At 52.9% G+C, this 57,671-nt stretch carries 50 protein-coding genes (2 of these 50 running past the window's edge); 26 read left to right on the top strand and 24 right to left on the bottom strand.

Features of this window, described 5'->3' with window-relative positions; all coding sequences use genetic code 11:
- Window positions 1-199 carry the 5' end (the start) of a tyrosine--tRNA ligase gene (gene tyrS, locus Kalk_RS06535; protein ID WP_233716832.1) on the bottom strand. 1,007 nt of this gene lie to the left of the window's left edge, so only the first 199 of its 1,206 coding nucleotides appear in the window; the start codon lies at window positions 197-199; the stop codon falls past the left edge of the window.
- A gap of 235 nt (window positions 200-434) precedes the next feature.
- On the opposite strand from tyrS, the gene Kalk_RS06540 reads away from it, so the two are divergent.
- Complete coding sequence (locus Kalk_RS06540; protein ID WP_101893423.1) at window positions 435-1,820, top strand: OapA family protein; 1,386 nt, start codon at window positions 435-437, stop codon at window positions 1,818-1,820.
- Window positions 1,820-2,941: an anhydro-N-acetylmuramic acid kinase gene (locus Kalk_RS06545; protein WP_101893424.1), complete on the top strand. Its 1,122-nt coding sequence runs from the start codon at window positions 1,820-1,822 to the stop codon at window positions 2,939-2,941. The genes Kalk_RS06540 and Kalk_RS06545 overlap by 1 nt, the downstream gene beginning before the upstream one ends.
- A gap of 41 nt (window positions 2,942-2,982) precedes the next feature.
- Here Kalk_RS06545 and erpA read toward each other — a convergent pair whose 3' ends face one another.
- From erpA to argC, 4 genes are all read right to left on the bottom strand, one after another.
- Complete coding sequence (gene erpA, locus Kalk_RS06550; protein ID WP_101893425.1) at window positions 2,983-3,303, bottom strand: iron-sulfur cluster insertion protein ErpA; 321 nt, start codon at window positions 3,301-3,303, stop codon at window positions 2,983-2,985.
- A gap of 112 nt (window positions 3,304-3,415) precedes the next feature.
- A complete protein-coding gene (locus Kalk_RS06555) occupies window positions 3,416-3,898 on the bottom strand; it encodes a bactofilin family protein (protein ID WP_101893426.1) in 483 nt (160 codons plus the stop codon).
- The gene (locus Kalk_RS06560; protein WP_101893427.1) at window positions 3,882-4,643 is read right to left on the bottom strand and encodes a DUF6776 family protein; all 762 of its coding nucleotides are present in this window, start codon (window positions 4,641-4,643) and stop codon (window positions 3,882-3,884) included. Before Kalk_RS06560 ends, Kalk_RS06555 begins: the two co-directional genes overlap by 17 nt.
- A gap of 9 nt (window positions 4,644-4,652) precedes the next feature.
- Window positions 4,653-5,699, bottom strand: coding sequence for an N-acetyl-gamma-glutamyl-phosphate reductase (gene argC / locus Kalk_RS06565; RefSeq protein WP_101893428.1), 1,047 nt, complete (start codon window positions 5,697-5,699; stop codon window positions 4,653-4,655).
- Between the two features lie 208 nt (window positions 5,700-5,907).
- Between argC and Kalk_RS06570 the strand changes: the two genes are divergently transcribed.
- The 3 genes from Kalk_RS06570 to Kalk_RS06580 all read left to right on the top strand — a co-directional run bounded on the left by Kalk_RS06570 (window position 5,908) and on the right by Kalk_RS06580 (window position 9,577).
- Window positions 5,908-7,638 carry a chloride channel protein gene (locus tag Kalk_RS06570; protein ID WP_101893429.1) on the top strand — a complete coding sequence of 577 codons (1,731 nt, stop codon included), beginning with the start codon at window positions 5,908-5,910 and terminating at the stop codon, window positions 7,636-7,638.
- An 8-nt stretch (window positions 7,639-7,646) separates the two neighbouring features.
- Window positions 7,647-8,084 carry a protoporphyrinogen oxidase HemJ gene (gene hemJ, locus Kalk_RS06575; protein WP_101893430.1) on the top strand — a complete coding sequence of 146 codons (438 nt, stop codon included), beginning with the start codon at window positions 7,647-7,649 and terminating at the stop codon, window positions 8,082-8,084.
- A gap of 194 nt (window positions 8,085-8,278) precedes the next feature.
- Window positions 8,279-9,577 (top strand): NAD(P)/FAD-dependent oxidoreductase, encoded by a 1,299-nt coding sequence (locus Kalk_RS06580; RefSeq protein WP_101893431.1) that lies wholly within the window; start codon window positions 8,279-8,281, stop codon window positions 9,575-9,577.
- Between the two features lie 320 nt (window positions 9,578-9,897).
- On the opposite strand, the gene Kalk_RS06585 is transcribed toward Kalk_RS06580, so the two are convergent.
- Both Kalk_RS06585 and Kalk_RS06590 read right to left on the bottom strand, forming a co-directional pair.
- Window positions 9,898-10,941, bottom strand: coding sequence for an AraC family transcriptional regulator (locus Kalk_RS06585; protein WP_158643342.1), 1,044 nt, complete (start codon window positions 10,939-10,941; stop codon window positions 9,898-9,900).
- Between the two features lie 128 nt (window positions 10,942-11,069).
- Window positions 11,070-11,990 (bottom strand): LysR family transcriptional regulator, encoded by a 921-nt coding sequence (locus tag Kalk_RS06590; protein WP_233716836.1) that lies wholly within the window; start codon window positions 11,988-11,990, stop codon window positions 11,070-11,072.
- Window positions 11,991-12,116: 126 nt separating this feature from the next.
- On the opposite strand from Kalk_RS06590, the gene Kalk_RS06595 reads away from it, so the two are divergent.
- Together Kalk_RS06595 and Kalk_RS06600 are read left to right on the top strand one after the other, a co-directional pair.
- Window positions 12,117-12,719, top strand: coding sequence for an FMN-dependent NADH-azoreductase (locus tag Kalk_RS06595; RefSeq protein ID WP_101893433.1), 603 nt, complete (start codon window positions 12,117-12,119; stop codon window positions 12,717-12,719).
- Window positions 12,720-12,738: 19 nt separating this feature from the next.
- The gene (locus Kalk_RS06600; RefSeq protein WP_101893434.1) at window positions 12,739-13,593 is read left to right on the top strand and encodes a pirin family protein; all 855 of its coding nucleotides are present in this window, start codon (window positions 12,739-12,741) and stop codon (window positions 13,591-13,593) included.
- A gap of 27 nt (window positions 13,594-13,620) precedes the next feature.
- On the opposite strand, the gene Kalk_RS06605 is transcribed toward Kalk_RS06600, so the two are convergent.
- The 4 genes from Kalk_RS06605 to Kalk_RS06620 form a co-directional block, all read right to left on the bottom strand.
- Window positions 13,621-14,547: a DUF2167 domain-containing protein gene (locus Kalk_RS06605; RefSeq protein ID WP_101893435.1), complete on the bottom strand. Its 927-nt coding sequence runs from the start codon at window positions 14,545-14,547 to the stop codon at window positions 13,621-13,623.
- A 164-nt stretch (window positions 14,548-14,711) separates the two neighbouring features.
- Window positions 14,712-15,512, bottom strand: a complete 801-nt coding sequence (locus Kalk_RS06610) for a dienelactone hydrolase family protein (protein WP_101893436.1) — start codon at window positions 15,510-15,512, stop codon at window positions 14,712-14,714.
- Window positions 15,513-15,521: 9 nt separating this feature from the next.
- Window positions 15,522-16,001 carry a copper chaperone PCu(A)C gene (locus Kalk_RS06615; RefSeq protein ID WP_158643343.1) on the bottom strand — a complete coding sequence of 160 codons (480 nt, stop codon included), beginning with the start codon at window positions 15,999-16,001 and terminating at the stop codon, window positions 15,522-15,524.
- 1 nt (window position 16,002) lies between these two features.
- Window positions 16,003-16,584, bottom strand: a complete 582-nt coding sequence (locus Kalk_RS06620; RefSeq protein ID WP_158643344.1) for an SCO family protein — start codon at window positions 16,582-16,584, stop codon at window positions 16,003-16,005.
- A 180-nt stretch (window positions 16,585-16,764) separates the two neighbouring features.
- Between Kalk_RS06620 and miaB the strand changes: the two genes are divergently transcribed.
- The 5 genes from miaB (at window position 16,765) to lnt (ending at window position 22,630) form a co-directional block, all read left to right on the top strand.
- On the top strand, window positions 16,765-18,102 hold the full coding sequence (gene miaB / locus Kalk_RS06625; protein ID WP_101893439.1) for a tRNA (N6-isopentenyl adenosine(37)-C2)-methylthiotransferase MiaB: 1,338 nt from the start codon (window positions 16,765-16,767) through the stop codon (window positions 18,100-18,102).
- 523 nt (window positions 18,103-18,625) lie between these two features.
- The gene (locus Kalk_RS06630; RefSeq protein ID WP_101893440.1) at window positions 18,626-19,645 is read left to right on the top strand and encodes a PhoH family protein; all 1,020 of its coding nucleotides are present in this window, start codon (window positions 18,626-18,628) and stop codon (window positions 19,643-19,645) included.
- Window positions 19,635-20,144 (top strand): rRNA maturation RNase YbeY, encoded by a 510-nt coding sequence (ybeY, locus tag Kalk_RS06635; RefSeq protein WP_101893441.1) that lies wholly within the window; start codon window positions 19,635-19,637, stop codon window positions 20,142-20,144. Before Kalk_RS06630 ends, ybeY begins: the two co-directional genes overlap by 11 nt.
- A 22-nt stretch (window positions 20,145-20,166) precedes the next feature.
- A complete protein-coding gene (locus Kalk_RS06640; protein ID WP_101893442.1) occupies window positions 20,167-21,012 on the top strand; it encodes an HlyC/CorC family transporter in 846 nt (281 codons plus the stop codon).
- A gap of 55 nt (window positions 21,013-21,067) precedes the next feature.
- Complete coding sequence (gene lnt / locus Kalk_RS06645) at window positions 21,068-22,630, top strand: apolipoprotein N-acyltransferase (protein WP_101893443.1); 1,563 nt, start codon at window positions 21,068-21,070, stop codon at window positions 22,628-22,630.
- A gap of 14 nt (window positions 22,631-22,644) precedes the next feature.
- Here the strand turns inward: lnt and Kalk_RS06650 are convergent, their stop codons facing one another.
- From Kalk_RS06650 to Kalk_RS06665, 4 genes are all read right to left on the bottom strand, one after another.
- Window positions 22,645-23,409, bottom strand: a complete 765-nt coding sequence (locus tag Kalk_RS06650; RefSeq protein ID WP_101893444.1) for a YdcF family protein — start codon at window positions 23,407-23,409, stop codon at window positions 22,645-22,647.
- Window positions 23,410-23,439: 30 nt separating this feature from the next.
- A complete protein-coding gene (locus tag Kalk_RS06655; RefSeq protein ID WP_101893445.1) occupies window positions 23,440-24,069 on the bottom strand; it encodes a class GN sortase in 630 nt (209 codons plus the stop codon).
- The gene (locus Kalk_RS06660) at window positions 24,053-26,134 is read right to left on the bottom strand and encodes a marine proteobacterial sortase target protein (RefSeq protein ID WP_101893446.1); all 2,082 of its coding nucleotides are present in this window, start codon (window positions 26,132-26,134) and stop codon (window positions 24,053-24,055) included. Before Kalk_RS06660 ends, Kalk_RS06655 begins: the two co-directional genes overlap by 17 nt.
- Before the next feature lie 126 nt (window positions 26,135-26,260).
- Window positions 26,261-27,838, bottom strand: coding sequence for a sensor histidine kinase (locus tag Kalk_RS06665; protein ID WP_101893447.1), 1,578 nt, complete (start codon window positions 27,836-27,838; stop codon window positions 26,261-26,263).
- 227 nt (window positions 27,839-28,065) lie between these two features.
- On the opposite strand from Kalk_RS06665, the gene Kalk_RS06670 reads away from it, so the two are divergent.
- Window positions 28,066-30,204: a molybdopterin-containing oxidoreductase family protein gene (locus tag Kalk_RS06670; RefSeq protein ID WP_101893448.1), complete on the top strand. Its 2,139-nt coding sequence runs from the start codon at window positions 28,066-28,068 to the stop codon at window positions 30,202-30,204.
- 71 nt (window positions 30,205-30,275) lie between these two features.
- Entirely contained in the window at window positions 30,276-32,117 is a 1,842-nt protein-coding gene (locus Kalk_RS06675; RefSeq protein ID WP_101893449.1) for an SLC13 family permease, read from the top strand.
- Here Kalk_RS06675 and Kalk_RS06680 read toward each other — a convergent pair.
- Window positions 32,100-32,702, bottom strand: coding sequence for a TetR/AcrR family transcriptional regulator (locus Kalk_RS06680; RefSeq protein ID WP_101893450.1), 603 nt, complete (start codon window positions 32,700-32,702; stop codon window positions 32,100-32,102). The genes Kalk_RS06675 and Kalk_RS06680 overlap by 18 nt on opposite strands.
- 105 nt (window positions 32,703-32,807) lie before the next feature.
- Between Kalk_RS06680 and Kalk_RS06685 the strand changes: the two genes are divergently transcribed.
- The 3 genes from Kalk_RS06685 to Kalk_RS06695 are packed head-to-tail and all read left to right on the top strand — an operon-like array spanning window position 32,808 to window position 36,334.
- Entirely contained in the window at window positions 32,808-34,040 is a 1,233-nt protein-coding gene (locus tag Kalk_RS06685) for an oxygenase MpaB family protein (protein ID WP_101893451.1), read from the top strand.
- Window positions 34,041-34,057: 17 nt separating this feature from the next.
- Entirely contained in the window at window positions 34,058-35,419 is a 1,362-nt protein-coding gene (locus Kalk_RS06690) for a cytochrome P450 (RefSeq protein WP_233716838.1), read from the top strand.
- Between the two features lie 42 nt (window positions 35,420-35,461).
- On the top strand, window positions 35,462-36,334 hold the full coding sequence (locus Kalk_RS06695; protein ID WP_101893452.1) for an SDR family oxidoreductase: 873 nt from the start codon (window positions 35,462-35,464) through the stop codon (window positions 36,332-36,334).
- A gap of 54 nt (window positions 36,335-36,388) precedes the next feature.
- Here the strand turns inward: Kalk_RS06695 and Kalk_RS06700 are convergent, their stop codons facing one another.
- The 7 genes from Kalk_RS06700 to Kalk_RS06730 form a co-directional block, all read right to left on the bottom strand.
- Window positions 36,389-36,715, bottom strand: a complete 327-nt coding sequence (locus tag Kalk_RS06700; RefSeq protein WP_101893453.1) for a TRL domain-containing protein — start codon at window positions 36,713-36,715, stop codon at window positions 36,389-36,391.
- 185 nt (window positions 36,716-36,900) lie between these two features.
- Window positions 36,901-37,419 (bottom strand): hypothetical protein, encoded by a 519-nt coding sequence (locus tag Kalk_RS06705; RefSeq protein WP_101893454.1) that lies wholly within the window; start codon window positions 37,417-37,419, stop codon window positions 36,901-36,903.
- Window positions 37,420-37,743: 324 nt separating this feature from the next.
- Window positions 37,744-38,403 carry a DUF3313 domain-containing protein gene (locus Kalk_RS06710; protein ID WP_101893455.1) on the bottom strand — a complete coding sequence of 220 codons (660 nt, stop codon included), beginning with the start codon at window positions 38,401-38,403 and terminating at the stop codon, window positions 37,744-37,746.
- 123 nt (window positions 38,404-38,526) lie between these two features.
- A complete protein-coding gene (locus Kalk_RS06715; RefSeq protein WP_101893456.1) occupies window positions 38,527-39,159 on the bottom strand; it encodes a hypothetical protein in 633 nt (210 codons plus the stop codon).
- 47 nt (window positions 39,160-39,206) lie between these two features.
- Window positions 39,207-39,947 carry a porin family protein gene (locus tag Kalk_RS06720; RefSeq protein ID WP_158643346.1) on the bottom strand — a complete coding sequence of 247 codons (741 nt, stop codon included), beginning with the start codon at window positions 39,945-39,947 and terminating at the stop codon, window positions 39,207-39,209.
- 56 nt (window positions 39,948-40,003) lie between these two features.
- Window positions 40,004-41,626 (bottom strand): hypothetical protein, encoded by a 1,623-nt coding sequence (locus Kalk_RS06725; protein ID WP_101893458.1) that lies wholly within the window; start codon window positions 41,624-41,626, stop codon window positions 40,004-40,006.
- Window positions 41,627-41,679: 53 nt separating this feature from the next.
- Complete coding sequence (locus Kalk_RS06730; protein ID WP_101893459.1) at window positions 41,680-44,514, bottom strand: DUF1254 domain-containing protein; 2,835 nt, start codon at window positions 44,512-44,514, stop codon at window positions 41,680-41,682.
- A gap of 783 nt (window positions 44,515-45,297) precedes the next feature.
- Here Kalk_RS06730 and leuS point away from each other — a divergent pair.
- The 4 genes from leuS to Kalk_RS06755 are packed head-to-tail and all read left to right on the top strand — an operon-like array spanning window position 45,298 to window position 50,201.
- On the top strand, window positions 45,298-47,865 hold the full coding sequence (gene leuS / locus Kalk_RS06740; RefSeq protein WP_101893461.1) for a leucine--tRNA ligase: 2,568 nt from the start codon (window positions 45,298-45,300) through the stop codon (window positions 47,863-47,865).
- Complete coding sequence (locus tag Kalk_RS06745) at window positions 47,862-48,374, top strand: LPS-assembly lipoprotein LptE (protein ID WP_101893462.1); 513 nt, start codon at window positions 47,862-47,864, stop codon at window positions 48,372-48,374. The genes leuS and Kalk_RS06745 overlap by 4 nt, the downstream gene beginning before the upstream one ends.
- Window positions 48,371-49,405 carry a DNA polymerase III subunit delta gene (gene holA, locus Kalk_RS06750; protein ID WP_101893463.1) on the top strand — a complete coding sequence of 345 codons (1,035 nt, stop codon included), beginning with the start codon at window positions 48,371-48,373 and terminating at the stop codon, window positions 49,403-49,405. The genes Kalk_RS06745 and holA overlap by 4 nt, the downstream gene beginning before the upstream one ends.
- Window positions 49,406-49,412: 7 nt before the next feature.
- Entirely contained in the window at window positions 49,413-50,201 is a 789-nt protein-coding gene (locus Kalk_RS06755) for a hypothetical protein (RefSeq protein WP_101893464.1), read from the top strand.
- Between the two features lie 15 nt (window positions 50,202-50,216).
- Here Kalk_RS06755 and Kalk_RS06760 read toward each other — a convergent pair whose 3' ends face one another.
- Window positions 50,217-50,984: a helix-turn-helix domain-containing protein gene (locus tag Kalk_RS06760; RefSeq protein WP_158643347.1), complete on the bottom strand. Its 768-nt coding sequence runs from the start codon at window positions 50,982-50,984 to the stop codon at window positions 50,217-50,219.
- Window positions 50,985-51,490: 506 nt separating this feature from the next.
- Between Kalk_RS06760 and Kalk_RS06765 the strand changes: the two genes are divergently transcribed.
- The 5 genes from Kalk_RS06765 to Kalk_RS06785 all read left to right on the top strand — a co-directional run.
- Window positions 51,491-52,342: a hypothetical protein gene (locus Kalk_RS06765; RefSeq protein ID WP_101893466.1), complete on the top strand. Its 852-nt coding sequence runs from the start codon at window positions 51,491-51,493 to the stop codon at window positions 52,340-52,342.
- An 83-nt stretch (window positions 52,343-52,425) separates the two neighbouring features.
- Window positions 52,426-53,484, top strand: coding sequence for an alpha/beta fold hydrolase (locus Kalk_RS06770; RefSeq protein WP_101893467.1), 1,059 nt, complete (start codon window positions 52,426-52,428; stop codon window positions 53,482-53,484).
- A 63-nt stretch (window positions 53,485-53,547) separates the two neighbouring features.
- The gene (locus tag Kalk_RS06775; RefSeq protein ID WP_101893468.1) at window positions 53,548-54,711 is read left to right on the top strand and encodes a sensor histidine kinase; all 1,164 of its coding nucleotides are present in this window, start codon (window positions 53,548-53,550) and stop codon (window positions 54,709-54,711) included.
- On the top strand, window positions 54,708-55,334 hold the full coding sequence (locus Kalk_RS06780; RefSeq protein ID WP_101893469.1) for a response regulator transcription factor: 627 nt from the start codon (window positions 54,708-54,710) through the stop codon (window positions 55,332-55,334). The genes Kalk_RS06775 and Kalk_RS06780 overlap by 4 nt, the downstream gene beginning before the upstream one ends.
- Window positions 55,335-55,437: 103 nt before the next feature.
- A protein-coding gene (locus Kalk_RS06785; RefSeq protein WP_101893470.1) for a fatty acid cis/trans isomerase crosses the window boundary here: on the top strand, window positions 55,438-57,671 show its 5' portion. It continues 109 nt past the right edge of the window; only the first 2,234 of its 2,343 coding nucleotides appear in the window; it begins with the start codon at window positions 55,438-55,440; the stop codon falls past the right edge of the window.

Consider the following 57,671-nt stretch of genomic DNA (forward strand, 5'->3'; position numbering starts at 1 on the left):
GCCCCAGATCCTGAAACTGTCGCAGCTTGTTAATCAGGACGGTGTGCCCGAGGTGCAGATCAGGCGCGGTTGGATCGAACCCTGCTTTGATTCTGAGCGGCCTACCCTCTTTTAGCTTTTCGATAAGATCTTCTTCCAGAAGGATTTCTTCTGCGCCTCGCTTGATTAGGGCCAATGCCTGTTCCACGGAATTCGACACGTTTTCCACCTTATTAACGTTGGTCTGAGCTGAAAAAAGGGCGATATTGTAGCACGCTGGGTATAAAGCCCCAGTCTTTGAGGCGGAGAATTTTGTCATCAGGACTGCGGCCCACCGCCATCTGATCTGTGATCGGCAGCGCAATCTGCAAGTTAAAGTTTCTGTAACATTCGGTTTCAACTATCCTTATAATGAACCACTTATCGCAGGAAGGCAGAATCTACTCGAATTAGGTATGACTAGACATCACAACCCAGGGTCTAAGCCCAAAACATCATATCCCCGCATTCATTTGATGGCGGCGGCAGCTTGTTCAGCCATCATGGTGCTGACACTGACTTTGCTGCCCTCCCCTGATGCGACCGCCACCAAGACCGTGCGCCTCAAGCCCGCTTTTGATAAGGCTACCAGTAGCCCAGCGCAACTGGCTGATCAGGTTATCGCCGATGCGCAGAATGCGGACGAGCCGTTGCTGGATGACGCTGGCGTGGCTGAGCTGGCACCCCAGCGTCACTGGCTGGATGAAAAAGTACGCAGCGGCGACACGCTCAGCCATATTTTCAAGCGAGTAGGCTTGGGATCCCGCGATGTGCACGAGGTGATGTCGGGCAAAGGCGACGTGGATCAGCTGAAAAAAATTCACCCTGGCCAGGTTATGCGTTTTGCCATTGAAGATCAGAAGCTGGTGGCGCTGGAATACGTTATTTCACGCACCGATAGCCTGTTGATTGAGCAAGGCGAAGAAGGCTATCAGGCCCGCATGGAAATCAAGGAGCTGGTGCCTTACACCTCTTACGCTGAAGGGACTATTAATTCTTCTTTGTTCCTTGCAGCGCAAAAAGCAGGCTTATCAGAATCAATGACCATGGAGCTGGCCAGCATTTTTGGCTGGGATGTGGACTTCGCCCTGGATATTCGCCAGGGAGATTCCTTTCGGGTGATTTATCAGGAACTGCATTTGGACGGTGAGAAGGTGAAGGACGGCGATATTCTCGGCGCTCAGTTCACTAATCAAGGACAGACGTTCACAGCTATCCGCTATGAAACTTCTGATCGCGGGGCCAGCTATTTCACTCCTGAAGGGGATAGTATGCGCAAGGCTTTTCTGCGTAGCCCCATCGATTTTGCACGCATTAGCTCTCATTTCAACCTGAGCAGAAAACACCCCGTTTTACACACTATCCGCGCGCACAAAGGTACTGACTATGCTGCGTCCCGCGGTACGCCGATCAAGGCAACCGGTGATGGCAAAGTGGTGTTTGCCGGCAGAAAAGGCGGCTATGGAAAGGTGGTGATTATTCAGCATGGGCAAGCTTACAAGACCCTATATGCACACATGCACAATTATGCTCGCGGCATCCGCTCGGGTACACGGGTGCGACAGGGTCAGGTTATCGGTTATGTGGGCAGCACTGGCTTGGCCACCGGCCCCCACCTGCATTACGAGTTTTACCTGAACGGAGCGGTGCGCAATCCTGTGACGGTCAAACTGCCTCACGCGGAACCCATAGCCAAGCAGGATAAGGAAGCATTCCTGGCTTTGGCGAAGCAGATGGAAGGTCAACTTTCGACCTATGCCGCTGCCATGGAAAGCGAAAAAGTCGCCAACTTGGATCAATAATGGGGTCAAACGACCTGTATATTGGTTTGATCTCTGGAACCAGCGCCGACGGCATAGACGCAGCGCTGGTTTCTTTTGATAAAGGCCGGCCCGAGTTGCTGGCACAGCACTTACACCCCTTTCCAGATACAACGAAAGCCCGTTTGATGTCGCTTTTTACGCCCGGCGAGGCGCAAATTGATCTGATGGGGGCGATGGATCAGGAGTTAGGGCTGCTGTTTGCTGACGCCTGCTTGGCATTATTAGACTCTGCAAACATGCCTGCCACAGCAGTAAATGCCATTGGCAGTCATGGCCAGACCGTTCGCCACCGCCCTGATCAACCCAACCCCTTTACACTGCAAATTGGTGATCCAAACTGCATCGCTCATGTTACTGGTATCGACGTGGTGGCTGATTTCCGACGGCGGGACATGGCATGCGGGGGCCAGGGTGCGCCGCTGGCACCCTTGTTCCATCAAACCTTTTTCAGTGACGAGAATGAAAACAGGGTGATCCTCAACCTGGGCGGGATCGCCAACATTACCATGCTACCCGCCACGAAGCAGGCAACACATGCTCCCATCGCTATGGATACCGGGCCTGCCAGCGGATTGATGGACGCCTGGTGTCAGCAACATCTGGGTAAGGCTTTTGATGCCAACGGTGAGTGGGCAAAACAGGGCTCAGTGATCACTGAGCTGCTGAACATGTGGCTGGATGATCCTTATTTTGCCAAGCCCGCCCCAAAAAGCACCGGCAAGGAGTACTTTAATTTATCCTGGCTGGAGGCTAGGGCAAGTCGCGTATTGGCTCAATATCAACCTGAAGATATCCAGGCAACGCTCTTGGAGTTAACTGTGCGCTCGGTGTGCGATGCCATTGCTGCGCTGCCCATGGAGACGAGCCGGGTGCTGGTGTGTGGTGGTGGTGTGCATAACCGTCAGCTAGTGGAGCGCTTGCAGGCTCTAAGTTCGTGCCCCGTTGACAGCACTATGATGCTGGGTATAGACCCGGACTGGGTGGAAGCCATGTGCTTTGCCTGGTTGGCAATGTGCTTTAACGAGGGTATCAAAATGAACACCGGCCCGTTCACCGGTGCGTCTGAACCCGTTTTGCTGGGCGGCCTGTACAAAAAATAGACGACCGCAAAGCTGAAGGGGGCATAAGCCCAGGGGAGAAACTAGATTGAGAATGAAGAGCCACAGCCACAGGTACTAGTGGCATTGGGGTTTGTAACCACAAACTGAGAACCTTGCAGCCCCTCGGTATAGTCCACCTCAGAACCCGCCAGATACTGAATACTCATAGGGTCAACCACTAGCATAACCCCTTGATTTTCAACCTTGGTATCATCATCTTTGACTTCATCTTCAAACTTGAAGCCGTAGGAAAAACCTGAACAGCCGCCACCGGTGATGTACACCCTCAATTTGAGGTTGTCGTTTCCTTCTTCCTCAATCAGGGATTTGACTTTGCGGGCTGCGCTGTCGGTGAATCGCATTGCTGCTTCGTCTGTCACGGTACCAGGTACTCCTCTTAAACTACTGACGGTGCCTAATGGCACCGTCTTCGGATTATGATAATTCCGACTAAAGTAGTCAAGAATAGCTGCTTTAGGCTGGACTCTGCTTGGTTTCCATTTTCGCATCTACGGGAGGAAGCTTACCATCACGTTTGACTTTCTTATCCAGGCTGATGGATGCCTCAACCGGAGCGGGCTTTTGCTGGCTATGCACCAGGGAGCCATTAACCTCGGCCCCCATCACCATCTCGATCAGGTTGTAATGGACGTTGCCGTTGACGATGGCTTTCGCTGCCAACTCGACATGGGTGGACGAGTGTACATCCCCGTTCACTTTGCCATTGACGACCACGTTAGGCACATGGATTTCACCTTCGATTTCGCCTGCCTCGCTGAGGCGTAGCAGGGCTTCGCTGCCCTCTTCGGCGCGCACATTGCCTTTTATGGTGCCTTCAACCAGCAAGCCGCCTTCGAATTTCACATCGCCATTAATCTCTGTGCCTTTCGCGATCATGGTGGTTTTTCCAGCATGACGGTCGAAGTCTACCTTTTTAGTTTTATCCTTTCCCCACATCGCCTTTTACCTCTAGCACGTTCCAATCAAATCGCTTTTCAAGTCTAGTCGCTTTACGACCTTTTGACTGCGCGATCACCTCAATTTGTTCCGGAACAAATTCGTCCGGAACCACAATTTCTCCATCCACGTTCTGGAAATAGCGGAATTTAAACGGTATTCCACTGGATGACTGCTCCTGCGACAGCTGCTCGAAGGGGATGCTTTCTTTTACGCCCTGTCGCACCCCGACCAAATTCAGGGACACGCTGCCACTGATATAGGAGCTATTATCCGCCACCTGGGTCATGACCACTTTGTATTTAAAGCGCCTTTTATTGACCGTGGAGGACAGCTCCAACCGCTCTATACGCAGACCTTTATCATTTTTACGCGGAGCCATGATGCCTTTGTAAAAGCTCACGGCCTCTTCCAGTTCGGACACCCGGTTCTGCAGGCTTATGTTTTCTTTTCTAACCCGCTCAGAGGCTTGCCGTTCCAGCTCGCTACCGTGTTTGTGAATGGCCGCCTGTTCTTGCAGTTGCGACACATCCTGCTTGAGCTGCTCGGTCTCCAGGCGCAGCTCGGCGCGCTCATCCAGCACATGAATTTTCTCACGAATGCCCTGGTAATAACCGGCTATAAAAAAACCACCTGCCACCAGAAACAAAACCAGCGACGACATCAGCAGACGCTTCCAAAGGGGCGTCTGCCGCTGTGACACCAACATCATCTGCGGATCAGGGCTACCGGTTGGCTTGGCCACAGGTCAGCCTCAGGGCATCAGGGCCACCTGATTCAGACCAGCTGATTCAGGTAGACCGCACATGATGTTCATATTTTGCACTGCCTGTCCGGCAGCACCTTTTACCAGGTTGTCAATCACCGACAGCACCACAACGGTATCACCGCCCTGCGGTACATGTACGGCTATCCGGCAGTTATTCGACCCTTTTACACTGCGGGTTTCGGGCAATGATCCTGCCGGCATCACATCCACAAAGGGCTCAGCGGCGAAACGGGCTTCGTACAGCGCCTGCAAATCGCCGCTGTCTGCATTCAAACGCCCATACAGGGTGGCATGAATACCACGGATCATAGGCGTCAGATGAGGCACAAAGGTCAACCCCACCGGCGAGCCGGTTGCCTGGCTCAAGCCTTGCCTGATTTCGGGTAAATGACGGTGCCCCGCTACGCCGTAGGCTTTAAAGCTCTCACTGGCTTCGCATAACAGCGACCCCAGTTTTGCCTCTCGGCCCGCGCCACTGACGCCAGATTTGGAGTCGGCGATCAGGTGCTGGGGATCAATCAACCCCTTTTCCAGTAACGGCAGATAGCCCAATTGCACCGCTGTCGGGTAGCAGCCGGGGTTGGCCACTATGCTGGCTTGAGCAATTTGTGTACGATTCATTTCGGGCAAGCCGTATACTGCTTGCTCCAATACATCCACACAGGCATGGGGCATTCCGTACCACTGCTCCCAGACTAGCGGATCTTTAAGGCGGAAGTCTGCGGCCAGATCGACAATTTTGACATTTGCCTTAAGCAGCTCGGGCACCAACTTCATGGCAACGCCATTCGGAGTCGCAAAGAACACCAGATCACACTGGCTCAGGTTGTCGACATCCGGCGCCGTGAACTGGAGATCCAGATGACCCCGCAGGTTTGGGTACAGACCATGCACATCTTGCCCTGCCTCAGATCGTGAGGTTACTGCGGTCAACTCTACATTGGGGTGTTGAACCAGCAATCGCAGCAATTCGACACCGGTATAACCTGTTCCGCCTACGATGCCGATTTTAATTTTTGCGTTATGATTCATGGGTTTCTCGATTCGTTACAGACGATAGAATGTGCAATCATAATGCAGCTGGAACCTTATTAAAAATCCTAAGCTTTTGTTTAGGCAAAATTTTTGCTTGAAATGAGCTTTCAGACAAGCCGCCTTTGTGACTGATAGGGTGAGCAAACGGCGCTTGTGAAATTTCTGCTTACGCTAAGCGTAGCGTATTTGGCTGACCTGTCCCGTTATGAACTTTGATCTTGATCGCATACGAGAACGATTATCCTCACTGGACGCGGTGCCGCTGCTGGCATTGCTGGGCATACTGGCAGGCTTGATCTCAGGCCTGATTATTATCGTGTTTCGTGTGTTTATTGAGCTGATACTAAATTTGTTGCTGCCGGAGCACTCGGAGAATTTCGAAGGGCTAAGCCCCGTGATTCGGGGGGCGCTGCCGCTTACTGGTGCCGCGCTATTGGGGGTCGGTTTTCATTACTTGGCGAAGGATGACCGTCGCATGGGGGCGGGTTATGTGATCGAGCGCTTCAACCTGTTTCAGGGCGCGATCAGCTTGCGCAGCCTTCTGGTGCAATTTTTTGGTGCAGCAGCCACGCTGATCAGCGGCCTGTCCATGGGGCGGGAAGGCCCTGCGGTGCACCTGGGGGCGGCGGGCAGCAGCCTGTTGGGGCAATGGGCTCGACTCCCCAATAACAGTTTGCGAGTGCTCACTGGTTGCGGTTGTGCGGCGGCTATTTCGGCATCCTTCAATACGCCTATCGCCGGGGTCATTTTCGCTATGGAAGTGATCATGATGGAATACAGCATGTCTACATTTATACCCATCATCCTGGCATCCGTGGTGGGCGCATCACTGACTCGCGCTGTGTACGGCCATGAGCCTGCATTCGCTATTCCGGAGGTGCAGCTGGGCAGCTTGATGGAGCTGCCGTTTGTGGTGGCCTGCGGTGTGCTTATTGGCTGTCTGGCGGCCGCGCTGATCTACCTTTCACGTGCCTGTTACGACCGAACCAACACGCTGGGTGTGGGCTGGCGCTTTTTTCTGGCGGGCATGGTGACCGCGGTGTGTGGATATGGCGCGCCTGAAATTCTTGGTGTTGGCTATGACACTGTAGACGCAGCTATGATCGGCAGCCTTACCGTCAGCACGCTGCTGTTGGTGATGGCACTGAAAATCATCGCTACCAGTGCCTGCGTGGGGGCAGGCTTGCCAGCCGGTGTGATTGGCCCGGCTCTGGTCATCGGAGCCATGGCGGGTGGTTTGTTTGGTGAGCTGGGCAAGGCGCTGCTACCGCAGGATTCCAACAACACAATGTATGTGCTTTTGGGTATGGCGGGCATGATGGCAGCAACGCTGCAAGCGCCCCTGGCGGCACTGATGACCCTGCTGGAGCTGACCTTCGAGGCCAACATCATCTTTCCGGGTATGTTGGTGGTGGTTATTTCCAGCTTGATCACCTCGCAGGTATTCCGCCAGAAGGGCATATTCCAGACATTACTGGAGGCACAGGGCATTTCTGTTCATGTGAGCCCCCTCGCCAGTCATCTGCACCGGGTTGGGGTGGCGGCCGTGATGGACCGAAATATTTGCCGGGTAAACCAGCTGATCACGCTGGAAGAGGCTGACGATATCCTCAAAAAGCAGCCGAACTGGTTGATGCTGGAGAAAGATGGCCTGCCCTCACACCATCTGCCTGCTGCGGATCTGGCATTATATGTGTCCAGTCTGGAACGGGGCGACGCGCCCGCAACGGAAGTCTCCATCAATCTGTTGGAAATTCCGGGAAAACGGGATAATGTGGTGCCGGTTTTGCTGAGCGCCACCCTGCAGGAAGCGCTGGAGGCTATGAATAAGGCGAATGTCAGTGCGGTTTATGTCCGACGTATGTCCGCCCCCAGCATCTATCGGGTGTTTGGCCTGGTACGCAGGCAGGACATTGAGCATCATTATCAGATTTAGGATCGTTTATGTTGTGGGTTAAAGCTTTCCATATCATTGCCATTGTGTGCTGGTTTGCTGCACTGTTTTATCTACCCCGCCTGTTCGTGTATCACTGTCAGGCCAATGCAGAGGGCGATAAACGTGGCTCTGAACGCTTTAAGATCATGGAGCGGAAGCTGTATCGCGGCATCATGACACCATCCATGGTGGTGGCCTTGGTATTGGGCCTGTGGATGCTGGTAGACCGCTGGGACCCTTATTTCAAATCCGCCATGTGGATGCATATCAAGCTGACGTTAATCGTTCTGCTGATTGGCTATCACCACATGTGTGGCGCCTTGATGAAAAAATTTGCGGCAGACCAGAATACCCGCAGCGAGAAGTTTTACCGTGTATTCAACGAAGCTCCGGTGTTTATATTGGTAGCGGTGATCATCCTGGTAACACTGAAACAACCCATCTGACCCTGGCACCGGGTGCCACGCCTGCTGTCATAAATGCTATTGCCCTGGGGACGCCGCCGGGCTGAAAAACTGTCATTGCCTGCACCATTTTGGTCACTAGAATGGCCGCCCTCTGCCGCACGGCCCGACACTCAGTGACCACGCAGTCCCAGCACGGTCTATACAGAATTCTAACTTCATAAAAGGTAATTAACATGAACACTCATCGCATCGTTATTGTAGGAGGGGGCGCTGGCGGGCTGGAGCTGGCCACACTTCTTGGCAACAAAGCGGGAAAACGGGGCAGCGCCGACATTACTTTGGTGGATGCCAATATGACGCATCTGTGGAAGCCAAGGCTGCATGAAGTGGCTGCCGGGGTGCTGAATGCCGATGTGGACGAACTGAATTATGTAGCCCATGCCCAGCGTCATCATTTCAAGTTCATTATGGGGCGCATGAGCGGCCTGGACCGTGAGCAGAAACATTTGATCCTGGAGCCTCACGTGGAAGGCGATGAGCAAATTCTGCCCCAACGTGCACTGCCCTATGACACCCTGGTCATTGCCATCGGTAGCAACACCAACGACTTCGGCACCACAGGCGCTGCCGAGCACTGCATCTTTCTGGATAAGCGTGCTGCCGCGGAGGCCTTTCATCGCAAGTTTCTAAACGAATATTTGAAAGCAAGCCAAGATCCCAGTGCGGAGCCGAAGCACTGCAACATCGCCATCGTGGGAGCCGGTGCCACCGGCGTGGAACTGGCGGCAGAGCTGAATCATTCTGCCCATGAATTGGTGGAGTACGGCTTCGATCAGATCAAGCCCGAAAACCTCACCATTACCATTATCGAAGCGGCCAATCGGGTGTTACCGGTGCTGTCTGAAAAAGCGTCTGCAGCGATATTGCGTCAGCTCAAAGAGCTGAACATTGAGGTGCTCACCAATGAAATGGTGACCGAGATCACCGCCGATGGCTTGCATACCAAAAGCGGAAAGTTTGTGCCTGCGTTTTTGAAAGTATGGAGCGCTGGTATCAAAGCCCCTGAGTTCTTAAACGGAATCGCCGGGCTGGAAAGCAATCGTATCAATCAGTTAGTGGTACGTGACACCTTGCAGACCACGCAGGATGAAAATATCTTTGCCTTTGGGGACTGCGCCCAGTGCCCTCGCCAGGATGCAGAGACACCGGTTCCACCGCGCGCCCAATCTGCCCATCAACAGGCATTGCTGCTGTCAAAATCACTGCAACGGCGTATGGCAGGCAAACCCTTGCTGAAGTTTGTATATCAAGATAAGGGCTCCTTGATTTCCTTAAGCCGCAATGGCAGCGTGGGGAATATCATGGGCAACCTCAGTAAGGATTTTACCTTTGAAGGCAAGCTGGCGCGCGTGATGTACATCACTCTGTACCGCATGCATCAGTTTACCCTGCATGGCGTATTCAGAACGCTGCTATTGATAGTGCGGGATCGTATTAATCGCCGGGCAAGCCCGACGCTGAAACTGCATTAAAAGAAAAACTCGCCACGAGCAGCCCAATCCGCAGCGTGGCGAGCGCATTCAACGCACAAATGCTAAAAGAGAAGATAACTCTCGAACGACCATCAAAAAAACACAGTGGTGATGCCCATCGCATAGAAGGAGACCCTCTGAAGTCCTTTACCCTTGCAATTATGCGTTATCAGGCATCATCACCTGTGTTCTTCCGCTTTCGAACATGGCATCAATTCTAACGGCAGCGGCCAATATGAAAATGACCTTGAACATCAATTTAATTGGCAGAACCGTTCAAAATTTTGGCAATGACAATAGAGACGGCGTTGCCAAAGCGGTTAGTTGAACGGGTTTTTAGCAGAGCCAGAGTGTGTGGTATTGGACTGCGTGGACCGAAATACCCTAGGGGCCTTTCCGGTCCAGCGCTTAAAGGCTTTGCTGAAAGAAGCCGTATCGCAAAAGTTCAAACTGGCGGCAACATCCACAATGGGGCGGTTACTGTAAAGCAGCTGTGAAATAGCGGCTTCGCGACGCAATTCATCCACAATATCCAAATAGGTGGTGCCTGCCTTTCTCAAGCGACGGCGCAACGTACGAGTGGTCAGCTCCAGCTGCTCGGCGACTTCCTCCAGTGTTAATTGGGCCTCGATGTTTTGGGCTAGCAGTTCACGTACCTGGCGTAATATTTCTTGTTCATCGGAAGGAAAAGCATCATAAAAATGCTCGGCTGCCGTGTTGGCAATGCGTGCATCGGCCAGTGGCAGCGGTTTTTGGGCGAGCTGTTTGTCTACTGCGAACTCTGCGTGCTCTACGTCGAAATACACCGCACACTGCAGGTAACGTTGATAGTCGCTGTGGTAACCCGGCCGCTGGTACGGGAACGCTATGTACTCTGGCTTATATTCAGCGCCCAACAGAAAATGAAACACGTTGTAGAAATTGGCCATGATCCATTCCATGAAGTACTGCGTGCACGGCGCCAATGACAGACACTCATAAATGCGTAGACCTACGTGCTGTTTGGTTTCGAAGTAATGCATGGTGAGCGGAGGAAACAGCAGGTTGCAGAGTCGACAACTGGTCTCCAGGTATTCTGCGTAGGTGGCGCGGTGCATGGCGGTGAGGCTTGCCATGCCGTGGCAACTCAAACCAATGTAATTGCCATTGGCCAATCCATAATGGGGGATCTTCGTCAGTGCAATACAGGCTTGAGCCAGACGGAGTACTTCAGCCAGGGAAAAGGGCTCCTGCCGCACCGACAGATTGGATAAATCGACTGCAGCCGCGCGCTGAATATCCTTGAGCTCAATGCCTAAATGTTGTGCGTACATCAGAGTCGCCGACACGTATTCCAGAGCAATGATGGGAGAATGTCGATCCATCGTTGTTTCCTCGCCGCTGTTCCACATTAAACACGCATTTATTTTTCGTCCGTTTTAACCCAAATATTTTCGAGGTACTTGCAAAATGCGGCCGCAAATAGATCTATAAGTTGATCCATCGCAGCAACTTACTCACCGGTATATGCCTTTTGCATTCGCTCACAACTGGCCTGCAGCAGGTCGGTCAAATATCGTGTCGCCGGACCTGCCCCGTCCTTATCTTTGTACACCAGATACAGCTCGCCGTAACGCAGCCCGCCCTCCTCCATATCCAGTGGCAGCAGTGCGCCTGAGCGCAATTCGTCCTGAATTTGCAAGCGCGGCACCCAGGCAAAACCAAGCCCTTGCTTGATGGCGCGAATGGAAGTGGTGAGGTTGCTGACCGTCCAGCGCTGTTCGGCCTCCAGCCAGGGCGCACTGAAGCGGCGCTGCGGCCCGGAATCTCGGGTTACCATCTGTCGATACTGCTTAAGATCCTGCAGCGTAGCTGAACGCTGAAGTGTCTGCAGAGGATGCTCTGGGCAAGTGACGCAGACAAACTCAAGACGCATTAATGGCTCCCCGACAAAGCCCGGCGGCACCACCGTGGACACCAGCACATCCACCAGCCCCGCCAATAACAGATCATGACCACCGGACAACACCGATTCCACCAGCTCTATACGGGTGTCCGGGAAGCTGTCGGAAAACTGCGCCAGCACGCACAGCAGCTCGTCATAGGGGAACACCACATCAATGGCCAGATCCAGGCGAGGCTCGATACCACGGGACAAGCTGGCAGCCACTTGCTCCAGCGAAAGCGCCCCCTCCAATACCTGCCGGGAGCGTCGCAGCAATACCTCGCCTGCTGCCGTCAACTGGGCTTTGCGGCCTATGACCTCCAATACCTGAAGCCCCAGCGACTGCTCCAGTTTCTGCACCGCGTAGCTGAGGGTGGATTGGGTTTTGTGGATGGCTTGGGCCGCCTGGGCATAACCACCGTATTCCACAACCGCCTGAAAAGCGCGCCATTGCTCGAGAGTCACTTTAGGTGCCATGTTGATAGGCATAACAATCCTTTCGATAATATCGATTTAATTTAGCGATATTATCGTATTTTAAATCTATTTATTCGAATTATTATAGACGCATACCACAACACATCGAATCCCGTTCAAAAGGAAAGGAAGACTCACATGAAAGTACTACACATCAGCAGCAGCCTGTTTGGCGAAAACGGTAACTCCAGCGCACTGGCCCAGCATTTTCTGGACAGCATCAAACTTGCTCACCCCACAGCGGACATCACCGTACGTGACCTGGCGAAACAGCCGGTTCCTCATCTGGATGCTGATACCTTTAAGGCCAATATTACTGCCGCCCATGAGCGCAGCGAACAACAGAAGCAGTTAGCGCAACTCGGTGATACCCTGATTGAGGAACTGTTGAGCACCGATGTGCTGGTGCTGAGTGTGCCCATGTACAACTTTGGCATCCCTTCCACCCTGAAAGCGTGGATTGATCAGGTTGCCCGCGCCGGCACCACGTTCAAATACACCCAGAATGGCCCGGTGGGTCTGGTGGAGGGCAAGAAAGCCTATGTGCTGGGTGCTCGCGGTGGCGCCTATGCCGGTACGCCTGCTGATACCCAAACGCCCTTTCTGAAAACCTTCCTGGGCTTTATCGGCATCACCGATGTTGAGTTCGTATTCGCAGAAAAACTGAATATGAATGCAGACGAAGCGCCAAACATTCTGGCAGCCGCAAAGCACGACATCGATCAACTGCTGAAAGCCTGAGCCGCAAGAGGAACGGACCATGACCATCAACACAGATACCGTAAAGATCCTGCACCGCATCGTGGCACGACCAGCCTCAGACGGTGCCGGGGTTAAAATCAAGCGCGTAACACCCTCTGGCGATTATGCGGTGATGGATCCGTTCCTGATGCTGGATGAGATACGCTCGGAAGACGGCAACGATTATGCTGCCGGGTTTCCATCGCACCCTCATCGAGGCTTTGAAACCATCACCTATATGCGTCAAGGGCAGTTGGAGCATCAGGATCACATGGGCAACCGGGGTATCATTTCCAGCGGCGGCGCTCAGTGGATGACGGCGGGGCGCGGCGTGATTCACTCAGAGATGCCGTTGCAGAAAGACGGCGCTTTTCATGGTTTTCAATTGTGGCTGAACTTGCCTGCGGCCGAAAAAATGCGTGCTGCGGAGTACCATAACCTGGAGCCCGATGACATTCCCATCGTGCAACAAGGCCAACACCGCATCCATGTACTGGGTGGTTCACTCAACCTCGGGGCGGAACAGATCCAGGGCGCCATTCAAGATCGCACCACCCTGCCGCAGCTGTGGGACGTGGAGCTGAACGATGCTGTTCCGCTGACCTTCAGCCTGAAACCAGAACTGACAACCTTATTGTTTCTTTATGAAGGGAGCATGCGAATAGGCAACGAAACCCTGAGCGGTCAGCAACTGGTCAGTATTCAACACGAAGGACAAGTCACTCTAAGCACTCAGGGTCAGGCCAAAATCCTGGTACTGGCAGGAAAGCCACTCAAGGAGCCAATTGTGCAATATGGCCCCTTTGTGATGAATACCCGCGAGCAGATCAACGATGCGATCCAGGCCTACCAGGCAGGAACCCTAACCGCGTGAACTGCATCTGCGGGCATCCGCCAGCGATCAGGCCTTGTTGCGTTTAAACAGTTTGGCACCCAAACCCAGCAGGCCTGCTATGATAAATACGCCGAATTTCTTACCAAAAATCAGCAACCCGGCCAATAAGCCTGTTTTCGCCAGCACCTTACCGGCCACCAGGCCTCCGATGCCGTATGCTGCGTATTTGTCATACTCGGGATCGAACTGCTCGTAACGGTAACCATCGTTAAACTGAGCCATGGCCAGCACGCTATCCACGTTGCGATTGATCTCGTTGAGCTGACTCATGTTGGCAATGAAATTCATCCGCAAAAAACCTTTACGCCCCAATACGCGAATGTTGTAGTTCAGGGTGTGATCCTCCATATCCCCAAATTTCAGCTCCTGGGCCCAGTGCAGCTTGTGCTCTACACCATCGTAATAAGGGGGCGCAGCCCAATCCACCAGTTCAATCGCTTCATAGCCCAAGCGCACGCGCTCTTTACTTTCATCTCGAGTGCTGGATTGCATATCCTGCAACAGCTCAGCGTAATCTATTTCGTGGGCATCCTCGTCGGATACATAGCCGTCTTCACTGTAATCAATGGTTACCCCCCAGGAATCAGCATCGAGCGGCGATTTGCCAGCCGGAAACAACATACCCAAAGGCGGTTCGCCTTCAGGGTTGCCCCAGGCTTCCACCAACACACGCTGGGAATCCTGCGGGGACAGATAGTAGTAACCATCGGGTACGTCCAGGGTTGCCACGCCATTAGGCAAGGCAATCGTGCCGGTCTGGCGGTCGAGGCTGGCGTCAAACTGGGCCACCCAGGCTTCAAACTTAGCCTGCTCATCCATGATCTGTGATTCTTCTGCTGTCGGTTGCGGAGCATCCGCCAACAGGGGTGAGGAAAGCGTGGATAACATTGCAAATGCACACAGAAATGCGCCGAACCAAGGGGTTCGAGTCATGTGAATCTCCTTTTTTTAGACAAATGCACTACCTCAAGTAGCACTTGATACGGATTTGGTTTGGTTATTAGAAATACAGGCCCATCTGGTGAAAAACGAAATATGCTTTCCCACCAGCATCAGTAACCCTTTGAACAGTATGGCCTATCGCTGCGTTTCGATGATCAAGCCTCAGCCTTTTTGTGAAGTTGCTCACGAAAAAAGGCCACCATTTCATCGTAGGCACGACGAGTGGGATGATTCGGCTCATCGACAAAATCAATGGTCAGCACCGAATGGGCGGTGATGGGAATGCGTCGCTCATTAAACAGGGATGAATCAATTTCAATGCGCCGAAAGCGCTCACCGAACTGATCCTGCAAATAATCGAATCGGGAACGGGGGCACATCACGTCATGGCTGAAGCGCATGCCCATGAGCGGCACGTCATCCTCTTCGGAGCGTTTACGGGCTGCAGCCATATCCGCTGCGGTCACCCCCAATGAAGCGCGTGCTTTTTTGCCCAGCATGCCATCCAGGTTACCGGGCTGACAGGATACCGGGGCCGCCACAGCCTCGTCGATCATCAGGGTCAGGGCAAAGCCGCCGGTAAAACACATACCGATCGCACCCACCGGCACGCCACCACACTCTTGCTGCATGCGCCGACACAGGGCCCGCAACCAGTCAGCCACCGGGCCACGACGCCGGTTGGCCAGCACTCGAAATTCAAAACTGACACAAACCTTGGCCAGGTTTTTCAAAGGTTCAAACGGAGAATTCGGCTCACCGAACAACACCGGCAGATACACCGTAAAGCCATCCGCATAAAGCCGCTCCGCCAGCTTAATGGTATGACGGGTAATCCCCGGCAACTCCTGAATAATGAGCACCCCCGGGCCACTGCCGTCCCCTTTCTTTAACACACGATGGGCAAAGCCACCGTATGTGAATCGAAACTCGTCAAAGCCTGGAACCGGGTTCATAGCTGCCTCTTAATGATGGTGATGATGCCCATGCCCCATATCCTGCTGTCCCTGCGGCCCCTTTTGCACCAGCAGCGCCACATCCAGGGTTTCTCCGCCCTGGAATGTCAGGGTCACCGTAACCTTATCGCCCGTGTTCAGCGGCTGCTTTAAACCGATAAACATAATGTGGTTGCCACCGGGCTCGAACAGCACACAATCCTGCTGCGGCACCACCAGCTGTTTTAACTGCTGCATAGTGGAGGCACCGTCAGCCTCAATCACCGTGTGCATCTCCACCACCTCAGCCACACCACTGCTAACGCCCACCAATACTCGATCCTGATCGGTATTGTTATGCAGCATGAAGTAACCGGCGGTATTGGTGCTCACCGGCGGCACCGCCCGCACCCAGCCTTGCTCAAACGAAAGCCCCGCTTCAGCCCAGGCCAATGCAGGCGCCAAACCAGCAGAGATCAAACATATCGCAGCCACCAACCATTTTTTCATCTCAATCCTCCAACAGGGATTCAATGTCATCCACCATTTTGCTGATGGAATCGGATTTTGAATACAACGCCCGAACCCGACCTTGCTGGTCCAGCAGATAAATATAATCACTGTGGGTGTAGAGCGTGCCCGCAGCTGAGTCCGATTTCTGCGGAATGGCGATGACTCCGTATTGTCGAGCCACCTCGACCAGCTGTTTATCGGTGCCGGTGAAGCCCACAAAATCGTCACCAAAATATTTCAGATACTGCTGCAGGCGCTCAACCGTGTCTCGAGCTGGATCGAAGGTAAGAAACACCGGTTGCACCTTGGCGCGCTCATCGTCCAGCTCATTCATCACCGCCGCCATTCGGTTCAGCACCATTGGGCAAATGTCGGGGCAGCTGGTGTAGCCAAAATTCAATAGAATGGCCTTGCCGTTAAAATCACTGAGGCTGGTGGACTCTCCACGGGTGGAAGGCAGGGTAAAGTCCCCACCCAATTTGGTGTTAATGGGCAAATCCCCGGCCCAGGACAGCGCTGGAAAGCACATCCCCACACACAGCCCCAGACTCACAATCACCTGCCACAAAGATCGACTCACCCTGCCTGCTCCCTTGATACTACTCTTAGCCATACCCGCTGACGCTCGCTTTATCACTGATTTTTAACCGGTTTTAGGTAGACCTGATACTAACCTATAAGACCTGCAAGACAAACTGTGAAAAGCGACGCTATCCCTTGTATAATTCGCCTCCCGAAATGACTCGGAACGAAGTCGATCATGCGCAAGAAACTCTTTATCGAAACCCATGGCTGCCAAATGAACGAATACGACTCCAATCGTATGGCAGATCTGCTGGGTGCCTCTTACCAGCTGGAACTCACCGACAATGCAGAAGACGCCGACGTGCTGCTGCTGAACACCTGCTCTATTCGGGAGAAAGCCCAAGAGAAAGTGTTTCACCAACTGGGGCGCTGGAAAAAGCTGAAAGAGCGCAATCCTGAAGTGGTTATTGGTGTGGGTGGCTGCGTGGCCAGTCAGGAAGGCAATGCCATCCGCGACCGTGCACCTTATGTGGACATGGTGTTTGGCCCCCAGACCTTACACCGCTTGCCCAACATGATCGAAACCGTCGACATCACCCATGAGGCGGTGGTGGACGTGAGCTTCCCCGAGATCGAGAAATTCGACAAGCTGCCAGAGCCCAGCGTTGACGGCCCTAAAGCCTTTGTCTCCATCATGGAAGGCTGCTCCAAATACTGCACTTTCTGCGTGGTGCCCTACACCCGTGGAGAAGAGATCAGCCGCCGCTTTGAAGACGTCATGAAAGAAGTACAGCACCTGGCGGGGCTGGGTGTGCGCGAGGTGAACCTGCTGGGGCAGAATGTGAACGCCTTCCGCGGTGAAACGGTCGACGGCGATACCGTGGATCTGGCTGAGCTGATCGAACACATCGCCAAGGTGCCCGGCATCGGACGCATCCGCTTTACCACCAGCCACCCGGTAGAATTCACCGATTCCCTCATTAACGTGTACGCCACCGAACCCAAGCTGGTGAGCCACCTGCACCTGCCCGTACAAAGCGGTGCCGATCGCATTCTCAGCGCCATGAAACGGGGTCACAACCGGGACGAATACGTCGCCAAGATCCGTCGCATTCAGGCCAACCGCCCAGGCATCAGCCTGTCTTCTGACTTCATCATCGGCTTCCCCGGCGAGAGCGAAGAAGACTTTAGCGCCACCATGGAGCTGATCGAAGATATCGGCTTCGACACCAGCTTCAGCTTTATCTACAGCGCCCGCCCCGGCACCCCGGCTGCCGAGCTGGAAGATGACACCCCCATGGCAGAAAAGAAACGTCGCCTGGCGTTGCTGCAACACCGCATCAATCAGAATGCACAGGAAATCAGCCGCCGTATGGTGGGCAGCAAACAAGTGATTCTGGTGGATGGCATTTCCCGCAAAGATCCTGGCCAGCTGCAAGGTCGAACGGAAAACAATCGGGTAGTGAACTTCCGTCATGACGATGACGAATTGATCGGCAAATTTGTGGAAGTGACCATCGACGCCGCCCTCCCCAATTCGCTACTGGGTAGTTTCAACGCTCTGGCCGAATAGCCGGGGCAAACAACAGGCAATAAAAAACGACCGGCAACTTACGTTGTCCGGTCGTTCGCGTGTTGCTTCCTGCACGTTTACAGCAAATGTACTGAAACCCGGAGGCGGTTGCGCAAAGCCAAAGACCTTGTGCAACCACCCCCATAATTGTGCCCCAATCGGGTTTCACCTCGCTTCCCCCCGGAATTCAGCCACTTAACAGGCTTAAAGGTGTGCGTGGATAGCAACAACGCCAACAACTATGCAGACACCGTGCCAATAACATAACGCACTGAATCAAAACGATTTTATCTAACTATAAGCTGCCAGATGCTAAAATCATTGTAAAACCGTTCGACAATTTCTGCCCCAAATCCGCCGCAAAAATCACACCGTTTGCCATGCAGGGCACAAAACCGTTCGGAACTAAAACCAGTCATAAAATGAACAAAGGTTCTTAAAAGCCATTTCTGCTTTTCCTGCCTGACGCTTCCGTATATTCTTGTACCCAATCCATTAGAGAAGGGCGTCTTGCGCAGCCACTTTGAACGATATCGTTACAACACATCAACTTAAGCTGGAACCTGCGGATTCCAGTCGCCTGGCAAGGCTCTGCGGTCAGTTCGACGAACACTTGCGACAAATCGAAGATAAACTCGAAGTACAAATTGCCAATCGCGGTAATGCCTTTGAACTGACGGGACACCCGCATCAAGTGGTTGCTGCCAGCTCAGTGCTGAAGAACCTCTATAAAGACACCAGTGACAATCAGGATCTAACCCCTGACGATGTGCATTTAGTGCTGAGAGAAAGCCTGATGAGCAGTACGGATGCTGCACCGCAAGTGGTTGCGGCCGACAGCAGCTCCGATCGCGAAGCTGCCGAGCTGACCATTCGTACCCGCAAGGGCACCATCAAACCTCGCGGTGACAACCAGAAAGCCTATGTGCGCGAGATCATGCGCCACGACATCAATTTCGGAATCGGACCTGCGGGCACAGGCAAAACCTATCTGGCAGTGGCCTGTGCGGTGGAAGCCCTGGAGTCGGAACAGGTTAGACGCATTCTGCTGGTGCGTCCGGCGGTGGAGGCCGGTGAAAAACTGGGGTTCCTGCCCGGCGACCTGGCAGAAAAAATCAACCCTTACCTGCGCCCACTCTATGACGCCCTTTACGAAATGCTGGGCTTTGAACGGGTTGCCAAATTCATTGATCGCCAGATCATCGAAGTGGCGCCCCTGGCCTACATGCGCGGGCGCACCCTGAACAACTCGTTTATTATTCTGGATGAAAGCCAAAATACCACCAAAGAACAAATGAAAATGTTCCTGACCCGCATCGGATTTGGCTCCAAAGCCGTTATCACGGGAGATTACACCCAGATCGACCTGCCCCGTGGCACCAAAAGCGGGCTGGTGCACGCCATGGAAGTGCTGGACGGTGTTGAAGGCATCGGTTTCTCCCACTTTCAATCCAAGGACGTGGTGCGCCATACCCTGGTACAGCGCATCGTAGAAGCTTACGATCGACATGAATCCGACACTAAGCCTCCCCATGCCGATTGAATCCGACAACCCTGTTGCCGAGCTGGATCTCGACCTGGATCTTCAGATCGCCTGCGAGAGCCCCAACCTGCCAACGGAAGCAGAATTTACCCGCTGGGTAGCTAAGGCTCTGAACGCAGCCAAGTACGCTGCCCCTGCCGACATGCCCACGGAGCTGACCCTGCGCATAGTGGACACCGCAGAAAGCCAGGAGCTGAACAGCACCTACCGCAGCAAAGACAAGCCCACCAATGTGCTGTCGTTTCCCTTTGATGGGCCGGACGATATTCCCTTGGCGCTGCTGGGGGATTTGGTGGTTTGCGCCCCGGTGGTGGCACAGGAAGCAGCGCAGCAGAACAAACCTATTACGGCCCACTGGGCCCACATGGTCATCCATGGTAGCTTGCATTTACTGGGCTATGACCATATACAAGAGCAAGACGCGCAACAAATGGAAGCGTTGGAGGTGCAAATCCTGGCCGAGCTGGGCTTTGCAGACCCCTACGTAATAAATAACTAAATGAGGAGTGACCATCGTCATCATGAACGACGATCACAGTCGTAACGGTTCATCGGGTAAGAGTTTCATCGATAAGATTGCCAACTTCCTGTCAGGTGAGCCACAGAATCAGTCAGAGGTTCTGGAAATTCTGACCAACGCCCATCACAGCGGATTGGTAGAGGCAGAGGCTCTGGGTATTTTTCAGGGAGCGCTGCAGGTATCGGATATGCAAGTGCGGGAAATCATGGTTCCCCGCCCTCAGTGCATCATCATCAACGCCACAGCCAAGCCAGAGGAATACCTGCCGCCCATCATCGAGTCAGCCCATTCCCGCTTCCCGGTGTATGGTGAGTCTACCGATGATATTATCGGCATCCTGCTGGCCAAGGATCTGCTGGATCTGGCCTATAAAGGCAAGCTGGAAAAAACCCAGCTCAAAGATCTGATCCGCCCTGCATCCCTGGTGCCTGAGAGCAAACGTCTGAATGTGCTGCTACGGGAGTTCCGCCAAACCCGCACCCACATGGCCATCGTTGTAAACGAGTACGGCAAGATGTCCGGGCTGGTCACCATCGAAGACGTACTTGAGCAAATCGTAGGTGAAATTGACGATGAGCACGATTTCGATGACGACTATATGATCAAACAGGCAGAAGGTAATGAATTTATGGTGAAGGCGGTCACGCCGATTGATGAATTCAACGAACACTTCGCCACCAAGTTCAATGAAGACGAGTACGACACCATCGGGGGCATTGTACTCAGCCACTTTGGGCATTTGCCCAAGCGTGAAGAAAACGTCATCATCGGCAAATACAATTTTACCGTGATGAACGCAGACAATCGTGCCATTCGGCTGTTAAAAGTCAGCCCGATACAGCACTGACGTTTGCAATATGCACCGGATACCTTAGATCCATAACAACACCAAGAACAGCAACATGACTTTAAAGACCTCGATTACCACAGGTGGCAAGGGCCACCTGTTGGCGTTATTGGCCGGTGCATTGTTCCCCCTGGGGCTGGCACCATTGAACCTGTGGCCGCTGATACCGGTATCCATGGCCCTGCTACTGGTGTTGCTGGAAGGGCAAACCCCCAAGCGCGCCTTCTGGCGGGCGTTTCTTTATGGCATGGGCTTTAACGGTGTCGGCATATCCTGGGTGTATGTCAGCATTCATTTCTATGGCAACACACCGGTGTGGCTGGCGGCCCTGGGCACGCTGTTGTTTTGCGCCTTCCTCAGCCTGCTGCTGTTTTCGCTACCCTTTTGGGCATTCCGGCGCTGGCAAATGGATCGTTATGCCCTGCTCACGTTTCCAGCCCTGTGGGTACTGGTGGAGTGGAGCAAAAGCTGGCTGTTGAGCGGCTTCCCCTGGTTGTGGGCTGGCTATGGCTTTATCGACTCGCCCCTGTGGGGACTGGCTCCGGTGGCCGGTGCTTTGGGCTTGAGTCTGGTGGCGGCGATGTCTGCCGTGTTGCTACGGTTTATATTCAAGCAGGAAAATCTGCGTCGAATGCCAGCTGTTATAGGACTGGTTGCGCTGTGGGCTGGCTGTTGGGCCCTGAACTCCCTGGAATGGACCCTGCCGGATCTGGCTCAGACGCGCAAAGTCGCGTTGGTGCAAGGCAACATTCCGCAGGAACAAAAATGGGATCCAAAGTACCGTAAAGCCATTATCGATACCTATGTGAAAGCCACCGAAGCCAACTGGGATGCGGAGTTTATTCTGTGGCCGGAGGCGGCTTATCCCGTGTTCTATCATCAGGCTATGCGCACCATTACCGAGCTGGATATTCGCGCCTCAGAAAAGTCCGTTGCCATCGTCAGCGGTGTGCCCCGCTGGGAACCAAACGAGAACGGCGAACAACATTACTTCAATGCCGTGTTCGTGATTGGGGACGGGCAAGGCATCTACAACAAGCAGAAGCTGGTGCCCTTTGGCGAATATGTGCCCCTGGAAGATTTAATGCGCGGCTTGCTGCCGTTCTTCAACCTGCCCATGTCCAGCTTTACCTCCGGTGCGTCCGAGCAGCCTGTGCTGATGGCCAAAGGCCTCAGTTTTGCTGCTTACATCTGCTACGAAATCGTCTACCCGGAACTGGTGCGAGAACAGGCCAAGGGCAAGGACTTTCTGGTAACCATCAGCAACGATGCCTGGTTCGGCCATTCCTGGGGCCCCATCCAGCATTTCCAGATGGCCCGCATGCGAGCACTGGAAACCGGCAAATATCTGTTGCGAGGCACCAATACCGGCATCACCGCCATCATCGATCACAAAGGGCGGGTGCAATCGCAACTGCCCCAGTTCGAACAGGGCGTGCTGAAAGGCGTGGTGTACGGCACCCAAGGCGTGACCCCCTTTGTGCAGTTTGGGCAGTGGCCGGTGCTGGCGTTGTGTTTTCTGGGTTTAATCGTAGGCGTGGTGCTGAGCTTAAGGCCTGAGCCTGCGCTGAATGTGCGGCCGCTCTACCATAACGCGACCGTGACCCGCTCCAAATAAAGCCGCGCGACAGATTATCCGGGCCTGGCCAACCCCAGACGGTAGGCCAGCAAGCCCAGGTATTCACGCAGCGCTCGGGATGAAAGATACAAACTGTAAGACGAAGGAATCCAATCTCCCGGCTCGTTATCAAAATCGCCTTCAAACCCGGTGGGTGCCGGTATCACCTCAATACCCGCCTGCCGGAAACAATACACCGCCCTTGGCAAATGCCAGGCCGAGGTGACCAGCAACACTGTGTCCACTCCATCGCGCCTCAGATACTCCGCGCTGAACATGGCGTTCTCCCAGGTATTCAGGCTGTTGGATTCCACCCAGTCGGGCTCGATGGCCAAGTTACGCAGTAACTCCGCCATGGCCTCTGCCTCGCTGCGTTCTGCCTGAGCCGGGTTGCCACCGCTCAGCAGAATGCGCAACCCCGTGGCACGCTGCAGTTCTGCGCCATACAGCAATCTGTCGACACTGTATCCCCCCGCCACGGAACGGCCATATTCAGGCTGCTGTTTGTGAATCCCCCCAGCCAGTACCACGATAGCCTGCGGTGGCGATGGCAAGCTGTTCAAACCGGCAGCATCCAGAGCTGGATATGGCTCCAGGCCCTGATACAAGAAACACTTCATCGCAGGAATCGATAGCACCAACAGGCTGCTTAGGGATAACGCGACGAGCCCGTATGACACCCGTCGGCTCCAGCGCCACAACAGCGCCGCCGCCAGCAGCAATAATAAATTAACCCCCGGCGGCAACATCGCCTCGGTGAGGATGTATCGCAGCAGCATCACCTGGTCCCCCTAGTCTGCATCAGGCCGCTACGCTATCACACCCTTGTAACCAGTGTCAGTGTTCGTGGGCCAATTCGATCCAATGCGGTTGGACACCGCTCGGGCGATCACCAGATAACGCAGCGGCCCACCACTGTCCAAGGCATTAAACGGATAGCATGCCACCAGCGCCAACACCGGCTCCTGGGACTGCAGCAGAATATCGGAATCACGTACATCGGTGACTTGGATCTGCACGATCTCAAACTTACGTTTGATGCCATCGGCGGTTTGCAACAGAAACTGCTCCCCCAGTTGCACATGACGCAAGAACGCAAAGTGGGTATCACGATGGCCACCGATCACGCTAACCCCCAACTGCCCAGGCATCACGCTGGCACTGAGGTGCGCCGGGCCGAAAGCCAGGTTACGGCCACTGGCTCCGGCTAACACCACCAGCTTGGTATCCTGCTGCGGAAACACCAGTCGGGCGATGGGCGAGGTATCCGCCCAGGGCCAGGGGCGGTGCTCGGCACCGTCCTTCAGATGACGCTGCCAGGCCTCTTGCAACAGATACTGCGCCAGCTCAGCCTTGGCGGTCATGTAGGCACTTTCACCCAAGAACCACATCGCAAGCACCACCAACAACAACGCCAGACGCTTACGCCAGATCCCCATGGCATTCCTCCCTGAATTCAGCGCGATGCCACACCAGCAACGCCAAGATCAGCAGCATCAGCCCCATAAGCAGGTGCCAGTGCAAACCCAAAGCCGTGCGAGGATAGCCCACGGCAGGCGCAGGCTGGGTGGATCCCGCAGGCATGCGATTGGCGACCTGATCCGTCAGCAAGTCTGCATCGGCTGGCCGCACCGGCGTTTTGTCTACCGCAACGAAACTGGTGTAACGGGTTACCAGTCGATGTTCGATGCCCAACTTGATGATCTCATCCCGATGTAATTCACCATTGCCCTGCCGCACCCCCTCATCCTGCAGATGGGCCACTTTGCTGCGGGCCCACAGGGTTGCAACACCCGTGGCACTATCCCCCTGTTGCAACTGCAACTGGGATCGCCACGGCTGGCCCTCAAACATTCCACTGATTTGAATACGCTCGGGCTGTTCATCAAATCGCGCCTTAATAACCAAAGGCTCACCCAAATACAGATCCGGCACCGGCTGCGGATAGAGTTCCGCCTGAGCGCCCTCAATGTTCACGTTCAGATGAGTAAGGGCGGGCTTTTCGATCTTACCGAACAGCTCTGACATTTTACCCTGTACTTCATCGCTGCTGCCGATGTAGGTGTATGTGCCACGGCCAAACTCCGCTGCCTTACGCATAAAATAGGCATTGGGGGCAGAACCGATACCCACGGTGTAAAGCCGCTTGCTGCCAATGTGCTTGTGAATCAACTCAAACAGCGCCGCCTCATTGCCTACGCTGCCATCGGTGATAAACACTACCTGGGTAACGTTTTCCTCGCTGTCTGGCCCGGTGAGTGCGGCCTGCAATGGTGCGTACATGGCGGTACCGCCATCGGCCACCAAGCTGTCGACAAAGAGCCGCGCCCTGCGCAGCGCTCCCGGTTCGGCGTGGGCAGACGCAGGAAACAGGGTGTTAAAACCAGAGTCGAAGTCAATTACGTTAAAGCGATCCTGTGGACGCAAACGATCCAGCGCCATTTGCACCGCCTGTTTTGCCTGCACCATGGATTGCCCCGACATGGAGCCGGAACTGTCGATGATCATAATCAGTTCCCGCGGCCCGATCTGCAGATTCTGTGACTGAGTTGGGGGCAGCAACATAATCAATCCATGATCCTTGCCTTCAACCTGCTCGGAAAAGTACGCCGCCACAGGAGCCTGTTGCGCCACAGGTTTCCAATTCAGAACAAAGTCACGATCCATAGGCACAGCGCCGGACTGAGTGCTAACCCGATACTCGGCACTGAGACGAGTCACGTCAATGGCGTGATACGGCGCGCTGAACCGTTCAACATCAAACCCCGTATTCACCGCAATCTGAATACGGGCCTTGAGCTGATCGTCACCGCCTTCAGGGGTTTGGGCCTGGTGTGTTTGGGGTGGCGTAATAAGATGAGCATCCGGCACCTGTGCCGTGGGGAACGACCAGCCTTTTACCTCTTGGGGCGGTAACTCCATCAGCGACACACCGGGGATGTATCGAGGCGTGAGTGTCAGGGGCAAGCGCAAAGAGAATTGCCCACCATCGTAATGCAGCACCTGTAGAAAGCTCAGTTCCACCTCGACCGTTTCACCGGGGCCGATATTGGCCACTTGAGTTGAGAACAGGTTGGGGCGCTGCTGTTGCAGTAACCCGGCCCGCTTACCGGCGGCCTTGGCTTGGGTATAGATGCGCTTGGCCTCCTGTTTCTCTTTGATCTCCCCTTCAATCACGCGCTCGCCGATTTTTATGCGCATGGCGTTCACTGCACTGTCATCCGGCAGTGGTAACACGTAAACAGCCTCTACCCAATCCTGCCCCGGGTTCCGAAAGCTCTGTCGCACTATCACCTTCGACACCAAACCATTCACCTGCACATCAAATTCGGCGTTGCTGCGCAGAAACGGTCGATAGCTGTGCCCCTCCTTCACCAGCAAACTGCCGGTACCCACCTCATCCAGGGAGGCATAATCAGCCTCTTCAAACCCAAAGCTGCGGGAGGATGTCCACAGCAGACAAAAAGCAAAAAACAGGCAGAGTAGAGAATATTTCCGTTGCATTGTTGATCCCCAAACAGTGAATGACAGGGACAGTACAACGCGCAAAAGCGGCAACCCGCCGCCGCAACCATGGCAGAGCAGAGATCAATTGTGATGAATCATGACCAGCCCGAATAGGGATGGGCTTTAGAATAATTCGACGCTATCGGTGGGCTCGTGATGGGTAAACTGTGGCAAGGTTATACAAAAACGGGTGCCCACGCCCTCCTGCGAGGTCACATTTATTTCACCGCCCATTTCGGCAACAAACTCTTTCACCACCGTTACCCCCAAGCCGGTGCCTTGGTGGTGGTGAACGTAATCATCATAAAGCTGGCTTACCGGGCGAAACAATTGACTGACTCGATCGGCAGACATGCCAACCCCGGTATCGGCAACGGTAATCACCAGTTGTTCACCCAAATCGGTGTGATACTCCGTTCCCACGGAAACCCGAATCTCACCTTGTTCTGTGTATTTAAGGGCATTGGCGCAGAGCTTTTTCACCACCTGATTCAAACGCATTGGATCCAGCTCTGCCTGCAGGCACTCTTCCGAAAATTCGCCAATAAAGTGCAGCCCTTTTTGCGCCGCCCGCGCTGCACTGACACGAAAGGTGCCTGCCAGCACATCGGCCACCAGTACTCGCTGCTTTGCATGCTCGGTGTCCACATTAACCCGACTCAGATCTTCAAGATCCTCGATCATTTCCATCAAGCGATCCGCGTTATCCTTTACCATGGTCACAGCAGACAATTCCCGCTCAGAAAACGGATCGCCCATTGCTTTGGCCGCCAGCTTGGTGCTAAAGCCCAAGACAGCGTTCATGGGGGTACGCAGTTCGTGGGACATGACCCGTAAAAAGATGGATTTGGCCTTCTCGGACATGGCCACCGCGCGCTCTAAAGCCAGGGTTTTCACCCGCGCCTCGGCACCCTCCACCAAAGTGAACAACATGTCTTTCATGCGCCCGTATGGCTCAGATCCCGCTTCTGGCATATTACGGGCCATCACACTGACGGTGTCAAAGTTGGCAATGGTGCGGTTTTCTAGATCCACAAACCTGCCTTTGCTGCGCATTTCCAGCATCAGGCGCTGCCAGGCATCCTGCCGCGCCTCTGAGCCAAAGTACACCATCCCGCCATCTTCGGCTTCGATTATGCCGCAGCCGGACACCCCCAAGCGCTCCAGAGTCTGGTTCAGCAACAGTCCCAAACTGTCGTAATCGCTGCATTCGTAACTCTTCTCCAAAAAACGGATGATTTCACCCAGCTGGCTGCTGGCAGACATGGAGAGCATGGCAATATCGCTGGCTTCGTTTAGCTGTTGGCGTAGGAGACTGGCTTCTCTTTGACGGGTGAAAAACTGATCCAGGGCGGTATAGAGTGACTCATAGCCCGAAAAAACAGGGACATACAATGCCAAACGACACTGCCAAAAAGGATCCAGATCAATGTTGCCGGGCTGACGCTGAAACAGGATCAGGTGCTCATAGGGGCGCACCATAAAATCGCCCTGCAGCTGATGACGTAACAGGCTTTGATTATCCGGTGTAATTTCAATCATGGCCACCGGTGCAGTCTGGGTTTGCTGCGCAACCGCGGCCCAGCCATCCAGGCTCACCAGATGGCAGCCCAGCGTTCGTTCCAGCTCCGATAACGCCAACTCCTGCTGGGTCTGCGGCTCAACCAGCATCAATACCTGCGGTGTAAAACGTGCGTTCACCTGGCTTCCTTTCCCCACAGAGACATGTTCTTTAAGATTAGTGCAGGATAGCGCAGCCTGCAGAAAACCCCTGTGCAATTGGCCTGACCAACCCACCCGCTGATTTTGTCAGTTTTGGACATTGCCAGCGCTGGACGTATTGGTGATTCTGTCTCAGACACAAGAACAACTAAATAGGTCAGGGTTATGGACTCCCACCAAGGCCGTTTCCAAATACGAGCGACACCATGACAACCATAAAGCACACTTTCTGCCGGGTCTGCGAGCCCTCCTGCGCACTGATCGCCGAAGTGGACGACAACACCCTGATCAAACTGGCCCCGGACAAAGCGCACCCGGTCACCAAAGGGTTCGCCTGCCACAAGGGCATCAACTTTCAGGCCATCCATCAGGATCCGGATCGACTGAACGTGCCCTTGGTACGCATCAACCCAAAAACGGAAGCCGGGCAGTTCCGGCCCCAAAGCTGGGATCAGGCCGCCAGCGACATCGCCGCAAAAATAAAAGCCATTCAGGAACGCTACGGCCACAACGCCGTCGCCGCTTACGTGGGCAACCCCACCGCCTTTAACGCCCTGGGCAGCCAGGCCATGATGTCCTTCTTCACCCAGCTGGGCACCCGCCGCCTGTTCAACTCCGGCACCCAGGATTGCAGTAATAAATTCGCCGGGGCCGAGGCCGTGTTCGGCACCAGCACCCTGCACCCCATTCCCGATCTGGCCCACACCCGCTACGCCCTGATCTTTGGCGAGAACCCGAAAGTCTCCCACATGTCGTTTGTGTCCATGGCCAACCCCATGGCCCAGATCAAGCACGCGGTTAAAAACGGTGCCACGGTTAAATTCATCAATCCCCGCCGCATCGAATCCGCCACCCCCGCCACCGGCGAGGTGCTGCAGATCAAACCCGATACCGATCTGTACCTGATGGCCGCCCTGCTCCATGAAATCGACCAAGGGAATGGGTTTGATGAAGAGATCATTGCAGAGCACGGCAAACACATCGCCGAACTGCGCGACTTTATTGCGCCCTATAGCGCAGAAGCGGTGGCTGAGGTCACCGGTATCGACGCTGCCACCATTCGCAAAACGGCGCTGGAATTTGCCAACGCCGAATCCGCCTGCGTGCACATGTCCACCGGGGTCAACATGGGCCGCCAGGGCACCCTGTGCTACTGGCTGTTGCAGATGCTGAGCTTTGTTACGGGTAATTTGGACCAGCCCGGCGGCAACTTCTATTCACTGGGTTTCTACCCCGCCGCCAAAGCCGGTGCCCTGAAAAACCTCAACAAGGAAGCCGTGTTCTTCAACAGCGAGCACGGCGAACTGCGCACCATTCGCGGTGCCCTGCCCGGCAACCTGCTGCCGGATATGATTCTGAACGACAGCCAGCCCATCAAAGCCCTGATCATCATCGCCGGCAACCCGGTATTGTCCATGGGCGGCGAGGCACAGATTCGCAAAGCCTTTGAACAACTGGAATTGATCATCGTGCTGGATCTGGTGCGCAACGCCAGCGGCGAATACGCCGACTACCTGCTGCCCTGCACCGACATGCTGGAACGTGCCGACATCAACATCTGTGGCCTGGGCATGCAATACGAGCCCTACGTGCAATACACCGACGCAGTGGTGCCCGCCGCCGCCGAGCGCAAGCCGGAGTGGTGGATACTGGCCAAACTGGAGCAGGCGCTGGGCTATCATTCCCTGTTTGATGAGGCACAGGATCACGACAACATCCCCGATCCCTTCGGCCGCCTCAACAAAATGCTGCGCTACGCCGAACTGGATATCGAACAACTAAAGGCGGCACCCTGCCACACCGCCACCCTGCCCCCCATTCCCACCGGTCGCTTCTACCGCGACTGGCTGCAAACCGACGACAAGCGTGTGGATTGCTGCCCGCCCCTGTTTGCAGACGCCATCCAGCAGGCCCACCGACTGTTTGCCGAACTGCAATCGGAACCAGCCGATCAACTCAAGCTGATCAGCCTGCGCACCAACTACATGCAGAACAGCTGGTATCACAACATGGCAGAACTGAAACGGGACAACCAGCAGGAAAACCCCCTGCACATTGCGCCCGAGGATGCCGAGCAGCGGGGATTACAGAACGGGCAAACCGTCAGCGTGCACAACCAGTGGGGACGCATTCACGCTGCGGTAAAAATCGACGAACGCCTGCGACCCGGCACCGTGGCCATGACCCACGGCTGGGGCAATCAGCGCAGCCACGGCTTACGCGTAGCGCAGCAGTTTCCCGGCACCAACGTCAATGCCCTGCTGCCCACCGGCCCCGGCAGCTTTGAAAAACTCAGCAATCAGGCGCACATGACCGGTATCGCGGTGGTGATTTCACCACACTGATCCCATCTCGAACCCCGGCGTAAAAATGCGTATAGTGAGGGCTCGCCCTCACAACCCCGTTACGGAAACTTATGCTCACGCTGCCTGAATCCTTGCACGCAGAATTTGTCTTCGGAGTGGTTGCCGCCGCCACGTTGATGATGGCCTCCAACCGCGTCCGATACGACATGATTGCGCTGCTGGTGGTGCTGGCGTTGATGCTCAGCGGAATCCTCACCGTCTCCGAAGCGTTAGGTGGGTTCGGCAATTCCGTGGTCATTCTGATCGCGGGGCTGCTGATCATTGGTGACACCCTGGACCGCACCGGCGTGGCCCGTATGGTGGGCGATTGGATTCTGCAAAAAGGGGGCGGCAATGAAACCCGCCTGTTGATTTTGATCATGCTGAGCAGCGCGGTTCTCAGTGCCGTCATGAGTTCCACCGCAGTCGTGGCTATCTTTATTCCCATCATTCTGCGCATTGCCGCCAAGAGCAGCCTCAGCCCATCCAAACTGCTCCTGCCCATGTCTTACGCCGCCCTGGTAAGCGGCATGCTGACACTGATCGCCACCCCGCCCAACCTGGTGATCAGTGCAGAATTGCAGGCAAACGGTTATACGCCGCTGGGGTTTTTCAGTTTCAGTGCCATCGGTCTGGTGGTGCTGGTGCTGACCATTGTGTACGTCATTACCCTGGGGCGCCGCTGGCTGCCCACCCATTCTGATCCCGATCAGAAACCGCGCTACGGTCGCTCAGCACAGGCCCTGTGGGAAGATTACCGGGTGGATCGGAATACGATATCTTTGCGTGTATCGCCCGCCTCCCCACTGGCTCATCAACGCATTGGAGACTGCCGCTTGAATCAGGACTACGGTGTTCGGATTCTCGAAGTCTTGCGCCCCCAGCGCCGCGGGGCTGAACACTTTCCCGGCCCTGCCGCCGATTTCACACTGCACCCCAACGACATCCTGGTGGCCGTTGGCCATGAGGACTCGCTCCAGCGCATGCAGAGCGACAAGCAACTTCATACCCATACCCTGAGCCCCCAGGATGAGCAGAATATGTTTTGGGAACTGGGTACCGTCAGCGTTTTGATACATCCCCGCTCCCGCCTGATCGGACACACCCTGATCGAAACCCGATTTCGCGATCAATACGGGGTGGATGTCATGGGGTTGCGACGCAATCAGACGGCGGTGACCACCTTCGAACAGGAAACACTGAATGCCTCCGATAGTCTGCTGGTGGTGGGCCCCTGGTCTCGCATCAAGCAACTGCAGGCGCAGAATCACGATTTCGTATTACTGGAATCCCCTGTGGAAGCGGACGAAGTGGTGCCTTCCTACCGTCGCATGCCCGTCGCGTTGCTCATTACCGCAGCCATGGTGGTAGTTTCCCTGTTCAACTGGATTCCACTGGTGGCCACGGTATTGATCGCCGCCATGGCCAGTGTCGTCACTCGCTGCCTGTCGGCGACGGACGCTTACCGCGCCATCCACTGGAGCAGTCTGGTATTGCTGGCGGGCATGCTGCCCCTGGCGGACGCTCTGCAAAAAACCGGCGGTACCGACATGATCGTGCAATCACTGTTGCAATTATCCGGCGGCGCCGATCCCGGCACGCTGCTCACGGTATTATTTTTCGTCACCGTTCTGCTCACCAACATTCTCTCCAACACCACCTCAGCGGTGCTGATGGCCCCCATCGCCATCGGCGTCGCCCAAGCCATTGGCGTGTCCCCGTATCCATTGGCCATCGCCGTGTTGTTTGCCGCATCCTCCGCATTCCTGACGCCAATCGCATCCCCTATCATGACCCTGGTGGTGGAGCCAGGTCACTATCGCCTGTCCGACTATGCAAAACAGGGCTCTGTACTGGTGATCGTGGTGTATGCCGTGACCTATTTTATGGTGCCGCTACTGTTTCCCTGGTGAGCCCAGATACCCCATCACCATATCGGTCAGACCCTGCGTAATTTCCTCCTGGGACATCATGATCTGAGGCTGGCCGATGTAACGTACCATGGTAAACATCACGCTGTTGGCAATGATAAAAATGCGCACGTGCAGATCCTGTATGGGATTGTGTTGATAGTGTTTCAGAAAATAGACCCGCGATAGATCCATAAAACTCTGCTGCAGAATGTTCATGACGCGATCCGTGGGCAGGCTGTGCCAGTTGCGCACCAACTCCAGATACAGACCATCACGGGAATTCAACAAGGCAAAGCCAAACTGGATAATCAACCCCACATTGGTGCGCAAATCCCCACTTTCACTCATGGGCAATCGGTGCAGGGCCTGGGAAATTTCGTTGGCCAGCTTGTCCACTAACGCCTCCACCAACGCGTCCTTGTCGTCAAAGTACTGGTACAGGGAGCCTACGCTCACCCCCGCCAGTTCGGCGATGTGGTGGGTGGTGATGCCGTCCACCCCTCGTTCAATAACGGTTTTGGCCGTGGCCTCAATCAAGGCGTCCACCATCTGGCGGGAGCGTTTCTGCTGGGGCTTTTTACGCATGCTAATTGACAAAACTCCAAAAAGCGAATTGAACGCGAATAAATATTCGCATTATTCTGTTGATTCATCAAGAAGCTGATAAAAAGACCCTGTGGGAGTCACCCAATGAATCACGCTGAAACCATCATTCCCGGCCGTGCCCGGCCCTTTGAGAAATCCCAAGTTGCCACGCCCCCCTGGCTGAAAGCCATCCTGGGTCGGGAACTGGCTCCCACCCGCGACGAATACAACGCGGTCAACAGTGCCCTGTGGGATGGGGACAAGGCCATGGATGCTCTGGTGGCCTGGATGTTCGAGGCGGACACCAAAGAACGCAGAGCCCAGGTGCAATGGGCCTTCCAGAACGGTGATCAAGGTCTGGAGAACAGCCCTGCAGCCATTCAGGCGTTCATTAACACCCTGCAAAACCCGCCCGGCTGGATCGATTTCGAACTGGTGGAAGAAGGGGTCAGTTTCATTCACGGCCTCGGCATCACCGCCGGTTACGTGTTGCGGGATCTGGCGCTCATGGGCGGCTATATGCTGTCGGGTTTCAACCAGTCCCTGGTGATGACCGGTGCCCTCAACAAAGGCACCGCCCAGCGCATCGCCGAAACCGGCAAATGGTGGATCGACTGCACCGAACACCAGGGCATGCGCCCCTTCGGCCCCGGCTACAAAACCACCCTGCAGGTGCGCATGGTGCACGCCTTGGTACGGCGCGGCCTCGACAAGCACAAAGACTGGGATCACAGCCATTGGGGCCTCCCCCTCAGCCAGATCGACATGGTGGCCACCTATTTGGGCTTCAGTGTGGTGATGCTGGTGGGGCTGCGCAAACTGGGCATTCCCGTGCTGCCGCGGGAATCCAAAGCCGTCATTCACCTGTGGTCTTACGCCTGCTGGTTAATGGGCGTGGAAGAGAAGTGGCTGGTGCAATCGGAAACCGAAGGCTTCGTGCTGCTCAATCACACCTACATGACTCAGAGCAAACCGGACGCCACCAGCCGGGAACTGGCCCAGGCCCTGGCTCGGGAACCGCTGGAACGCAGCTTCGATCGCTTCCAAAGCGCCCAACGCAAACTGTCTTATCACCAGCATCTGGGCATGAGCCAGTATTTCCTCGGTCGGAAAAAAATGGCCGAGCTTGGCTTCGAGGATCTGGGCCTGCCTTGGTATCCGCTGGCCTCCAACGGGCCCCGTGCACTGGCCTATACCGCTGAACATTTCATACCGGGCCTGCGTGACAGGCAACAACAACGGGGCCGCAAGGCTCAACTGGCCATGCTGGCCTCCATGTTTGGCGAGCAGGAACACGCCATCATTAAACCGGATACGGATCATCCCGCGCATATCTGATCGTGGAGACAACAACAATGATAATGGATCTCGTAGCTACTCACCGGGCCGGACAACGCCTGAAACAAACCTTACCGGGAGAAAAAGGCCTGCCCCTGCTGGGTCACAGCCTGGACTTCTTATATCGGCCGGTAGAAACCGCCCTGCGTTTTGAACGCAAGCATGGCCCGGTGTTCTGGCTTTCCATTTTCGGCATGACCGCAGTGGTTTTAGTAGGCCCCGAGGCCAACAAACTGGTGCTGCTGGATCGGGAAAAAGCCTTTTCCAATTCCAAAGGCTGGGACTTTTTCATCGGCCAGTTTTTCAAGCGCGGCATCATGCTGTTGGATTTCGATGAACACCGTTTTCACCGCGGCATCATGCAGGCAGCCTTTAAAAAGCAGGCACTGATGCAATACGTGGATCGCATGAACCCGGTGATCGAATACAGCATGAGGCAGTGGTCGCAACAACGCAGTCAACAAAAATTCATGGTGCTGTCCAGCGTCAAACAGATGACCTTAAACATCGCCACTGAAGTATTCATGGGGGAACACCTTGGGCCAGAAACAGACAAGATCAACCAGGCCTTTGTGGACTGCGTACTGGCAGGCACTGCGCTGATTCGCTACCCCGTACCCGGTGGCCGCTGGAGTCGAGGCTTGAAAGCCCGCAAAACACTGGCAGCGTTTTTCGGCTCACGGATCGCAGAAAGACGCCATAACCCGGGGCCAGACCTGTTCAGCCAATTGTGTCTGGCAGAAGATGAAAACGGCCAGCGCTTTACCGATGAAGACGTGGTGAATCACATGATCTTCCTGATGATGGCGGCCCACGACACCTCCACCCTCACCATTAGCGCCATGTTCTACTATCTGGCCAAGCATCCCCAGTGGCAACAGCGCCTGCGCACCGAATCACAGAGCCTGAACAAACCCGCTGTCAGCTACGAAGATCTGGATCAGCTCACCGGTATTGAACAAGTGATGAAAGAAGCCCTGCGTCTGATGCCACCAGTGCATGGCATTCCCCGCCGCACCGTAAAACCAGTGGAGTTCAATGGCGTCACCATCCCGGCCGACACCTTTATCATTGTCAGCCCCTATGTGACCCACCATATGGAACAGCATTGGCCCAACCCGGAACACTTCGATCCAGAGCGCTTTGGCAGTGAAGCCGACAAGCTGCAACACCCATATCAGTATGTTCCCTTCGGTGGCGGCGCCCACAAGTGTATTGGCCTGCATTTTGCCGAGTTGCAGATCAAAACCATCATGCATCAGGTGCTGTTGAACTACCGCTGGGAAGTGCCCGCGCGCTACACCATGCCGGTCAACTTCACCACACTACCCAACCCGGCGGACGGTCTGCCCGTCACACTGACCCGAATAAAATCTTGACCCGAATAAAACACTGAAACCCCAAGCAGTAAGGAATTCAACATGAACAACACCGCTAAAACCGTGCTCATCACCGGTTGTTCCTCCGGTATCGGCCGTGACACCGCCAAACTGTTTCAGGAGAACGGCTGGAGCGTGGCCGCCACCATGCGCACGCCTGCCGACGAACAGGAACTGAACCAATTGGAAAACGTCATCTGCCTGCGCCTGGACGTGAACGACATCAAATCCATCGAAAGCGCGGTGCAAACCACCATCGAAACCTTCGGCCATATCGACGTGCTGGTGAACAACGCCGGTTACGCATTAATGGGCGCGTTCGAAACTCTGGACAGCCAACAGATACAGCAACAGTTCGAAACCAACGTGTTCGGATTAATGGAAGTCTGCCGGGTGGTTCTACCCCATTTACGCAGCCGCAATAGCGGCACCCTGGTGAACGTGGCCAGCATGGTTGGGCGCTTTCCGCTGCCCCTGTACAGCATCTACAACGCCAGTAAATTCGCCGTGGAAGGATTCACCGAAACCCTGATCTACGAATTGGAGAACTTCAACATCAAGGTGAAGCTGATCGAACCCGGCGCCACCAACACCCACTTCTTCGGCCGCTCCAGCGATCGTGACAACGGCACCGGCATCAGCGCTTACGATGACTACACAAAAAAAGTATTCGATGTCATGGATTCCATCGGCCCATCCGGCTCCGACAGCCGCGACATCGCCAAAGAAATCTGGCGTGCCACCACCGACGGCAGCAACAAATTACGCTACGCCGCCGGCAGCGATGCCAAAGCCTTTTTACTGGCCCGACGCCTGCTGCCGGATCGTCTGTTCAACCGCACCATCAAAATCAGCCTCACACCCTGGGCGCTGAATACCGTCGGTCGCCTGTTTTACAAACCGCAGGCGGAATAAGCCATGAACCCCAGAAGAGATCGCCGATCAACAGGAATTTCTGCTGGGGCACTCTTACGACTCGGCACTATCTCCATAGACTACAGTACAATTCTTGTTAACTGGGAAATACCACAGCCCCGTTTCCCCAATGAGTTCCACATTATTAATATCACCATTATCCGCTGCCGATATAATTGACCCGTCACCATACATCGGCACAACGAAGAGCAAATTCCAAGTACAGGCTTCTCCTCGCTTTCTCGACTGCAATTCTCTGAAATCGATATTACTAACACCCACAACCTTTCCATCAGAATATCGCAGTGTTTGCGCCAGATCCTTTGTCACCGTCGCACATCCGGACATCATCAGCATCGAAGCAATCAGTAGTTTTTTCATAATTTAATCTCCTGTGAAATACACGGGAGATCATACTTTTATTAGCGCTGAATAATACCACGCTGAGAAAGGTCGCTTGACCTAAACCCTTTGGCATCATGCTGCGCTACCAATACGCAACATAACGTTAACAGGGCCTGCGTAGTCATAACGTCCTGCCAGCTTTACTACCTTAAACAACGACCCTACGGTGATACCTTAAATCCACCAGGAGGCATCGGACGCGATTCAGAAACATCAATTAAATTCAAAGCCCAGCAGCCTAACCAGTGCCGAACGCGGTTACCGTCAGGGCCTTGATCCGGGCCTTGAATCAAATACAACGACCCGATCAAACCATTCGAATGCCCCAATTCGGACAGCCCAATCCAAGGAGGGCCGTAATTCACAGCATCGTCATCTGGGACGTGCGTATCTGGCGGCTCGGCCACGTACAAGTAAGTATCAGAGGGGAACTCGGCAGGAAGTATCGTGCCGCTTGCTGCAAGCCAAAGCCGATCCAGCGGCACATCCGGCCTGGGAATATCGTACGTCATCCCACCAGGGAAGATTTCAATAGCACCGGGGGATTTAGCTACAGGAGAACCCTGAGAGGAGTCACGCCAATGATTGTGATCGTTTTCATACAGAAAAAACGACAACCCAACCTTGTCGGTAGCGAATGAGGGTTTACGGTAAATAACACTTAGCCTAAAGACGTCCATTATTGGCTCCCTGATGTAATGTTTCGTGCAATCGCACAAGGCCTATCCATAGAAATGGATTTATTCCATTAGCCTGCCATAAGGTATCTACTGAAACCCTTAACCAAAGTCGGTCATATCGCTGCAAATGTCCAGCATTTAAACATCACCGCCATATCGCCAACCTATCCCCCGCACCAACCTGCCATATAGGGCACCATGGGCGATGTGGGTACAGGGCTGTCAGGGTGGCCAGTGCCACCCATATCGTCGAATTCCCGCTGAATGGCTGCGGTGTTGAGAGCTGACATCAATAAACAATCGACAAGTCGCGTCGAAGTAGAATTAATTCAGAGTTTCGTTAGCCATTTCACCGAGCACAGAAGCCCAACCGTCCAATATGGCTTGAACTTTCGACACATCCAATTGCTCTTTATCGTCGCGCAAGCTTTCGCCGACACCTTGGCGCAATCCTTTAGCCAGCTCAGCACCCGTTAAGGAATCAGTAGCAATTGCCTCTACATATACAACGGCCAGGCGATCACGTGCTCCTGCCGCAGCTGACGCCCCTGCAAAAGCCAGAGTCATAGGCGTCACTTCATAGGCACTTAGGCCTTCCATAGGTGTCGCCACACCTGTAATTGCGACCTGAATCTGAACTGTGTCTGGGCCGGCCTTATCGGTTAGCTCAAAATTTTTGCTAACCTCCGCTCGAATTTGTTTCGTCAGGTAGTCCGCAATTTTGTTCAAAGTCTCAAGCTGTACCTGGTCGCTAGTTCTAGGGGCAGGGAAGAAAGTTATTTGCGGGACAATTACTTTCGTATATTGACCCTTCTTAATGTCTGGATTTATCCAACGCCTAGCTTTGGATTTATCCTTCATTTTAACGACCTTCATATTGGAATAATCACCCAGAAAGCCTGAATTTTGCTCTTCGATTGAATCAATATTGGCGCAACCTGCGAATACAAGCAAACTGAAAGCAATTAATAAATGTGTCTTCATCGTATTTATCCTTTTAGAATGAAATGATCCTGCAATAAGTAATAGATATCTGGCACAGCATTAGCTCAGGTAAAACCGGAGCAATCCTAGTTTAACCCGGCAATAATAGATGCCTTTCTTTCTTTATTCAGATTCAGGCTTTTCAACAGCTATCGCCATTGCAGCCGTTGCACGCATAACCACGGTTTTTCCAACTTGGGAGTCATTTAACTCAACGTCTGCTCGGACACCCAATACGCGCTCGGTGCCGTCCTCAAAGCGCAAGGTGACGGAATGCGCTTCTAGGTCAATTGCTACTACAGTCGAAATAATATCAGTAGTGCCGCCCATTAAAACCAAAGGCTTCTCGCCTTTTGCTGCCATTGCAATCATTCCGCCGTCTGCACTTTTCTCAGAGGGGGCTTGCTCACTTAGAAACACAACTAGCTCTTCGATAACCTCTAAAGCAACTAAATCACCAACCTGGACTTGGTCAAAGTTAACTGCCTCGGGGCCTACTTGAATTGTCTTTAAGTTACCCTGTTTGTCATCCAGCGTAACTTTACGCTGATTGTAATCAATTTCTTTCACTACTGCTGTAATTACGGTTACCTGTTGTGCAACGCCACCAGGTACACCCGTGCTGGTACTTATACTGGTGTAGGTTTTACTATTTAATTGATCGGATTCCTGTTTTGTACTTGTGCAAGCCGAAACCACAAACACCAGAAATAGCGTGCTTATGTGAGCGGCTGATAGGCAACGGAACAAATTCATAATTATCTCAATAAAAAACGTAGGCCAACTGGTTAATGAAATTGAAATTAAAACGAAAAATGTGCTCCTAGCATCGGGCCACTAATCACGAGCTTATCCATGACTAGTCCGCCGACATCCTCATCCCCAAACTCCCAAGCCATATATCGATAGCCTCCAACCAGGTGGAATGAATCGAATCGATAAGCTGCACCGGCAAAAAGATGATAGGTTTTCTCAGTGTCGCCAGTGCCCACATCGACACTGAAGGGAATAGCCCAACTTTGATTGATTACATAATTGCCTTTTACTCCAATTACGCCATCGGTCACTTGCTCGGTACCAGAATTGTTTAAATTATTCAGCGTCAATTCCATTGAGAGGTAACGTGCGCCCGCCAGCAAATCAACATTGAAGTGCTCAGAGTGGCTGATGTTATAAGTCCCTGCCGCATTAACAATAAAGTTTTCGATTTCAATATCCACCGGATCTTCATCATGGCTAATGCTTAAATAAATGACATCCGCGAGCGCACCCCATTTGCCCTTGCTCGCCCCCACTGAAAACATTCCGGCAAGATCTAAGTTATCAAGGATGTCGTCAAATTCAATATCGATATTGTCGCCGACAGAAGACTCGATACCAATGTCGCTCACCCACATGTATGCGGAGACCGTGTATTTCCAACCATCACTACTGGAAGCCTCTGCCAGGGCGTTAAGCGGCAGCATGGCAAGGGATATCAAGCAGCCAGCCGATGATAAGAGACGAGACATAATTTTCACATCTTTTGTGATTTGCATTTTCATAGCATTCTCGGTGCAAAGTTATTGTGTATTAGATTTATGTGTTTTATATGACCGCATCATTTCGTACGCGCAGGGCCAACCTGTAAAACATAAAACCCTTTACCAACTGCCGTTGGAAAATAGAATCTGCCGCCAAAACCTGGCGGTGTCAGTGAATTAATAGTCAAAGGCTCAAAAAAATCGGATTCCGCGATAATTTCTCCCGTGGCAGCATTTCGCCAGGTGAGCTGCTCTTTGTAGTTGCCTGTAAAAAGTGCCGCCTTAATTGGTTCTTTTGCAACGTTCTTTTCCATATTAGTTAATAACAAGATACGCTTGTCAGCTGGACCAATGACCGGCTGGAAGGTTGTTGTGGCATTGTCGAGCACGAATCTGACATCCAGCTCTCCGGTTTCTTGGTTTAGCTTCACGCCAGCAACTTTGCCCACACCCATATCGGCAGAATAAATCATACTGTTTTCAGGATCGGCACCACATTTTGGTGGTGCAAAACTCCATTCGCCTTTCTTTAGCTCACCAAAGGGGAATACGATTTGCTTTTTCGCTGAGTCTTTTAAATTCGCAACTACGATACTGGATGCAATCGTACTGCTGCCGATACCATTTAATTGCACCGCTATCCAATCCCCCACCAAGGTCGGAGCAGTGGCAGTAGTCTGACCTTCTTGCATAGGGTATAGCGCCCAACTCTCATCGGCAGAGAATTTGTTTGCTGTTGGTTCCCAGAAATAACGTCGGACGCTTTTATCCATGCCCACATAAATCGCGATCTTGTCTTCAAACATCGAAATAATGTGGGGGGCTGTCGCAGGTTCGGGCAGCAAGAATTCAGCCAGTATTTCTAGTGTATCTGGGTCTACTGCAACTAAAATGGAATTTGGTTGCGTCATACCTTGCTCGCCAGCACATTTAATAATCGCCATTGTGCCTTGCAGGGTGCAACCGGCTGGACGCGTTTGGTCCTTCATAATGAGAGTGCCATCGGGCGCAACGGTCATGTGTTTAAAGTTCGCGTCATTGGCTGGAGCGTCGCCGGTGGGCAGTGTATTGTGCTTAAGGATTTGACCAGAATCCGTATCCAAAAGAATAATTTGGTTTGACCAAGCGAAAGCAATTTTCCCGTTTTCGAGAATATTTAGATTGGCATTGCCGATCCAGCGCTTAGATGCGTTTAAATTATCTACGTAGGTGCGCCAAATTTCTTTACCGGTTGAGGCATCAGCTTTGGCAATAAATGGCCCTGCCATATTGGGGTCTTCAAGAGTAGGGTATTCGCCACCGACAATGAAAAGCTCGCCAGGTTTGCGATTATTGATGTACGAAATCCCGGGGTAATCGTCGACACTCCGCCATGCATATACGGTGTTGTTACCATCATGTGAACCGAGAAAGCTGGCGCAAGGGAAAAGCCCGCTGCGCTGCGCATCAGAAATTTCAGCGCCGTTAAGCGAAGAATAATAGCCGGGCGTTGAAATATTTTGCTGGCAACTCAACTCTTTGGCATACAGGCTAACTTCACCAGGCAATGGACCGTTAGCGGCTATTTGATTTGGCGTTAAATGTATATTGTTTATTTGGCGTGAAATTAATGGATCGGCCACCGACCAACCTAAACGGTACGCGATGTACACCAACACAACAATGATAACCAGCAAAAGGATTTTTATAGTCTTATTCATTTTTAGATCCATATGAATTGTTCAATTTCTAAGTATTTAAGCGGCAGAGCTAATTAACGTTTTAAACCAGAAACCTCAAAAGCCTCTTTGCTGGTGTACTCGCCGCGGGGATAGTAGGCACCCATAACAGATTCCTCCATGCCGGGCTTTGTAATATTGTCGGGTCTTTCCTTCCAGCTTGGGTTGGTTGCCATGATGCGAAGCATGAGCATACCGAAGTCGGTGCGATTACCTGGCCCGTTAATGCCTTCACCGCGCGGGCTCCATTCAATCCAAGCGACACCGTTTTCTGCGGTGGCATTGCTAGGGCGATCTTCCTTTTTACTGTACACAATGGTGTAGTAACCATTTTTGTCGAGCGGAATTTGCATGTCTGTCAACCCATCAACAATTTGGCCTGACGGCATGGCCTCGCAACTCACCAGGGAAAAATATTGTGTTTGCGCGGCAGGCATGACCTCAAGGCCAAGGCCACCGGCGCCCGCATAGGTATTGGGGAATGTAGGCATTTTCCCGCGCATAACGTAAACGGAGCCAAATTTTTGGGACAGCTGTAGGAATAAATATTGCGTATCAGGATCGCCACCGCCATCAATGGGGCCAGCATATGCTATCTTCGCTTGCTCCTCGGGAGTTTTGAAAGATCCAAGGATTGAATAACCCAAGTTCCAATATTTTTCCCAGCGTGGAATTTTGCGGGCGGGCGAACTGGCAAAGTCGAGCTCTGGATCATTGCCTTTGGCCTTAATTAATGATTGCCATTGCTGAGCAGAAACGGGCTGCTCAGTGGCGCCGGTCATGGCTCTGCCAAATGTTTTAACCACTTCCTCAGAGCTAAGTTGAGTACCATCGGCGAGCGTGCCGGTGTAGGTAGGTAACCCACGTCCACCCCATGGTTTACCTGCTGGCCCCCAACCTGCACCATCACGACCTTGGTCGGGCAAATAAATACGGTTAACAAACTGCAACTCTGCGCCATCCGTGCCTACATATAAGGTATTGGGTTCGCGCTTGGCAGTTTTTGAAGGCGCGTCTTTCGCCACTATGCGCATCGTAAAATCTCGGTTTTCTGCCAATCTATTGGCACCTACTCGAAACGGGTTAATTGAACCTTTATCCGGTTCAATGTTTGGGCCAGATAAGGATTCCCCAATCGACACAAATGATCCGCCTTTGTTCTTGTACATGGCAAACTGAAAATAACGCGCATGAGGAAAGGTGTAGTTCAACGTCATTGTACTGCCAGCCGGCAGGGCTAATCGGCCGATAAAATAAGTGGATTGGGAGTCGGGCCAGAGATTCGGGTTTTGTATGGCGCGAGGATATTCCAGATGATTCCAATAGGACCAGCCACGGGGCCCTTGGAAAATAGGATCATGGCCATAACGCTGATCGGTACGAACAATATTTTCTACCGATTTGTCGCCCAAACGTTTTACGCCCAAGGCGTTTAAATTGACTGTGGGTGTAACGGCAGGCGGCTGCCAAGCACCTTTTCCTAATGGGTAGACAGAATTCCCCTTATCCTTTGGCCAATAAAGACGCATCACCAGAAACATGGGGCCGTTTGGTGCCGGAAGCCAGTTTGCTTCCTTGGCTTTGCCCGGCGAATCTTTCTGGATGTAAAGCGTAATCGAGCCGTCACCATTCTTGATCAGCGACTCTAACATTGGTGAATTAATTAAGTAGCGGTCGACAGGGTTATCGATAAGTAGTTGGCTGGCCCCGTCATACATGGTAATAGACCAAAAGGCATTAACCGGTGGCAACTCGCCTTTTTTAAAGGTTATTTGGTAGTTATGTTTACTGCCGTCGAGAGTAGCCCCATTACTGTCATGCCGTGTAAAAGGGTATACAGCCTCCTCAGCGCTGTTGCCGTAGATACCAAGCTTCGCGGCTGCCGCACGAAGTGCCCAATTCCCATTATAAAATTCACGACTACCGGCAGCAGAGCCAATATTCCATCCGTTCACATTCGAGCCAATATTTTCGCTGGTGTGTTTTATCTTGCTCAACCCGGCCTTAATACCGGCACCCATCTTTTGCATTATTTCTTGGCTCAATGGTATAGCTGCTACTTTTGGGTCGCCGTTTATGCCAATTTGAGCGAAACGCTCGCGCATTTCCGCTTCAACAGAGGCGGTGCCGGTCGGTGGGCAAAACTGCAAAAGAAAGCTAAGGTATTTGGGGAATTCAGATGAAAAAATATCTGCCGAAGGTTTCGGCCAGTCTATGGCTGGTGCGGGTGCTGGTGCCGGTTGTTTAAGGAAAGAAGAGAGGGGTAAAACCTTGTACTTTGCTTGAATCGCTTTAACGTTCTCCATATCCTCGGGGTTGAATAGCTGGGTTCTGTATACAGCCAAGGCAAATTGGGTTTCAGTTGAAAAAGTTTTGCGGATCCCTTTTGGTGTTTCCCCTTGCCAATCTGGCCCAGAGATTAAATAACAACCAGCTTTATCGCCTGTGGAGCGACTTCCAATATAGCCATAGTTGTTGGTGTACAGATCTACCAGTTGAACATCGTAATAGCGCGGAGCCTTAATTTCCGGCATGCAAAGCACTATAGGCTCAGCGCGCAGATCCAGCATTGCCATTGAGTAGGGGGTATCGCTATTGGGCGTGCTGATGGAAGTGTCTTGCGGTGTGAACACGCGAGCTTCATTGTTTATGGTGTTAATAGGGGCTTTAAACTGACCAGATTCAGGGTTAATAAAGTAGTCATATTGCACCTTATAACCCACAAGCATTGGAAACCCGTAGAGAAACGCTTCCTCTGCAACGGACTCAATTTTCGAGCTTATAGGTGAGGTTTGGGCTGCCGAATAGTTAGATAGCACCGTCATTAACAGCAAAACCAGCATAGTATATACCGGTATTCGTATATTCATATCACTTCCTCGATGGGTTCAGCTTGACCAAACTCAAGGCCCTCCTGTTCATCTCCGGCGCAGGGCCGAACAAGTATGGGGGTGTTTAGTCAAACGTTTGTGCTAAGGTGCACTGTAATTTGCGCCTTTCTCTCCTGCCAAGAAGAGGGATGAGCCATCTGATATACACAGCGCGCATATGAGAGATGGTAAAACTTATCACGTCGATCCAGCAAGGGCTTTCTATTACTTACGGTTGCTGTATGAATTGGAAAGCATTTCTGGATGCTCTATCGAAAACCGGATCGAAATCGCTGCCACGTGACTGATGGTCAGTAGCGGCCAGACTATCAACAACCTCAGCTCCTCGACCTCACGACTCGCAATAGGCGCTGGTGCTGACCTGCATCACCCGGCACAGAATCGTCACGATACATGCAGGATGCTCAGCCTTGAAAAAGACATATTTTACTTCATTGATTTCGCAAAGAAGACCTTCATGATACGCGCGATTGTTGAAGGCTCTGTACCAATTACGAGTCGGCTGTCCATCATGTGATTTGCCTGAGTATTGCGGCCAATGGAATTCGATCTACAACAAACCCAATTCGTACGCTGATTGAAAAGAAAGGAGCAAAAGCGGCTCTGGGGAGCAGAATCCACTGCCAGGATACGGCTCCCCACCCTCCCTGCCCAGGGTTCACCCAATCTGCCCGCCGTCAACACCAACAGCCTCTATATGTTCTGGCCACGGTGCGGTATCCTTTGCCCTTTGAATTTATAGCATCCCGAGAGTCGTATTCGATGGAAGAACAGTACCATCCCCAGGCCATAGAGGCAGAAGCCCAGCAGTACTGGGAACAGAACAAGAGCTTTGAAGTCACCGAACAGGAAGGCAAGGAGCCTTACTACTGCCTGTCCATGTTCCCCTACCCCAGCGGCCGCCTGCACATGGGGCATGTGCGCAACTACACCATTGGTGATGTAGTCAGCCGCTTTCAGCGCATGCTGGGCAAAAACGTCATGCAGCCCATGGGTTGGGATGCCTTTGGCCTGCCTGCGGAAAACGCCGCCATCAAGAACAAAGTGGCGCCTGCCAAGTGGACCTACGAAAACCTAGAATACATGAAAGGCCAGCTCAAGCGCCTGGGCTTCGGTTACGACTGGAAACGAGAGCTGGCCACTTGCCGCCCGGAATACTACCGCTGGGAGCAGTGGTTCTTCACCAAGCTCTACGAAAAGGGCCTGGTGTACAAAAAAATGGCTACCGTAAACTGGGATCCGGTGGATCAGACCGTACTGGCCAACGAACAGGTCATCGACGGCCGCGGTTGGCGTTCCGGCGCCCTGGTCGAGCGCAAAGAGATTCCCCAGTGGTTTGTGAAAATCACCGACTACGCCGAAGAGCTGCTGGCGGATCTGGACAAGCTGGAACACTGGCCGGAACAGGTCAAGACCATGCAGCGCAACTGGATTGGTCGCTCCGAGGGTGTGGAACTGCAATTCGAGATCGAAGGCGGTGAGCCGCTGGAAGTCTACACCACCCGCCCCGACACCTTGATGGGTGTGAGCTACGTTGCAGTAGCCGCCCAGCACCCCCTGGCCAAACAGGCCGCCGCTGGCAATGCCGATATCGCCGCCTTTATTGAAGACTGCAGCCACAATAAAGTGGCCGAAGCCGACATGGCCACCATGGAGAAGAAAGGCATCTTCACCGGTTTGATGGCCAAGCACCCCATCACCGGCAATCAAGTGCCCGTATGGATCGCCAACTTCGTATTGATGGATTACGGCTCCGGCGCGGTGATGGCCGTGCCAGCCCACGATCAGCGCGACTGGGAATTTGCCAAGCAGTATGACCTTACCATCCAGCAGGTCATCGAAGCCCGCAATGGCGAAGCGTACGATATTGCCAAAGCCGCCTTCACCGAGAAAGGCACCCTGATCAACTCCGGCCAGTTCGACGGCCTCAGCTCCGAGGACGCCTTCAAAGCCATCGCAGAGTATCTACAGCAGGCAGGCAAAGGCCGCGTCAAAGTGAATTATCGCCTGCGCGACTGGGGTGTATCCCGTCAGCGCTACTGGGGCACCCCGATCCCGATGATCAATCTGGCCGACGGCAGCGCCGTGCCCACTCCACCCGAGCAACTGCCGGTGAAACTGCCGGAGGACGTTGTCATGGATGGCGTACAGTCCCCCATCAAAGCCGATCCGGAATGGCGCAAAACCTCCTACAACGGTGAAGCCGCCGAGCGCGAAACCGATACCTTCGACACCTTTATGGAATCGTCCTGGTATTACGCCCGCTACTGCAGCCCCAACGACGACACCCAAATGCTGGATCCGGAAAAAGCCAACTATTGGCTGCCGGTGAACCAATACATCGGCGGCATCGAACACGCCATCCTGCACCTGCTGTATTCCCGCTTCTTCCATAAATTGATGCGCGATTTTGGTTTGGTGAACTGCGACGAGCCCTACGAGCGCCTGCTGTGCCAGGGCATGGTACTGGCGGACTGCTTCTATCGTGAAGACGAGAAAGGCGGCAAAAACTGGTTCAGCCCCACCGAAGTGGAATTGAATGCTGACAAACAATTCGTACTAAAAAGCGACGGCCAGCCCATCCTGCACGACGGCATGAGCAAGATGTCCAAGTCCAAAAACAACGGCATCGACCCACAGGTGATCATTGATCAACACGGCGCTGACACCGTACGCCTGTTTATGATGTTCGCCGCACCACCAGAGCAATCATTGGAGTGGTCCGACAGCGGCGTCGAAGGCGGCAATAAATTCCTGCGCAAGATCTGGCGCATGGTGATCAGCCATCTGGAAGCAGGCCCGGCTCCAGCACTGGACGTCTCTGCCCTTAACGATCAACAGAAAGATCTGCGTCGCAAGCTGCACGAAACCATCGCCAAGGTGAAAGACGACTACGATCGCCGCCTCACGTTCAACACCGCCATCGCAGCGGTGATGGAACTGTCTAACCATATGGCCAAACTGGATGACGACGGCAACCAGAGCCGTGCCGTCATGCACGAGGCCGTTGAAGCCTGCGTGCTGATGTTGGCACCGATAACGCCCCACGTCTGTCATACCTTATGGCAGAAGCTGGGTCATAACGAGCCCGTGATTGATGCGGCTTGGCCCTCGGTGGATGAAAGCGCCTTGGTGCGGGATTCCATCGAAATGGTGATTCAAGTGAACGGTAAAGTGCGCGCTAAGATTGATGTGGGCGTCGACGAAGCCAAAGACAGCATCGAAGCCAAAGCCCTCGCCAATGAGAACGTGCAAAAGTTCATAGAAGGCAAAAGCATCGCCAAAGTAATTGTGGTGCCCGGCAAACTGGTGAGCATCGTCGCCAAATGATGACGCTATTGCCACGCCACGCTCCCATCGCTGCCTTGCTGGCCCTGCTGCTTACGCTGCAGGGCTGTGGCTTCCAGCTGCGTGGCTCCACCAATTCCATTGCCAAATCCTATAGCAGTGTGTGGGTCGTCAATTCCAGCGGCGATGAAGCCCTACGCCAGATAACCGTACAGGCACTGAAAAACACCGGTACAGAAGTAGTAGCCACCTCTGGCAACGTTCTGGAAATACTATATTCACGCCCCGATAAGCGTACCGCGTCCTACTCCAGTCGTGGTAAAAGCGCTGAGTACGAACTGCTGAAAGAGATCCGTTTCCGCTTCAAGCAAGATGACAAAATACTCATTCCTGATACCACCTTCAAGGCTCGTCGCTCCTACTTGTACAGGGAGACAGCCGCCGTCGGAAAAGCAGAAGAAGAAAACCTGCTGAAGCGAGAAATGGATCAGGATTTGGCCCAACGTATCCTGCTGGCTATCCGCCGCTCCACCCATGAGGCTGAGCAGTGAAGCTGCGCCCAAATCAAATCAAGGAGCACTTCGCCAAAGGCCAGGTGTTACCTGTTTACATCCTGAGTGGCGATGAAACCCTGCTTATGCAAGAGGCAGCAGACCACATACGCAAGGCCTGCCGACAGCAGGGTTTTACCGAGCGAGAACTGTTTCCGGTAGAGGCCGGTTTTGATTGGTCCAACCTGTTGGAAGCGGGCAACAGCATGTCATTATTTGGCGATCGCAAAATTCTGGAAGTGCGCCACAATAAGCCTAAATTTGATGATGCCGCAAAAAAAACCTTACAGAAATATTGTGAAAACCCCAACCCCGATAATGTTCTACTGCTCATCATTCCCAAAGTGGACAAAAAAACCCAGTCCACAAAATGGTTTCAGCAGATCGAAAAAAACGGCGCGCTGATTCAAGTCTGGCCCATTGATATTAACCAACTGCCTCAGTGGATACACCAGCGTATGCGCGGCGCCGGGCTGGAACCCTCGCGGGAGGCTGTACAATTGTTGGCAGAACGGGTCGAAGGCAACTTGCTGGCCGCATCCCAGGAAGTAGAAAAGTTGCTGTTACTGCGCGGCAAGGGCCCTCTCGACGTACAAGATATCGAAGAATCTGTCGCCGATCATGCCCGCTACAACCTGTACGACCTGGTCGACGAAGCACTCAAGGGTAACGATGCCCACGCAGTAAAAATGCTGAACCAACTCAAGGCCGGCGGTACAGAACCTACTGTGCTACTGTGGGCCTTCAGCAAAGAATTGCGCGCACTGGCCGGTATGTCACAGCTGCTCAGCAACGGCATGGCCGCCCCCCGCGTTATGCAAGAATACCGCATCTGGGAAAACCGCAAACCGATCCTGCAATCCGCCCTACAACGATTATCCGGCAATATATTCCGTCACTGCCTGCTGGAGTCCGCGCGCATTGATCAAGCCATAAAAGGGATGGGTGATGGCAATCCCTGGGATGGGTTTACCACCATCATTCTTTGGCTTTCAGGAAGACTCCGCCCCACCGCGCTGTCGATTGGCTGAATCGACGATGCAAATTGACCCCTTCTTTCAAATACCGCAACACACACTGGAAACACCCAGCGGCCCCGCCGAGCTCCCGATCTTGCTTAAAGAGGGCGATTACAGCGTCTTTCTGTTCATGGTGGATAAACCATTGGTAGACGAGTTGCTGCAGCGTACCGGATTGCGACCTGCTATGAACTTGGGTAAGAAGACGTTTTTGGCCCTGGTGATGGGACACTACTCATCCTGCAGCGTTGCCCCCTTCAGCTTTGTCAGCTTGGCCGTTTCGGTAGAACGGGAGCAAGGCTTCCGCCCCACCTCCCCATGGCGGGAACTGTTCAGCCGAGCCGATCGTCGCCATATGGGATTTCATTTTTTGAGCTGCCCGGTCGACAACGTTCGGTTAAGCAGCGTTGGCAAGTTAGCCTGGGGCTTTCCTCACAGCGTGAGCCACATAAGCTACAGACAAGAGGGCTCCAGCATTCAAGCTGTCGCCCGTTGCGCCGAAAGCAACGAGACGTTCCTGCAAGTCCGCAGCAAAAGTCTGCCATTCTTTCGCATCGACTCCATGGATTTCACCATGTTCTCGGTTCTGGACAACAAAATTATCCGCACTCTGTTTCCTACCCGCTGCAAGTTTACCCTTAACGTGCCTATCTCATTCAAGTTGCGCACCGGTGACAGCCAGCACCCCATGAGCAACATAATCCGAAAGCTAAACCTCGAAAACAAAAAGCCTTTTTTGTGCCTAAGCACCCCTTGCTTTCAGGGCCGCATCGACACAGGCATAGTGGTTGAAGACTTGGACAGCTAGGGCGCGACCACCCAATCAAACCAAGCAATGTCCACAGCAACAACTATTTTCTGGGGAAAATGACGACTCTCGCAAGCGGCTTACATAATCACCAGGCTTCTCACCAAATAAGAGTCTGTACTGATCGGATAATCGCCCCATATGACGCAGCCCACTGCTACTGGCTGCTTCCGTTACAGAGCCCAATTCAGCCAAGTACTTATGGAATTTGATCAGGCGGTACTGCCTTAAGTACTGGAGCGGAGAGACTCCAAACTGATTTTTAAAAACAATCTGCAAATTCCGACTGGTTGTGTGCGCGTAATCCACTAGATCGCGCACCGTAATTTCGGTTCGATAATTCTGCCGAACGTAATCCAAAGCCCGGGTCAAAATCCTCTCGCGATTTATAATCTTCGGCGAAACATAGGCTGAACGTAAGGTTAGCTGCGTCAACTGCGCGAGCCCATCAGACACACATTCATCGAAGGCCACCCGACTGAAACCCTCTACATCGCTGACACAGCGCTGTAAAAGCTCATAGAAAAATCGTGATATTAATCGCAGCTCTTTAATGTCCATGTCACGACGTTTACCAATGGTAGAGGACGAAAAAAGAGAATCCAGCTCACTCTCACTGAGCAACTTCTGAATGAGTTCGTATCGCACAACAAGCGCCATATCGGATACATCATACACGCTATGCCAGATCAACGAATCAGACGGTGAACCCAGCATCGTATGACGGGCTCCCTCTGGGTGAGCTATAAACTGGCTCAATGCGATTTCATCAGGATGTGGCAAGTGAAACGCCCAGCTATCGCACGGAACCGTGCATTCCAAAACACCGTTTAAGCGGTTAGAGCGCCAAAATAAATCTGCATAAGTTCCTGATACCCCCTTGGTGCTGACTCTCGGCCGCTTGGACAAAGGAGTGCTGCAGGAACCAAACTTCTCGTAAATTTCATCAAATTCCGTGATGCAGATATCCCTGAAATCAAAACAATTCACACGCTCAATACACATCAAACAGGAACACTGAACGATCGAATACTGACCCGTAACAGAGAGGCAAAACCATTACACCTTATCTCACACTATTTGTACGGTTATTTATAGCATAAATTCTCCGCCCCCGATTGTGCGCGATAACCTTTTTCTGAATAATTTCGTTTTTTGGATAGCTCAGGCGCGAACGGTGAACATACTCAGTAATAGACATCCTTAGAAGTTGTCCGAGCGTTCGGATACAGATCACTTGGGAATCTGAGCATACCCATAACATACGTTATACATGGCGCGACAATCATGTGCGCGCCCATCTGGCGGGTATTGTCACTAACGCAGAAGCCATCTGCCTGATTGTCTCAATAGAGCATCAAGACAAGGAGATCACCGTGCAAAACCTATCACAGCTACCGTCGACCAACACAACCGCAATTAAGCATCAGTTCCAACTCGGTGCCATCAATCGGGCTACCAGGCAGCTGATCAGCGCACACACCCATACTGATGTGATCCAAATCATGATCCAGCTATGTGAGAACCTCGGTCTATCCGGCTTCGTGTATATGTCTGGCTTCAATTTCCGCAAAGCCAAAAAGATCGGAAGCGGGCTGCCCCGCAACAAAATCCGTTCAGTTATGGAGCTGCTGCAGCAACTACAGAAGATTGCACTCTGCGGTTCAATGCTTTGCTTCAAATACGATGACATAACCCTGGTGGTACATAACACCAACCATGAAAGTGCCCAGGATGATTTACTGCAAGACGACATGGCAATTTTTATCGACAGTCTCGATATATGGTTAAAGAAACACAACTCAAGATTGGAAACCGAAGCGCTCATACAGCAACAACTTAGTGAGTTTCGACGCACACTCTTGTACGACCAAAAGCTCATGAACTCTCACCGCGATGTCATTATCAATCAACTGCTGACAGATATGGCAACCATATTGCCCATGCTCGGATTGGAACAGGATCAGGAGGAGGAAATATACAATGCGATCGAACCCATTGTTTGTTCCATGTCCCAATCACTGGAAGATCAAGCCAGTTCTAATCAGGACTTCTTGCAAATCGTAAGTAATCTACTCACCCACTTACAGAGCAAACAAGATCCGGCACCAACTGAAGAAGAGTGCATCACGCTGTTCTAATCCGTCCCCCAATCGGGTGATTTATTTACTCATACCTTTTCGTCATTCTGAGTTAAACACAAAGAACTACTCAGGTGACCACAATGCGCTTACAACGACTTATCATCGGCATTCAGATTTTGCTATTACTGATTTTGCTCTCCAGCAAGGGTATGGCAGCCAATTGTGATTCCAGCCCATTCATTGCTCCAGAAACCGATCGAAACAGGTTGGAAAGCGGTTTGACCGGCAAATGGGTTCAAAGCTTTGATGAAAAGCGCCTGACAATTAAGGATATCGATGGTAACTCATGGGATTACTACGCCATCGAAAAGAAACCGGAAAACCCGCAGGGTCTGGTGCTGTTTTTACATGGGTTTCCCGAATTCGCCCACGCATGGGAACAGCAATTGGAATATTTCGGCAACACTCACCATGCGGTTGCCATAGACCTTAAAGGGCATCACTATTCCTCCAGCCCTGACAACATCGAAGAATACGATTTTATTGAACTAGCCTGGGAGACCCGCGCACTCATTCGCTGCCTGGGGTATGACACCGCCACCATCGTCGGCCACGATTTTGGCGGTGCCCTCGGTTGGATCATGGGCATGTTGCACCCAGACGCCGTTGATGGTCTGGTTATCCTCAGCGTGCCCCATCCCTATCTGTTTGGCAGAGCCCTGCTGGATCCCAACAGCGACCAGGCACAGCGCAGCCGCTACATGGACTACGCCAGAGGCACCACCCTCAGTGATCAATTGAACTTTTCTAAAATCATATTCAGTGATCTATCAATCTTCGAAAGTGGCTTTTATTCAGGCACCCGAATCCTGCGCCTGATGCTGGAAAACTGGGTTCCCACCAGCCGTTGGAAAACCATGAAGCATTACTATCGCGCCATGCCCTACCCCGCCAACGAACAGGACTACCCTGTCAAACTTACTGCATTCCAAAAGAAAATATACAGCGTCAAGCGCCCTACATTGTTTCTTTGGGGGCTATCCGACCCTTATTTCGCACCAGAAACCCTAAACGGCATAGAGGAGCTGGTACCCGATCTGGAACTTATAATCTACCCGAACGGTACTCACTGGCTACACCACGAAGCAGAAGACCTGAATCTGCGTATAGACACGTTCCTGTCCCGCATCCTGCCATAACCAACCCTGGACGGCGCTCACGCCAACATGCTATACCACAGATAAAAAGGAACGAAACCCAACATGTTAAAGCGCCTTGCAGAACTGGTCCCTGCCGCCTTTCTTGCCAAGACACTGGCACTGACTGCCACCGGCCTGATCGTGATCGCCTGTGTATACTGGGAGCTATTCAGCCGCAGTTGGCCCGGTCAGACCGTTCTCGCACTGGCACTGCTCTATCCTCTGCTATTTCTTTCCGCCTATCTCTACCTCAGCATTATCTACCCCCTGCGAGAAGCCACAACCTATCCTCACACCCAACAACACCCGCTGCTGCTATTACTCAGCGTACTCAATTATCTATGTGTGATCAGCCTGCTGCATGCGAGTATCCCTTCCAGCCACAACCCACAGGTAATCATTTTTCTGCTGGCCTTACCCTCCGCATCAACCGCAGGGCTGTTATTATGGCAATCAGTCAGCGTAATGATTCTGTCCAATCTGCTGGCAGCCTGGCTGCTAATACCCTATGTAGAAACATCATTCTTTCTGCAAATTGCCAGCAGCCAGGTTTTGGTTTACCTATTATTCAGCACCCTTATTAATGAGTTTCGCCAGAAAACCGTTGCCAACATCAACCTCGCCCAACTTCGCGCCACGCAAAGATTGCTGGAAGCAAAAGTAAAACAAGAAACCACCGAACGTATCGCCCACGATCTGCATGACGAACTCGGACACCTTAGTACCGTCATCAGCAACAACCTTAACCAGTATTGTCACATCAACCAATGCAACGATCCTCTTCTGGAGAACGCAAAGCAGCAAACACAAAAAATGTCTGAGCAAATTCGCCTCATCTCAAGCACCTGGCAGATGCCTGCACTCGACATAAAAGCCGCGCTTACCGAATTGGCTGCCAACATTCCCCGCCCGAACGTGAAAGTCGACATAGATGGTTTCGATGGCTTATGCTCAGCCAGCAACGGAGAAACTCTGTATCGCTGCTGCCAGGAAATCATTACCAACAGCATAAAACACTCTAACGCAAGTACTGTACACATCATGATTCTAAAAAACCCGACCCAGTTCAGCGCCAGCATTGAAGACAATGGCCGCGGCAAAACCCGACTTAAACTGGGTAACGGATTAAACGGCATTCGCTCCCGAGTCATTCGCGTCGGCGGTGATATCAACATGGAACTCACCCCAGACGGGTTCCGGGCCCAACTGACGATTCCTGCCACATGAGCTGCCGAATTCTACTGATTGAGGATCAGGAGCTGGTAAGAGAAAGCTTGGCATCGCTCCTTAACAGTACAAAACTGTTTCGGGTCACCCATACGCTGGAATGCGCCACCAGCGCGCTTGCATTGTTACAACAAAATGACGCCTTCGACCTCATACTCTGTGATTACCATCTAAAAACCGATACCGCCGAAACGCTACTAAGAGAACGGCGCAATCTACCTGACATCCCTATTGTATTATTGACCTCCCACTTCAACGCCATGGTGCTACAGCATTGCTTGTCTTTAGGAGCAAAAGGCTTTTTATTCAAAGAATCAAGCATTGAAGAGTTTGTAAGCGCGCTGACCACCGTTGCCAATGGCGGAGAATATTTTTCTGCTCCAGAAGCGGGTACAGCCACACCTGTCACCCATCACGAGCAGGTAAATCTTCAGCTCACCGAAACTGAGCTGGACATTCTGCGCTGGCTTGCAACAGGCATGAGCAACAAACAGATTGCAATCAGCACCGGGAAAAGTGCAGAAACCGTGAAATCTCACATCGCTCGGATATTAAAGAAACTGAACTGTAGCACCCGCACCCAAGCTGTCACTAAGGCAAACCATTTTAAATTACTGCAATAGCGCTTATTACGAGCCATGATGACCGGGAAATCCCAGCAACCTCTGGGTTTTGTCACATCACTACCCTAAAATAGTGGTTCATTGTCTGAATCAGGATCGTTTTATGCGACGTGCCTTGCTAATCGGGCTGGTCATCATCGTGTCCGGCTGTTCCACCCTTGCACTGAACCTGTGGGATGACCTATACGGAATCAGTGATCCAACCCGCTTCGACCATCCCCTGCCATCAACAACTCTCAGCTATCAGCATGACGTCAAGCCAATACTGGATCAACGCTGCGTGGTTTGTCATGCCTGCTATGACGCTCCCTGCCAACTGAAACTGACCGCTTATGAAGGGATTGCACGAGGGGCCAGTACAAAATACATCTATGCCAGCTCCCGCTTACTGGCCACAGAACCAACACGCTTGTTTCATGATGCACAATCCACCAGCGATTGGCGCGCCCAAGGCTTTTTTCCTGTGTTGAATGAGCGCAGTAATACAGCAGAAGCCAATATCAAAGCCAGCGTCATGGCACAACTGCTGCTGCAGAAACAAGCACACCCTCTGCCTGAAACGGACGTGCTACCACCAACATTCGATTTTCAGCTCCACCGGGACCAGCAATGCACCAACATTGAAAATTACAGCGCCTACCGTGAAGACTACCCTCTGTGGGGCATGCCCTATGGTTTACCTGCACTCAGCCAAGCGGAACATAACACGCTAATCAAATGGCTTGAAGCTGGTTCACCGTACGAACCGCCAGCGCCGATCTCAGCTTCGCTACAAGATCAGATCGAACTGTGGGAATCCTTTTTCAATCAGGACTCGCTTAAGGCTCAACTTATGAGCCGCTACATGTTTGAACATCTGTATCTCGCGCACCTGTATTTCGAAGACAGCAGCAACCCGGTATTTTTTGAGCTGGTACGCTCTCACACCCCGGCGCCTAAACCCATAGACCTCATCAGCACTCGTCGACCTTATGACGATCCGGAGACCGAGCGGGTTTACTATCGTTTGCGGGTTCACAAAGAAACACCCGTCGCCAAAACCCACATGCCCTACCGGCTGGATGCGGTACGGATGGACAAGTGGCGTCAGTGGTTTCTGTCAGACGATTACGAAGTCACCTCGCTTCCGGGCTATACGCTTGAAACAGCATCAAACCCATTCATTACCTTTCAGGACATTCCCAGCTACGCCCGCTACCGCTTCATGCTCGAGGAAGCACAGTACACCATCATGAGTTACATCAAGGGGCCTGTGTGCCGTGGTCAAGTCGCACTCAATGTGATCAATGATCATTTTTGGGTTACCTTCGTCCACCCCAAACATCAAACCGCAGAGCTGAGCACGACTTTTTTAAAGGAAAATGCAAACCTGCTCAAACTGCCGGCCAAAGATTCCAGCAGCGCAGGCCTGCTGAACTGGATCAGCTACAGTCGAAATGAACAGAAGTTCGTCGAGGCGAAAACCAAATACCTCAATGAACACGTCGATAAGCAATTCAAAGTGACTTTGGATCTACTCTGGGATGGAGATGGCGAGAATGACAACGCCGCGCTCACCATTTACCGACATTTCGATAGCGCCACGGTCATCAAAGGCCTCCACGGTGGCAAACCCCAAACAGCTTGGGTAATCAGCTACCCATTACTCGAACGCATTCACTATCTACTGGTGGCAGGCTTTGATGTCTTCGGCAACGTAGGTCACCAACTCAACACCCGTATTTATATGGATTTCCTGCGCATGGAAGGCGAATTCCACTTTTTGACACTGCTGCCAAAGGAGGCAAGACAGCCCGTCCGCAATCATTGGTATCGAGGCTCGACAGATACCGTGAAGGATTATATTTACGACTACGCCAAGGCCTATCATGGTGATACGTCTATTGTTTACACCAGCCAAGATCCGCTGCAGGAGCTGTATATCAAGCTGCAAGATAAACTCGCGCCAGTACTTAACACCGATCACAGCCCCGCCCGTGGCTTCGAAGCAGGCCCCATACGCGCCCTGCTTTCTGATCTGGATAACATCTCAGGTATTCCAGCGTCACTTCTACCACAAACATCGGTATTGGCATTGCACGACAAAAATGGACGCACCGAATACTACACACTGCTAAGCAACTCCGCCTTCACCAATATCTCGCACCTATTGGGGGATCAAGATCGGCGCTTACCGCAAGAAGATACTGTTGTCGTTGCCTATGGCTTGGTTGGTTCTTACCCCAATGTATTACTGTCTGTTGAGACAGATCAGCTGGCTGCTTTCGTTAACAGCGTTTCAACCCTGGAAAATGACGCCGACTATGTCGAACTGCTAGACGAGTACGCCGTTCGACG

The organism is Ketobacter alkanivorans (assembly GCF_002863865.1).
In the GTDB taxonomy this organism is placed as follows: domain Bacteria; phylum Pseudomonadota; class Gammaproteobacteria; order Pseudomonadales; family Ketobacteraceae; genus Ketobacter; species Ketobacter alkanivorans.

What these genes read in the sequence shown, in the direction of transcription:
- Kalk_RS06540 (WP_101893423.1), top strand. Translation starts at nt 435, where the DNA reads ATGACTAGACATCACAACCCAGGGTCTAAGCCCAAAACATCATATCCC.
- Kalk_RS06545 (WP_101893424.1), top strand. Translation starts at nt 1,820, where the DNA reads ATGGGGTCAAACGACCTGTATATTGGTTTGATCTCTGGAACCAGCGCC.
- erpA (WP_101893425.1), bottom strand. Translation starts at nt 3,303, where the DNA reads ATGCGATTCACCGACAGCGCAGCCCGCAAAGTCAAATCCCTGATTGAG.
- Kalk_RS06555 (WP_101893426.1), bottom strand. Translation starts at nt 3,898, where the DNA reads ATGTGGGGAAAGGATAAAACTAAAAAGGTAGACTTCGACCGTCATGCT.
- argC (WP_101893428.1), bottom strand. Translation starts at nt 5,699, where the DNA reads ATGAATCATAACGCAAAAATTAAAATCGGCATCGTAGGCGGAACAGGT.
- Kalk_RS06570 (WP_101893429.1), top strand. Translation starts at nt 5,908, where the DNA reads ATGAACTTTGATCTTGATCGCATACGAGAACGATTATCCTCACTGGAC.
- hemJ (WP_101893430.1), top strand. Translation starts at nt 7,647, where the DNA reads ATGTTGTGGGTTAAAGCTTTCCATATCATTGCCATTGTGTGCTGGTTT.
- Kalk_RS06580 (WP_101893431.1), top strand. Translation starts at nt 8,279, where the DNA reads ATGAACACTCATCGCATCGTTATTGTAGGAGGGGGCGCTGGCGGGCTG.
- Kalk_RS06585 (WP_158643342.1), bottom strand. Translation starts at nt 10,941, where the DNA reads ATGGATCGACATTCTCCCATCATTGCTCTGGAATACGTGTCGGCGACT.
- Kalk_RS06590 (WP_233716836.1), bottom strand. Translation starts at nt 11,990, where the DNA reads ATGCCTATCAACATGGCACCTAAAGTGACTCTCGAGCAATGGCGCGCT.
- Kalk_RS06595 (WP_101893433.1), top strand. Translation starts at nt 12,117, where the DNA reads ATGAAAGTACTACACATCAGCAGCAGCCTGTTTGGCGAAAACGGTAAC.
- Kalk_RS06600 (WP_101893434.1), top strand. Translation starts at nt 12,739, where the DNA reads ATGACCATCAACACAGATACCGTAAAGATCCTGCACCGCATCGTGGCA.
- Kalk_RS06605 (WP_101893435.1), bottom strand. Translation starts at nt 14,547, where the DNA reads ATGACTCGAACCCCTTGGTTCGGCGCATTTCTGTGTGCATTTGCAATG.
- Kalk_RS06610 (WP_101893436.1), bottom strand. Translation starts at nt 15,512, where the DNA reads ATGAACCCGGTTCCAGGCTTTGACGAGTTTCGATTCACATACGGTGGC.
- Kalk_RS06615 (WP_158643343.1), bottom strand. Translation starts at nt 16,001, where the DNA reads ATGAAAAAATGGTTGGTGGCTGCGATATGTTTGATCTCTGCTGGTTTG.
- miaB (WP_101893439.1), top strand. Translation starts at nt 16,765, where the DNA reads ATGCGCAAGAAACTCTTTATCGAAACCCATGGCTGCCAAATGAACGAA.
- ybeY (WP_101893441.1), top strand. Translation starts at nt 19,635, where the DNA reads ATGCCGATTGAATCCGACAACCCTGTTGCCGAGCTGGATCTCGACCTG.
- Kalk_RS06640 (WP_101893442.1), top strand. Translation starts at nt 20,167, where the DNA reads ATGAACGACGATCACAGTCGTAACGGTTCATCGGGTAAGAGTTTCATC.
- lnt (WP_101893443.1), top strand. Translation starts at nt 21,068, where the DNA reads ATGACTTTAAAGACCTCGATTACCACAGGTGGCAAGGGCCACCTGTTG.
- Kalk_RS06650 (WP_101893444.1), bottom strand. Translation starts at nt 23,409, where the DNA reads ATGCTGCTGCGATACATCCTCACCGAGGCGATGTTGCCGCCGGGGGTT.
- Kalk_RS06655 (WP_101893445.1), bottom strand. Translation starts at nt 24,069, where the DNA reads ATGGGGATCTGGCGTAAGCGTCTGGCGTTGTTGTTGGTGGTGCTTGCG.
- Kalk_RS06660 (WP_101893446.1), bottom strand. Translation starts at nt 26,134, where the DNA reads ATGCAACGGAAATATTCTCTACTCTGCCTGTTTTTTGCTTTTTGTCTG.
- Kalk_RS06670 (WP_101893448.1), top strand. Translation starts at nt 28,066, where the DNA reads ATGACAACCATAAAGCACACTTTCTGCCGGGTCTGCGAGCCCTCCTGC.
- Kalk_RS06675 (WP_101893449.1), top strand. Translation starts at nt 30,276, where the DNA reads ATGCTCACGCTGCCTGAATCCTTGCACGCAGAATTTGTCTTCGGAGTG.
- Kalk_RS06680 (WP_101893450.1), bottom strand. Translation starts at nt 32,702, where the DNA reads ATGCGTAAAAAGCCCCAGCAGAAACGCTCCCGCCAGATGGTGGACGCC.
- Kalk_RS06685 (WP_101893451.1), top strand. Translation starts at nt 32,808, where the DNA reads ATGAATCACGCTGAAACCATCATTCCCGGCCGTGCCCGGCCCTTTGAG.
- Kalk_RS06690 (WP_233716838.1), top strand. Translation starts at nt 34,058, where the DNA reads ATGATAATGGATCTCGTAGCTACTCACCGGGCCGGACAACGCCTGAAA.
- Kalk_RS06695 (WP_101893452.1), top strand. Translation starts at nt 35,462, where the DNA reads ATGAACAACACCGCTAAAACCGTGCTCATCACCGGTTGTTCCTCCGGT.
- Kalk_RS06700 (WP_101893453.1), bottom strand. Translation starts at nt 36,715, where the DNA reads ATGAAAAAACTACTGATTGCTTCGATGCTGATGATGTCCGGATGTGCG.
- Kalk_RS06705 (WP_101893454.1), bottom strand. Translation starts at nt 37,419, where the DNA reads ATGGACGTCTTTAGGCTAAGTGTTATTTACCGTAAACCCTCATTCGCT.
- Kalk_RS06710 (WP_101893455.1), bottom strand. Translation starts at nt 38,403, where the DNA reads ATGAAGACACATTTATTAATTGCTTTCAGTTTGCTTGTATTCGCAGGT.
- Kalk_RS06715 (WP_101893456.1), bottom strand. Translation starts at nt 39,159, where the DNA reads ATGAATTTGTTCCGTTGCCTATCAGCCGCTCACATAAGCACGCTATTT.
- Kalk_RS06720 (WP_158643346.1), bottom strand. Translation starts at nt 39,947, where the DNA reads ATGAAAATGCAAATCACAAAAGATGTGAAAATTATGTCTCGTCTCTTA.
- Kalk_RS06725 (WP_101893458.1), bottom strand. Translation starts at nt 41,626, where the DNA reads ATGAATAAGACTATAAAAATCCTTTTGCTGGTTATCATTGTTGTGTTG.
- Kalk_RS06730 (WP_101893459.1), bottom strand. Translation starts at nt 44,514, where the DNA reads ATGAATATACGAATACCGGTATATACTATGCTGGTTTTGCTGTTAATG.
- leuS (WP_101893461.1), top strand. Translation starts at nt 45,298, where the DNA reads ATGGAAGAACAGTACCATCCCCAGGCCATAGAGGCAGAAGCCCAGCAG.
- Kalk_RS06745 (WP_101893462.1), top strand. Translation starts at nt 47,862, where the DNA reads ATGATGACGCTATTGCCACGCCACGCTCCCATCGCTGCCTTGCTGGCC.
- Kalk_RS06755 (WP_101893464.1), top strand. Translation starts at nt 49,413, where the DNA reads ATGCAAATTGACCCCTTCTTTCAAATACCGCAACACACACTGGAAACA.
- Kalk_RS06770 (WP_101893467.1), top strand. Translation starts at nt 52,426, where the DNA reads ATGCGCTTACAACGACTTATCATCGGCATTCAGATTTTGCTATTACTG.
- Kalk_RS06775 (WP_101893468.1), top strand. Translation starts at nt 53,548, where the DNA reads ATGTTAAAGCGCCTTGCAGAACTGGTCCCTGCCGCCTTTCTTGCCAAG.
- Kalk_RS06780 (WP_101893469.1), top strand. Translation starts at nt 54,708, where the DNA reads ATGAGCTGCCGAATTCTACTGATTGAGGATCAGGAGCTGGTAAGAGAA.